At 71.7% G+C, this 56,686-nt stretch carries 52 protein-coding genes (2 of these 52 cut by a window edge); 24 read left to right on the top strand and 28 right to left on the bottom strand.

The window, feature by feature from the left end:
* The 3 genes in view from J2Y46_RS03470 to J2Y46_RS03460 are tightly spaced (at most 60 nt apart) and all read right to left on the bottom strand, a layout consistent with a single transcriptional unit that may run on beyond the window.
* Positions 1–213, bottom strand: the 5' portion of a protein-coding gene (locus tag J2Y46_RS03470) for a GAP family protein (RefSeq protein WP_310240245.1). Its footprint begins 459 nt before the window's first position; only the first 213 of its 672 coding nucleotides appear in the window; its start codon is at positions 211–213; its stop codon lies beyond the left edge, outside the window.
* 60 nt (positions 214–273) lie between these two features.
* Positions 274–1,113, bottom strand: a complete 840-nt coding sequence (locus J2Y46_RS03465) for an LLM class F420-dependent oxidoreductase (protein ID WP_310240243.1) — start codon at positions 1,111–1,113, stop codon at positions 274–276.
* A 13-nt stretch (positions 1,114–1,126) separates the two neighbouring features.
* Positions 1,127–1,768, bottom strand: coding sequence for a hypothetical protein (locus J2Y46_RS03460; protein WP_045299346.1), 642 nt, complete (start codon positions 1,766–1,768; stop codon positions 1,127–1,129).
* 128 nt (positions 1,769–1,896) lie between these two features.
* Between J2Y46_RS03460 and J2Y46_RS03455 the strand changes: the two genes are divergently transcribed.
* The 3 genes from J2Y46_RS03455 (at position 1,897) to J2Y46_RS03445 (ending at position 5,865) form a co-directional block, all read left to right on the top strand.
* A complete protein-coding gene (locus J2Y46_RS03455; RefSeq protein WP_310240241.1) occupies positions 1,897–3,114 on the top strand; it encodes a glycosyltransferase in 1,218 nt (405 codons plus the stop codon).
* 6 nt (positions 3,115–3,120) lie between these two features.
* Entirely contained in the window at positions 3,121–4,452 is a 1,332-nt protein-coding gene (locus J2Y46_RS03450; RefSeq protein ID WP_310240240.1) for a glycosyltransferase, read from the top strand.
* Between the two features lie 330 nt (positions 4,453–4,782).
* Positions 4,783–5,865 carry a helix-turn-helix domain-containing protein gene (locus J2Y46_RS03445; protein ID WP_310240238.1) on the top strand — a complete coding sequence of 361 codons (1,083 nt, stop codon included), beginning with the start codon at positions 4,783–4,785 and terminating at the stop codon, positions 5,863–5,865.
* Between the two features lie 25 nt (positions 5,866–5,890).
* Here the strand turns inward: J2Y46_RS03445 and J2Y46_RS03440 are convergent, their stop codons facing one another.
* Positions 5,891–6,301 (bottom strand): hypothetical protein, encoded by a 411-nt coding sequence (locus J2Y46_RS03440; RefSeq protein ID WP_045299341.1) that lies wholly within the window; start codon positions 6,299–6,301, stop codon positions 5,891–5,893.
* 212 nt (positions 6,302–6,513) lie between these two features.
* Between J2Y46_RS03440 and J2Y46_RS03435 the strand changes: the two genes are divergently transcribed.
* A complete protein-coding gene (locus J2Y46_RS03435; RefSeq protein WP_310240235.1) occupies positions 6,514–8,178 on the top strand; it encodes a SulP family inorganic anion transporter in 1,665 nt (554 codons plus the stop codon).
* Between the two features lie 93 nt (positions 8,179–8,271).
* On the top strand, positions 8,272–10,485 hold the full coding sequence (locus tag J2Y46_RS03430; RefSeq protein WP_084695581.1) for an ATP-dependent Clp protease ATP-binding subunit: 2,214 nt from the start codon (positions 8,272–8,274) through the stop codon (positions 10,483–10,485).
* A gap of 173 nt (positions 10,486–10,658) precedes the next feature.
* On the opposite strand, the gene J2Y46_RS03425 is transcribed toward J2Y46_RS03430, so the two are convergent.
* Complete coding sequence (locus J2Y46_RS03425) at positions 10,659–11,240, bottom strand: nitroreductase family protein (RefSeq protein ID WP_045299337.1); 582 nt, start codon at positions 11,238–11,240, stop codon at positions 10,659–10,661.
* A gap of 131 nt (positions 11,241–11,371) precedes the next feature.
* On the opposite strand from J2Y46_RS03425, the gene J2Y46_RS03420 reads away from it, so the two are divergent.
* Complete coding sequence (locus tag J2Y46_RS03420) at positions 11,372–12,214, top strand: UbiA family prenyltransferase (RefSeq protein WP_045299335.1); 843 nt, start codon at positions 11,372–11,374, stop codon at positions 12,212–12,214.
* 171 nt (positions 12,215–12,385) lie between these two features.
* Here J2Y46_RS03420 and J2Y46_RS03415 read toward each other — a convergent pair whose 3' ends face one another.
* The 4 genes from J2Y46_RS03415 to J2Y46_RS03400 all read right to left on the bottom strand — a co-directional run bounded on the left by J2Y46_RS03415 (position 12,386) and on the right by J2Y46_RS03400 (position 16,954).
* Complete coding sequence (locus J2Y46_RS03415) at positions 12,386–13,525, bottom strand: NAD(P)/FAD-dependent oxidoreductase (protein ID WP_310240232.1); 1,140 nt, start codon at positions 13,523–13,525, stop codon at positions 12,386–12,388.
* On the bottom strand, positions 13,518–14,222 hold the full coding sequence (locus J2Y46_RS03410; RefSeq protein ID WP_310240231.1) for a methyltransferase domain-containing protein: 705 nt from the start codon (positions 14,220–14,222) through the stop codon (positions 13,518–13,520). The genes J2Y46_RS03415 and J2Y46_RS03410 overlap by 8 nt, the downstream gene beginning before the upstream one ends.
* Before the next feature lie 13 nt (positions 14,223–14,235).
* Positions 14,236–15,393, bottom strand: coding sequence for a type III polyketide synthase (locus J2Y46_RS03405; RefSeq protein ID WP_310240230.1), 1,158 nt, complete (start codon positions 15,391–15,393; stop codon positions 14,236–14,238).
* A 133-nt stretch (positions 15,394–15,526) separates the two neighbouring features.
* Positions 15,527–16,954, bottom strand: coding sequence for an MFS transporter (locus J2Y46_RS03400; RefSeq protein WP_052676784.1), 1,428 nt, complete (start codon positions 16,952–16,954; stop codon positions 15,527–15,529).
* Between the two features lie 57 nt (positions 16,955–17,011).
* Here J2Y46_RS03400 and J2Y46_RS03395 point away from each other — a divergent pair, with 57 nt between their 5' ends.
* From J2Y46_RS03395 to J2Y46_RS03385, 3 genes are all read left to right on the top strand, one after another.
* Entirely contained in the window at positions 17,012–17,545 is a 534-nt protein-coding gene (locus J2Y46_RS03395) for a winged helix-turn-helix domain-containing protein (RefSeq protein ID WP_157005521.1), read from the top strand.
* An 87-nt stretch (positions 17,546–17,632) separates the two neighbouring features.
* The gene (gene rraA / locus J2Y46_RS03390; protein WP_310240226.1) at positions 17,633–18,100 is read left to right on the top strand and encodes a ribonuclease E activity regulator RraA; all 468 of its coding nucleotides are present in this window, start codon (positions 17,633–17,635) and stop codon (positions 18,098–18,100) included.
* 58 nt (positions 18,101–18,158) lie between these two features.
* Positions 18,159–18,650 (top strand): nucleoside deaminase, encoded by a 492-nt coding sequence (locus tag J2Y46_RS03385; RefSeq protein WP_045299327.1) that lies wholly within the window; start codon positions 18,159–18,161, stop codon positions 18,648–18,650.
* Between the two features lie 26 nt (positions 18,651–18,676).
* Here the strand turns inward: J2Y46_RS03385 and xdhC are convergent, their stop codons facing one another.
* Genes xdhC through J2Y46_RS03370 form a run of 3 tightly spaced genes read right to left on the bottom strand, consistent with a single transcriptional unit; the run spans position 18,677 to position 23,390 of the window.
* Positions 18,677–19,513: a xanthine dehydrogenase accessory protein XdhC gene (xdhC, locus tag J2Y46_RS03380; protein WP_045299325.1), complete on the bottom strand. Its 837-nt coding sequence runs from the start codon at positions 19,511–19,513 to the stop codon at positions 18,677–18,679.
* 8 nt (positions 19,514–19,521) lie between these two features.
* Positions 19,522–21,972, bottom strand: a complete 2,451-nt coding sequence (gene xdhB, locus J2Y46_RS03375) for a xanthine dehydrogenase molybdopterin binding subunit (RefSeq protein WP_310240223.1) — start codon at positions 21,970–21,972, stop codon at positions 19,522–19,524.
* Positions 21,969–23,390, bottom strand: coding sequence for an FAD binding domain-containing protein (locus J2Y46_RS03370; protein WP_310240221.1), 1,422 nt, complete (start codon positions 23,388–23,390; stop codon positions 21,969–21,971). The genes xdhB and J2Y46_RS03370 overlap by 4 nt, the downstream gene beginning before the upstream one ends.
* 136 nt (positions 23,391–23,526) lie before the next feature.
* Here J2Y46_RS03370 and J2Y46_RS03365 point away from each other — a divergent pair, with 136 nt between their 5' ends.
* Positions 23,527–23,940 carry a VOC family protein gene (locus J2Y46_RS03365; protein ID WP_045299321.1) on the top strand — a complete coding sequence of 138 codons (414 nt, stop codon included), beginning with the start codon at positions 23,527–23,529 and terminating at the stop codon, positions 23,938–23,940.
* Between the two features lie 12 nt (positions 23,941–23,952).
* Here the strand turns inward: J2Y46_RS03365 and J2Y46_RS03360 are convergent, their stop codons facing one another.
* The 3 genes from J2Y46_RS03360 to J2Y46_RS03350 all read right to left on the bottom strand — a co-directional run bounded on the left by J2Y46_RS03360 (position 23,953) and on the right by J2Y46_RS03350 (position 27,531).
* A complete protein-coding gene (locus J2Y46_RS03360; RefSeq protein WP_310240219.1) occupies positions 23,953–25,320 on the bottom strand; it encodes a glucose-6-phosphate dehydrogenase in 1,368 nt (455 codons plus the stop codon).
* Between the two features lie 220 nt (positions 25,321–25,540).
* Positions 25,541–26,650, bottom strand: coding sequence for an ABC transporter permease (locus J2Y46_RS03355; RefSeq protein ID WP_045299309.1), 1,110 nt, complete (start codon positions 26,648–26,650; stop codon positions 25,541–25,543).
* Positions 26,647–27,531, bottom strand: a complete 885-nt coding sequence (locus tag J2Y46_RS03350; protein ID WP_045299307.1) for an ABC transporter ATP-binding protein — start codon at positions 27,529–27,531, stop codon at positions 26,647–26,649. The genes J2Y46_RS03355 and J2Y46_RS03350 overlap by 4 nt, the downstream gene beginning before the upstream one ends.
* A 224-nt stretch (positions 27,532–27,755) precedes the next feature.
* Here J2Y46_RS03350 and J2Y46_RS03345 point away from each other — a divergent pair, with 224 nt between their 5' ends.
* Positions 27,756–28,325: an NADPH-dependent FMN reductase gene (locus J2Y46_RS03345; RefSeq protein WP_045299305.1), complete on the top strand. Its 570-nt coding sequence runs from the start codon at positions 27,756–27,758 to the stop codon at positions 28,323–28,325.
* 15 nt (positions 28,326–28,340) lie between these two features.
* Here the strand turns inward: J2Y46_RS03345 and J2Y46_RS03340 are convergent, their stop codons facing one another.
* Genes J2Y46_RS03340 through J2Y46_RS03330 form a run of 3 tightly spaced genes read right to left on the bottom strand, consistent with a single transcriptional unit; the run spans position 28,341 to position 30,589 of the window.
* A complete protein-coding gene (locus J2Y46_RS03340) occupies positions 28,341–28,526 on the bottom strand; it encodes a hypothetical protein (RefSeq protein ID WP_310240216.1) in 186 nt (61 codons plus the stop codon).
* A gap of 51 nt (positions 28,527–28,577) precedes the next feature.
* Positions 28,578–29,312 (bottom strand): response regulator transcription factor, encoded by a 735-nt coding sequence (locus J2Y46_RS03335; protein ID WP_310240214.1) that lies wholly within the window; start codon positions 29,310–29,312, stop codon positions 28,578–28,580.
* Positions 29,309–30,589: a sensor histidine kinase gene (locus J2Y46_RS03330; protein WP_052676783.1), complete on the bottom strand. Its 1,281-nt coding sequence runs from the start codon at positions 30,587–30,589 to the stop codon at positions 29,309–29,311. The genes J2Y46_RS03335 and J2Y46_RS03330 overlap by 4 nt, the downstream gene beginning before the upstream one ends.
* Before the next feature lie 184 nt (positions 30,590–30,773).
* Here J2Y46_RS03330 and J2Y46_RS03325 point away from each other — a divergent pair, with 184 nt between their 5' ends.
* The 4 genes from J2Y46_RS03325 to J2Y46_RS03310 all read left to right on the top strand — a co-directional run bounded on the left by J2Y46_RS03325 (position 30,774) and on the right by J2Y46_RS03310 (position 33,541).
* On the top strand, positions 30,774–31,631 hold the full coding sequence (locus J2Y46_RS03325; RefSeq protein WP_310240212.1) for an oxygenase MpaB family protein: 858 nt from the start codon (positions 30,774–30,776) through the stop codon (positions 31,629–31,631).
* Positions 31,632–31,736: 105 nt separating this feature from the next.
* Positions 31,737–32,174 (top strand): VOC family protein, encoded by a 438-nt coding sequence (locus tag J2Y46_RS03320; protein ID WP_310240210.1) that lies wholly within the window; start codon positions 31,737–31,739, stop codon positions 32,172–32,174.
* Positions 32,175–32,894 (top strand): helix-turn-helix domain-containing protein, encoded by a 720-nt coding sequence (locus tag J2Y46_RS03315; RefSeq protein ID WP_310240208.1) that lies wholly within the window; start codon positions 32,175–32,177, stop codon positions 32,892–32,894.
* Between the two features lie 29 nt (positions 32,895–32,923).
* Positions 32,924–33,541: a dihydrofolate reductase family protein gene (locus J2Y46_RS03310; RefSeq protein ID WP_310240207.1), complete on the top strand. Its 618-nt coding sequence runs from the start codon at positions 32,924–32,926 to the stop codon at positions 33,539–33,541.
* A 112-nt stretch (positions 33,542–33,653) separates the two neighbouring features.
* On the opposite strand, the gene J2Y46_RS03305 is transcribed toward J2Y46_RS03310, so the two are convergent.
* Complete coding sequence (locus J2Y46_RS03305) at positions 33,654–35,519, bottom strand: sigma-70 family RNA polymerase sigma factor (RefSeq protein ID WP_310240204.1); 1,866 nt, start codon at positions 35,517–35,519, stop codon at positions 33,654–33,656.
* Positions 35,520–35,800: 281 nt separating this feature from the next.
* Positions 35,801–36,640, bottom strand: coding sequence for an exodeoxyribonuclease III (locus J2Y46_RS03300; protein ID WP_045299298.1), 840 nt, complete (start codon positions 36,638–36,640; stop codon positions 35,801–35,803).
* A gap of 136 nt (positions 36,641–36,776) precedes the next feature.
* Here J2Y46_RS03300 and J2Y46_RS03295 point away from each other — a divergent pair, with 136 nt between their 5' ends.
* The 5 genes from J2Y46_RS03295 (at position 36,777) to J2Y46_RS03275 (ending at position 42,017) form a co-directional block, all read left to right on the top strand.
* On the top strand, positions 36,777–39,029 hold the full coding sequence (locus tag J2Y46_RS03295) for a hypothetical protein (protein WP_310240202.1): 2,253 nt from the start codon (positions 36,777–36,779) through the stop codon (positions 39,027–39,029).
* Positions 39,030–39,068: 39 nt separating this feature from the next.
* Positions 39,069–39,818, top strand: a complete 750-nt coding sequence (locus J2Y46_RS03290; protein WP_310240200.1) for a hypothetical protein — start codon at positions 39,069–39,071, stop codon at positions 39,816–39,818.
* A gap of 53 nt (positions 39,819–39,871) precedes the next feature.
* The gene (gene pyrE, locus J2Y46_RS03285) at positions 39,872–40,450 is read left to right on the top strand and encodes an orotate phosphoribosyltransferase (protein ID WP_045299293.1); all 579 of its coding nucleotides are present in this window, start codon (positions 39,872–39,874) and stop codon (positions 40,448–40,450) included.
* A gap of 78 nt (positions 40,451–40,528) precedes the next feature.
* Positions 40,529–41,119 carry a carboxymuconolactone decarboxylase family protein gene (locus tag J2Y46_RS03280; RefSeq protein ID WP_045299291.1) on the top strand — a complete coding sequence of 197 codons (591 nt, stop codon included), beginning with the start codon at positions 40,529–40,531 and terminating at the stop codon, positions 41,117–41,119.
* Between the two features lie 10 nt (positions 41,120–41,129).
* Positions 41,130–42,017 carry an RNA polymerase sigma-70 factor gene (locus J2Y46_RS03275; protein WP_310240197.1) on the top strand — a complete coding sequence of 296 codons (888 nt, stop codon included), beginning with the start codon at positions 41,130–41,132 and terminating at the stop codon, positions 42,015–42,017.
* Positions 42,018–42,035: 18 nt separating this feature from the next.
* Here J2Y46_RS03275 and J2Y46_RS03270 read toward each other — a convergent pair whose 3' ends face one another.
* Complete coding sequence (locus tag J2Y46_RS03270; RefSeq protein ID WP_310240195.1) at positions 42,036–45,317, bottom strand: DUF5107 domain-containing protein; 3,282 nt, start codon at positions 45,315–45,317, stop codon at positions 42,036–42,038.
* A 93-nt stretch (positions 45,318–45,410) separates the two neighbouring features.
* Here J2Y46_RS03270 and J2Y46_RS03265 point away from each other — a divergent pair, with 93 nt between their 5' ends.
* Positions 45,411–46,274, top strand: a complete 864-nt coding sequence (locus J2Y46_RS03265; protein WP_310240193.1) for an AraC family transcriptional regulator — start codon at positions 45,411–45,413, stop codon at positions 46,272–46,274.
* 151 nt (positions 46,275–46,425) lie between these two features.
* On the opposite strand, the gene J2Y46_RS03260 is transcribed toward J2Y46_RS03265, so the two are convergent.
* Positions 46,426–46,998 carry a YdeI/OmpD-associated family protein gene (locus J2Y46_RS03260; RefSeq protein ID WP_310240191.1) on the bottom strand — a complete coding sequence of 191 codons (573 nt, stop codon included), beginning with the start codon at positions 46,996–46,998 and terminating at the stop codon, positions 46,426–46,428.
* Between the two features lie 9 nt (positions 46,999–47,007).
* Positions 47,008–48,507, bottom strand: coding sequence for a PLP-dependent aminotransferase family protein (locus J2Y46_RS03255; protein ID WP_310240189.1), 1,500 nt, complete (start codon positions 48,505–48,507; stop codon positions 47,008–47,010).
* A 75-nt stretch (positions 48,508–48,582) separates the two neighbouring features.
* Between J2Y46_RS03255 and J2Y46_RS03250 the strand changes: the two genes are divergently transcribed.
* Positions 48,583–49,596 carry an aldo/keto reductase gene (locus J2Y46_RS03250; RefSeq protein ID WP_310240187.1) on the top strand — a complete coding sequence of 338 codons (1,014 nt, stop codon included), beginning with the start codon at positions 48,583–48,585 and terminating at the stop codon, positions 49,594–49,596.
* Positions 49,597–49,974: 378 nt separating this feature from the next.
* Here the strand turns inward: J2Y46_RS03250 and J2Y46_RS03245 are convergent, their stop codons facing one another.
* The gene (locus tag J2Y46_RS03245) at positions 49,975–50,784 is read right to left on the bottom strand and encodes an HAD-IIA family hydrolase (RefSeq protein WP_310240185.1); all 810 of its coding nucleotides are present in this window, start codon (positions 50,782–50,784) and stop codon (positions 49,975–49,977) included.
* Positions 50,785–50,824: 40 nt separating this feature from the next.
* Between J2Y46_RS03245 and J2Y46_RS03240 the strand changes: the two genes are divergently transcribed.
* Positions 50,825–51,769: an SDR family NAD(P)-dependent oxidoreductase gene (locus J2Y46_RS03240; RefSeq protein WP_310240182.1), complete on the top strand. Its 945-nt coding sequence runs from the start codon at positions 50,825–50,827 to the stop codon at positions 51,767–51,769.
* A 180-nt stretch (positions 51,770–51,949) separates the two neighbouring features.
* Here J2Y46_RS03240 and J2Y46_RS03235 read toward each other — a convergent pair whose 3' ends face one another.
* Entirely contained in the window at positions 51,950–52,603 is a 654-nt protein-coding gene (locus J2Y46_RS03235; protein ID WP_310240180.1) for a metal-dependent transcriptional regulator, read from the bottom strand.
* Between the two features lie 24 nt (positions 52,604–52,627).
* Positions 52,628–53,941, bottom strand: coding sequence for an Nramp family divalent metal transporter (locus J2Y46_RS03230; protein WP_310241085.1), 1,314 nt, complete (start codon positions 53,939–53,941; stop codon positions 52,628–52,630).
* A 476-nt stretch (positions 53,942–54,417) separates the two neighbouring features.
* On the opposite strand from J2Y46_RS03230, the gene J2Y46_RS03225 reads away from it, so the two are divergent.
* Entirely contained in the window at positions 54,418–55,074 is a 657-nt protein-coding gene (locus J2Y46_RS03225) for an RNA methyltransferase (protein WP_310240178.1), read from the top strand.
* 9 nt (positions 55,075–55,083) lie between these two features.
* On the opposite strand, the gene J2Y46_RS03220 is transcribed toward J2Y46_RS03225, so the two are convergent.
* The gene (locus J2Y46_RS03220; protein ID WP_310240177.1) at positions 55,084–56,295 is read right to left on the bottom strand and encodes an FAD-dependent oxidoreductase; all 1,212 of its coding nucleotides are present in this window, start codon (positions 56,293–56,295) and stop codon (positions 55,084–55,086) included.
* A protein-coding gene (locus J2Y46_RS03215; protein WP_310240175.1) for a semialdehyde dehydrogenase crosses the window boundary here: on the bottom strand, positions 56,292–56,686 show its 3' end. It continues 667 nt past the right edge of the window; only the last 395 of its 1,062 coding nucleotides appear in the window; its start codon lies off the right edge, out of view; the stop codon is at positions 56,292–56,294. Before J2Y46_RS03215 ends, J2Y46_RS03220 begins: the two co-directional genes overlap by 4 nt.

Genomic DNA, 56,686 nt, shown 5'->3' with positions numbered 1-56,686 from the left:
CGAGGCATCCGCGTCCTGCGCGGGGAGGATCGACGAGAGGAGCGTGAACACCGTCACCGCGACCACGATGCCCAGCACCCAGCCGAGCAGGAAGCCGACGCTCGTGACCCGCGCCTTCGGCGACAGCAGCATGAGGATCGCCGCGATGATCGGGATCGGGCTGATCGCCACACCGAGGGCGAGGGGAAGGATCTCTCCGATGACGGCGCCCATGGGCGTCCTCCTGGGGTCGTCGAACGATATCGGCGTGGCTACCGTATCGGGTGTTCGCCGTCAGGCGCCGTTGATCCGGTCGCGCCACTCCAGGAGCGCCTTCACCGGCGCGAGGTCGTAGTCGGGTCCGTCGATCGCCGGGACGATCAGCCGGAAGCCGAGGTCGTACAGGCGGGACGCGGCATCCGCGTCCTCGAGCAGCGGGCCGAATCCGCGCACGGTGTAGCCGGTCGACAGCTCGATGCCGGCGGGGTCGCGGCCTTCCCGCTCGCACCAGTCGTGGAGCACGCCGATCTTGCGGGGGAGGTCGTCGAGTTTCGTGAAGGTGTGCCAGATGTCGGCGTGCCGAGCCACGAGTCGCAGCGTCTTGCGCTCGCCTTGACCGCCGATGAGGATCGGGATCCGCCGTGTGGGCGGAGGGTTCAGGCGCTCCCAGCGGGCGCGCACGCGCGGGAGGTCCTCGGCGAGGTCGTCGAGCCGCGAGCCGACGGTGCCGAACTCGTAGCCGTACGCGTCGTAGTCGGGCTGCGCCCACCCCGAGCCGGTGCCGAAGATGAGCCGCCCCGTCCCGGTGGCGCGGGCGCTGATGTGGTCGACGGTGCGCGCCATGTCGGCCTGCAGATCGGGGTTGCGGTACGAGCTGCAGTTGACCAGCGGGCCGAACTCGACGCGCTCGGTCTGCTCGGCCATCGCGGCGAGCACAGTCCACGCCTCGAAATGGGCGGCGTCGAACGGCTCGGTGAGCGGGAAGAAGTGGTCCCAGTTGAAGACGACGTCGACGCCGAGCTCCTCCGCGCGCAGCACGGCATCACGATAGGCGGTGTACGACCCGTGCTGCGGCGCGAGCTGCACGCCGATCCGCAACGGACGATGGTCTGCGGGATGCCTCGACGAAGTCACGTCGAAGAGCCTCTCAGTTCTTCGGCTCGATGCGGAGCACCTCGGGCGACTCGCCGACCGTCAGGTCGTCCACGACACGGAGCGTGCGCGCGAGGTCGTCGACGCTGCCGATCACGGTGCCGAAGCGCTCGCGATCGGAGCAGACGGCGGTGACGGTGACGAAGTGCGTGCCGGTGTCCCACGTGTAGGTGGCGAACGGAGGGGTGCGCTGATCGGAGGGGAGCGCCATCTCGAGCTTCTCGCCGACGCCGAGGTACGGATTGCGGAAGCTCTCGGTGTCGTCGTACTCCATCGGCATCATGGCGCGAGCGGCACGGAGGTCGTTCGTGGCCTGCTGCACCTGCGCCATCACGACGACGAGCTCGGCATCGGCCTTCCAGACCCACACCAGCACGCGTCCCGCGGCCTTGCGCATGAGGAACGGTGCGGCCTGGCTCATCGCCCAGGCGGCGAAGCCGTTCCCGGAGCGCGGCTGCCCGCTCGCGGCGCCCGACGACTCGATCGGCGTCGCGCCCGCAGGGCCGATCATCAAGCCGCCCGCCTGATTCAGCAGCATCCGTATCGCGGTCTTGCGGTGACGGCGCCCGCGGAAGCCGAGCGATTCGGTCACGGGCACCCAGAGGTTCGGATCGGCGTCGGCCTGCAGGCGGGGCATGCGACCAGGGTACGTGCCTCCACTGGCGCGTTCCTGGGGAGCCCCCGGAAGGCCCTCGGGTAGGGTGGAGGGCGCGTGGCGCCAGCCGCTGCCGCGCGTCCCCCGCCGCACAGACAGGCCCCCAACCCGTGACCGATCCTGCGACGCCCGACGACACCCCCGCCGACGCCGCGAGTCCTCGCGCACTGACGATCCTCTACGGCGCCGACACGTTCCTCCCGCACGTGAACGGCGCCGCCCGCTTCGCGGAGCGCCTCGCCGCCGGCATGGTCGCGCGCGGCCACGAGGTGCACGTGATGGCACCGAGCAAGACGCACCGCGAGCACGGCACCTTCACCGAGGTGATCGAGGGGCAGCCGATGACGATGCACCGGCTGCCGTCGTGGCGCTGGTACCCGCACGACTGGCTCACCTTCGTCATGCCGTTCATGTCGAAGCACTATGCGCGCCGCGTCCTCGACGAGGTCAAGCCCGACGTCGTGCACATCCAGTCGCACATCGTGATCGGCCGTGGCCTCACGCGGGAGGCGCGCAAGCGCGGCATCCCGGTCGTCGCGACCAACCACGTCATGGCGGAGAACGTGCTCGACTTCACCGTGCTCCCGCCGTCGTGGACGCAGTACGCGGTCAAGCTCGCGTGGGAGGACGCCGAGCGCACCTTCAAGATGACGCGCGCGGTCACGACCCCGACGCGCAAGGCCGCCGAGTTCCTCGAGCGCACGATCGACATCGACGGCGTCATCCCGGTCAGCTGCGGCATCGACGCGTCGAACTACACGGCCGACCTCACGCCCCGCGGCGCGCACCGTCTGGTGTTCGTGGGGCGCCTCACGACCGAGAAGCAGATCGACGTCGTGCTGCGCGCCGTCGCGAAGCTCGACCCGGCGCTCGACGTGCGCTTCGACATCGTGGGCTCGGGCGATCAGCGCCGCAACCTCGAGCAGCTCGTCACCGAGCTGGGGCTCGGCGACCGCGTCTTCTTCCACGGCCACACGACGGACGAGGAGCTGCGGGCTCTGCTCACCGACGCGAGCCTCTTCGTGATCGCCTCGATCGCCGAGCTGCAGTCGATCGCGACCATGGAGGCGATGGCGTCGGGACTGCCGATCGTCGCCGCCGACGCGGTCGCGCTTCCCCACCTCGTCCACGACGGCGAGAACGGGTATCTGTTCCGCCCCGGAGACGTCGACGACCTCGCCGCCAAGCTCACGACGGTGCTGACGCAGTCGCCCGAGGAGCGCATGCGCATGCAGCGGTGCTCGCTCGAAGGCGTCAAGGTGCACGACATGAAGCGCACGCTCGACACCTTCGAGGCCCTGTACCGCGACGAGCCGCTGCCAGAGTAGGCCGCCGTGCACGTCGTGATGTTCGGCGACCAGCACGCCGAGTCGCTCGGCGGGGCGCAGGTCTCGATGCGCCTGCAGCGCCGCTTCCTCGAGAAGGCCGGGCACACCGTGACGATCGTCGCGCCGGCGATGCACGGCCCACGGGCGCGCGCGGCGGCAGGCGACTCCGCGTACGTGGACCTGCCGTCGATCCCCATCACGGTGGACCGCGAATACTCCATGACGTGGCCGGGCCGGAGCACCGATCGGTGGTTGGATGCTGCGATGGCGGGTCGTCCTCCGGTCGACGTCGTGCACATCCAGGCGGACTTCTGGGGTGCGTTCATCGGCGTGCGCTACGCGCAGCGACACGGCATCCCGATCGTCCACACGATGCACAACCGGCTCGACGTGGGCATCGAGGCGACCACGCCGTTCCCGAAGACCGTGCTGCGGGTGCTGAACGCGTGGCAGCGCCGGGCGCTCGGGCGCCGCGTCGGGGCGCCGGAGCCGGGACACGACGGCTGGGCGTACCTGCGGCGGTTCGGCGCCCGCGCCGCCGCGATCACCGCGCCGTCGGCGCACTTCGCGCACCGGCTCGAGGCGAACGGGGTGCTGCCCGCTTCCGACGCGCCGGCGGTCGACGTGATCTGGAACGGCATCGACGACGACGTCCTCGACGAGGTGCTGTCGCTCCGCCCCGATGCCCCTCTTCCCCCCAGTTCCCCTGCCGAAACACGGGTCGGTGACGCGACACGCCGGGCCGAGGCATCCGTTTCCGGCGTGTCGTCGTCACCGGCCCGTGTTTCGGCGCTGGAGCGGCGGCCGCGGTTCGTGTGGCTGGGGCGCATGAGTCCCGAGAAGCGTCTGATGCCCTTCCTGGAGGCGCTCGCCGCGTCGGGCGTCGAGGCCGAGGTCGAGGTCATCGGCGGCGGCGGCCAGCTTCGCGCGGCGCGGCGGCTCGTCGAGAAGCTCCGGCCCCGTGCGACCGTGACCTTCGCGGGACGGATGCCGTACGCCCAGACTCTGCGGCGCATCGCGGCCGCCGACGCCGTCGTGCAGACCTCGATCGGCTTCGAGACGCAGGGCATGACGATCTTCGAGGCGGCCTCGCTCGGCACGCCGTCGGTGGTCAGCGACCCGGATCTGGCCGCAGAGCTCGGCGAGGGCTTCTGGGCTGTGGGGGACGGCGTGAGCGCGGATCCGTCGGTCGCCGCGCTCGCGGATGCACTGCGGGAGGCAGCATCCGAGATCTCCGCCGGAACGCCGCGCGTGCCCGACCCGACCATCCGCGAGCGGTTCCGGCAGTCGTCGCGCACCGCGGCGATGGTCGACGTCTACGTCCGCGCCACCGCCTGATCGCGGCTCGGATCTCTCGCTCCTCATATGAGGACGAGAGCCGGGATGAGGAGCGAATCGCGGGATCCGCCCCTCATCCCGGCTCTCATCCTCAGTTGAGGAGGGGTCGGGGTGGCCGGCGCCGCATCAGGGGAGGCGGGTGCGGTCGGTGGGGAGGCGACGGTAACCGTCGTTGCGAAGGGCGGCGATCGTCGATGCGAAGGCCACCGCGGACAGGGCTGCGAGAAGAATCACCATGAACATGGCAGAAACGCTACGCTTGCGTCAGTCCTGCCACGAGTGGCAGAATTGACACACATCGCACGAAAACTGCCAGTCGCGGAGGTTCGAATGAAAACGGTGGCCTGCATCGTCACGGACGGCTTCGCGCCGTTCGAGTTCGGAGTCGCGTGCGAGGCGTTCGGCCTCGACCGGTCCGACGACGGCATCCCGAACTTCGACTTCCGCGTGGTCACGCCCGACCCGGGAGTCGTGCAGTCCAAGATGGGCTTCTCGATCAACGTCGACGCCGACCTCTCGTTCGCATACGAGGCCGACCTCGTGGTGGTGTCGCCGGTTCCCCACCAGTACTGGGGCAGCGTCGACGACCGTGTGCTCGATGTCATCCGCGCCGCGGTCGCCCGCGACGCGTGGGTGCTGAGCGTGTGCAGCGGGTCGTTCGTCGTCGCGGCCTCCGGCGTGCTCAACGGCCGCCGTGCGACGACGCACTGGATGTACGCGCAGAAGATGAAGGAGATGTACCCGTCCATCGACGTCGACCCCGACGTGCTCTACGTGCAGGACGGCCGCATCATCACGAGCGCCGGCACCGCCGCGGGTCTCGACGCCTGCCTGCACCTGCTGCGTCAGGAGCTCGGCGCGGAGCTCACCAACATCATCGCCCGCCGCATGGTCGTTCCGCCGCAGCGCGACGGCGGTCAGGCGCAGTTCATCGCGAACCCGCTTCCGGCCACGACGTCGCTGTCGCTCGCGCCCGTCACCGACTGGATGCTCGACAACCTGCGCCTCGACCTCACGGTCGACCAGCTCGCGTCGAAGGCGCACATGTCGCCGCGCACGTTCGCCCGTCGGTTCAAGGCCGACTACGGCGCGACGCCGGCCGCGTGGCTCGCCCGCCAGCGGATCATCCACGCCCAGCGCCTGCTCGAGAAGACCGACCTCGGTCTCGACCGCATCGCTTACGAGAGCGGGTTCGGGTCGGCCGCCGTGCTGCGCCAGAACTTCGCGCGTGTGCTCGGCACGACGCCGACCGGGTACCGCTCGCGCTTCACCTGCCACCTCGATGAGATGAGGGTCCCCACGCCCACTCCACACGCCGCTGACGCGTCGTTCGGAGCCTCCGGGCGCGGGGGCCCAGCCTCGGCCTCCGCCGAAGCGGGGGACGAGGCATCCGTTCTCGTGTCCGTGGCGTAGGGCGTTCTCACGCCCTACGACGGGGTCAGGCCTTCTTGGCGTCGATCTCGCGGCCGTGCACGGTGAGCGCGTAGATCACGAGGATGTCGACGGCGAGCAGTGCCAGCGACAGCCACGGCTGCACCGAGATGAGCGTGATCTGGCCAATCGCGTTGATCGCGACGAGCACGATCGCGGTGACGCGCGCCCAGGTCGCGCCCAGCAGCAGGAAGATGCCGACGAGGATGAGCAGCGCGCCGGCGATCAGGTGCCACCAGCCCCAGCCCTGGACGTCGATCGAGAAGAGCGCTTCCTGCCCGAGGAAGTAGGCCGTGTCAGGGCCGATGAGCGCCTGCAGGCCGTGGAAGGCGTCGATCGTGCCGCCGACGATGAGCACGACGGCGGCGAAGACGCCCCATCCGGCCCATCCGGAGGTGTTGACATCAGAGTTGGTCATGGCGAGGTCCCTTCATGTCGGCCGGGGAGGCCGTTCAGCGTCGGGCGTCGCGGCGCCCGTGCGGTGTTGGTGCCGCTAGGCGTCAGACTAGCCATCCTGGGAGAATCCTGGGAAGAGTCCTCTTCATGCAGGTCGCGCGAATTACGCGCGATGTCCGTGCGCGTCGAAAGGTTCCCGCCGCGTGCGGGGAGGCCTTCGCTAGCGTGTGACCCGTGGGGTTCGATCCGAGATCGTGGTTCTCCCGTAAGACGCTGCGCAAGGACGCCGTCGCGGGTGTGATCCTCGGCGTCGAGGCGGTGCCCGACGGCCTCGCCGCGGGGCTGCTGGCCGGGGTGAACCCGCTCGCCGGCCTCTACGGGTACCTCTTCGGCATGGTGGGTGCGGCCGTGCTCACGAGCAGCGCGTTCATGGCCGTGCAGGCGACCAGCGCGATGGCGCTCGTCGTCTCGGATGCAGGGCTCGAGACCCTCCCCGATCTGGATCGCGGGCTCTTCACCCTCGCGATCCTGACCGGCATCATCATGGTGATCGCGGGCCTCCTGCGCGGCGGGCGGCTGATCAGCTTCGTGCCGACGCCGGTCATGACCGGTTTCGTCACGGCGATCGGCGTCAACATCATCCTCGGCCAGCTGTCGAACTTCACCGGCTACCAGGCGCAGGGCGCCAACCGGCTGCTCAAGACGATCGACGTGCTCGTGCATGTCGGGCAGTGGAACATCCCGTCCCTTGTCGTCGGCGCGATCGCGATCCTCATCATCGTGGTGCTCCTGCCGACCCGGGTCGGCAGCATGGGGCTCGTCATCGCCGTGGTGGTGGGCTCGCTGTGCGCGGTGCTGCTGAATCTGTGGGTGCCGGACTCCGTCGTGCTGCTGCGCGACATCGTCGACGTGCCGCGCGGGCTGCCTGCGCCGGTGCTGCCGAGCATCGCCGATGCCCCGACCCTGCTCATTCCGGCGCTGTCGCTCACCTTCATCGGCCTCGTGCAGGGGGCAGCCGTCTCCGCCGGCATCCCGACCGCCGACGGCAGGCGTGCCGACGCGAACCGCGACTTCATGGGGCAAGGACTCGGCAACGTCGTCTCGGGGCTGTTCCAGGGCATGCCGGTCGGCGGGTCGATGTCCGGCTCGTCGCTCATCGTGCAGGCGGGGGCGAAGACGCGCATGTCGTTGTTCATCGCGGGGGCCGTGATGGCCGTCGTGATCTTCGCCCTGGCCGACGTCGTCGCGTTCGTGGCGATGCCGGCACTCGCGGGGCTGCTCATCGTCGTGGGCTGGCGCGCGATCAAGCCGAGCCGCATCTACTCGGTGATCAAGTCGGGCCCGCTGCCGACGACGATCATGGCGGTGACGTTCGGACTGACGCTGATCATCCCGTTGCAGTTCGCCGTGCTCGTCGGTGTGGGGCTCGGTGTCATCCTGTACGTCGCCGAGCAGTCGAACAGCGTGCGGGTGAGGGCCGTCGTGATCGCCCACGATGGTCGCATGCGCGAGACCGATCCCCCCGCGGTCGTTCCACCGGGCGAGGTGCTGGTGCTGCAGCCCTACGGGAGCCTGTTCTTCGCCAGCGCGCCGGTGTTCGAGCGCCAGCTGCCCGACGTCAGTCGCGAATCGAGCGGATCGGTGGTCATCGTGCGTCTGCGCGGCACCGACGAGATCGGCCTCTCGCACGTCGAAGTGCTGCGGCGGTTCGCGGCCGGGCTGCGAGATGCCGACTCGACACTCAAGGTGGTGGCCACGGAGGACCGCGTCATCTCGCAGCTCGATGCCGGTGGACTCACCGTCGACATCGGCGCCGACAACGTCTACCGCGGCACCGAATGGGTGGGCGAAGGGCTGCGCCGCGCCTACGCCGACGCCCGGGCAGAGATCGAGGACTAGCGTCGCATTGCTCGGGGAGCGCCCCGCTGATAAACTTGAGCCATGACGACTCAACTTTGACCAAGAGTTGGGTCCCCAGATTTCAGGAGACATATGAACGCCACGCAACAGCCCGGGCAGGAGGACGCGCAGAGCGCCCTCGAGCAGTTCGGTATCAACCTCACAGACCGTGCCCGACAGGGCAAGCTCGACCCCGTCATCGGGCGGGACAGCGAGATCCGGCGGGTCAGCCAGGTGCTGACACGCCGCACGAAGAACAACCCCGTCCTCATCGGCGAGCCCGGCGTCGGAAAGACCGCCGTCGTCGAGGGCCTCGCGCAGCGCATCGTCGCGGGCGACGTCGCCGAGTCGCTCAAGAACAAGGAGCTCGTCACCCTCGACATCTCCGCCCTCGTCGCCGGCGCGATGTACCGCGGCCAGTTCGAGGAGCGCCTGAAGAGCGTACTCAAGGAGATCACCGAGTCCGACGGCCGCATCATCACGTTCATCGACGAGCTGCACGTGCTCATGGGCGCGGGCGGCGGCGAGGGGTCGGTCGCAGCATCCAACATGCTCAAGCCGATGCTCGCGCGCGGCGAGTTGCGCCTCATCGGCGCGACCACGCTGAACGAATACCGCGAGTTCATCGAGAAGGATGCTGCGCTCGAGCGTCGCTTCCAGCAGGTCTATGTCGGCGAGCCCAGTGTCGAAGACACTGTCGCGATCCTGCGCGGACTCAAGGGCCGCTACGAGGCCCACCACGGCGTCACCATCAACGACGGAGCCCTGGTGGCCGCGGCATCCCTGTCCAATCGGTACATCCCCAGCCGCCAGCTTCCCGACAAGGCCATCGACCTGATCGACGAGGCGATGAGCCGGCTCAAGATGGAGATCGACTCGAGCCCGCTCGAGATCGACCAGCTGCGGCGCCAGATCGACCGCATGCGGCTCGAGGAGCTCGCCCTGAAGAAGGAGAAGGACTCCGCGTCGAAGGAGCGTCTCGCCACGCTTCGCGAGCACATGGCCACCGCCGAAGCGGACCTGTCGGTGCTCGAGCAGCGCTGGCAGCGCGAGCGCGCGGGTCTCAACCGCGTCGGCGAGCTCAAGAAGCAGCTCGATCAGGCGATCATCGACCGCGATCGCGCGCTGCGCGAGGCCGACTACACGCGGGCGTCGAAGCTCGAGTACGAGACCATCAAACGCCTCGAGGTCGAGATCGCGCAGGCCGAGCAGGCGGAGGCGGCGTCGACCGAGGAGCGCATGGTCAACGAGCAGGTGACCGACGAGGACATCGCGGCCGTCATCGCTGCATGGACCGGCATCCCCGTCGGCCGGCTGCTCCAGGGGGAGTCCGAGAGGCTGCTGCACCTCGAGTCCGAGCTCGGCAGGCGCCTGATCGGGCAGAAGGATGCCGTGAAGGCGGTGTCGGATGCCGTGCGACGCTCCCGCGCGGGCATCAGCGACCCCGGTCGCCCGACCGGCTCGTTCCTGTTCCTCGGTCCGACCGGCGTCGGCAAGACCGAGCTCGCCAAGGCGCTCGCGGAGTTCCTCTTCGACGACGAGCACGCGATGGTGCGCATCGACATGTCGGAGTACGGCGAGAAGCACTCGGTCTCGCGCCTCGTCGGCGCCCCTCCCGGCTACATCGGGTACGAGCAGGGTGGCCAGCTCACCGAGGCCGTGCGTCGGCGCCCTTACTCGGTGGTGCTGCTCGACGAGGTCGAGAAGGCCCACCCCGAGGTGTTCGACGTGCTGCTGCAGGTCATGGACGACGGCCGGCTCACCGACGGCCAGGGTCGCACGGTCGACTTCACGAACGTGATCCTCATCCTGACGTCGAACATCGGCTCGCCCATCCTCATCGACCCGGTGCTCTCGGCCGACGAGAAGCGCGACGCCGTCATGGCGATCGTGCGGCAGGCGTTCAAGCCCGAGTTCCTGAACCGGCTCGACGACATCGTGATGTTCGCCGCGCTCAGCCAGGACGACCTGGCGCAGATCGTCGAGCTCGCCGTGTTCGCGCTGCAGCGTCGCCTCAAGGACCGCCGCCTCGCCCTCGCCGTGACGCCCGATGCGCGTGCCTGGCTCGCCGAGCGCGGCTACGACCCGGTGTTCGGTGCGCGGCCACTGCGTCGCCTCATTCAGTCCGAGATCCAGGACCGCCTCGCGATGGCCCTGCTCTCGGGCGGTGTGCGCGACGGCGACGTGGTGCGGGTGGATGTCGCCGCCGACGGCTCGTCGCTCGTGCTGACGAGCGACGGCCCCGTCGCGGCCGAGCCCCCGACGGAAGACGACGACGTGATCGAGGCCGAGCTGCTCGACGACTGACGCCTCGCTCCGCGCCTCGGTGAGACGACAGTCTGCGGACGAGACCGTGGGGATCACCCGCGGTCTCGTCCGTGCACTGTGGTCTCACGGCTCCGCGGGCGGCGGAGGGACGAAGAGACGGATGCCTCGACCCGCAGCAGCGGGTCGAGGCATCCGTTTCCCGTACCAGTGGATCAGTCGTTCACGAGCACCGAGTCGGCGGCGGGGCGGCGCACGCGCGGGGCGTTCTCGCGGGCCTGCAGCTCTTCCGACGCCAGCCGGATGTCGCCGAGCTCGCCGACCGCCATGACGGTGACGGGAGTGAAGTCGGAGCTGAGGCCGAAGCCGGCGGTGATGGCATCGCGGTCGAAGCCGCCCATCTGGTGAGTCGACAGGCCGTCGGCGTGGGCCTGCACGGTGAAGTGCGCCGCGACCTGGCCGGTGTCGTACTGAGCCCAGCGCATCGGCTCGCCGTCGCGCGTGGTCTCGGCGACGAACACGACGAGCGCGGCGGCGTCGCCCGCCCACGCGCTGTTGAAGCCGGCGAGCGAGCCGAGAACGGTGGCGTGCGCGGCCGAGCCTCGACGGGCGACGATGACGCGCCATGCCTGTGTGTTGGCGGCCGTCGGCGTCCAGCGGGCGGCCTCGAGCGCGCTCGCGAGGGCGGCCTCGTCGATGACCGACTCGCGGTCGAAGATGCGGGTGCTCCAGCGCTCGGCGAGCACGTCGATGATCGGCGCGTCGGTCTCGGCGGTGCGGGCGGTGAGAGTGGACATGGGCTGCTCCTCTGGGGTCGAGCGATCTCTTCCGGGACCCCGTCGGCCCAGATCCATGCAACGACATAGACCTGGGAACATTCCCTCCATGTCCTCCCGCGTCGTCGACCGGGTCGTGAGAGCATCGACGCGTGCGCACCGTCCGTGCTCTGTGGGGTTCTTCGCATCCGGGGCCGACGCTCGTCGTGACTGCGCTCGCCCTCGCCCTGGGCATCGCGACGGGGCTCGAGGCCTGGCGCCTGGCGCTGCTGACGACGTCGGTCTTCGCGGGGCAGCTGTCGGTCGGCATCTCGAACGACGCCCTCGACGCTGAGCGGGATCGCGCCGTGGGGCGCACCGACAAGCCGATCGCCCGCGGAGACGTCTCGGCGCAGGCCGCGTGGGGCGCCGCGCTCGGACTGCTGGCGTCGGCTCTGGTTCTCTCCGCGCCGTTGGGCTGGCGGATGCTGGCCGCCCACGCTCTGGCGCTCGGTTCGGCCTGGGCCTACAACGCGGGCCTGAAATCGACCCCGTGGTCGATCGTGCCGTTCCTCGTGAGCTTCGGGATCTTCCCGTCGCTCGCGACGCTGTCGGCGCCCGACCCCTCGTTCGCGGCGCCGTGGGCGTGGATCGCCGGCGCCGCGCTCGGCGCCGCCGTGCACCTCACGAACGTGCTGCCCGACCTCGCCGACGATGCGCGCACCGGCGTGCGCGGTCTTCCGCACCGGCTCGGGCCACGGCTGGCGGCGATCGTCGCCGCGCTCGCCGTCGTGGGCGGTGCGGTCGCGGTGCTGCTCGGGGCCGCCGGCGGTGACCTCGGGGCCGTGTCGCCGGTGTCGTGGGTCTTCTTCGCGGCCGTCGTCGCCGTGGCGGCAGTGACCGCGTGGCGCGCGATCTCGAGGCCGCCGACGCGCGCGCTGTTCCGCCTCGTGATGCTGGCGGCGCTGCTCCTCGCAGCCCAGCTCGTCGCCTCGGGCAGCGCCTTCGTCGCGTGACGCGGGGCCCGGGGTCGAGGCATCCGCTCGCTGGGTCAGGGGTGGCGCCATCCCCTCCCGGCCGGGTTTGGGGCGTGATGCCTCCGTTGGGGCGGTGTTTATGCGCCCCAACGGACATTGTGCGCCCCAAACCCACAACCGGACCCCGGCTGACCTCGGGCCGGCGGCACGTCAGGCGTCGACGTCGAAGCCCATCGAGTAGGCACGCGCGAACAGTCGGGCGGACGGGCCGGCGAGCATCGCGCGCACCGCCGCGCGCCTCAGCGCGTCGCCGCGACCGCTGGGCCGGCCGAGCGCCGTGTTCACGCTCGCCAGCGACGCGGCCCGTCGCGCCGACTGGACCCGACGGGCTTCCCACCGCAGCAACCCGACGTCGGGGGCGCGGCCGGTGCGCACCCAGGAGGCCAGGAGCGGCGCCAGCGTCACCGCGTCGAGCAGGCCGAGGTTCATGCCCTGCCCGCCGATCGGGCTGACCTCGTGGGCGGTGTCTCCGATCGCGAACACGCGGCCGTGGCGCAGCCGGGGCGCGACGACACGGCGCACGCCGAACGACGTCGCCGCCGTCACCCCATCGGCCGCCGCAGCCTCCCCGCGACGGGCGAGCGCGTCGCGCAGCCGCCGAGTGCGCGCCTCGGGCTCGTCGTCTGCGCCCGGCGGGTCCCACGCGACGAACCGGCGGCGGCCGCCGGGCAGCGGGAACGACTCGAGCACGCCGTCAGGATCGAGGTGGATCACGGCGAGCTCGCCGTCAGCGGCGCCGTCGGCGGCGGCATCCGTCATCAGATATCGGTCGCGGTAGTCCCGCGCCGGCACGGCGCCGGGCCGGTAGACGAGGTCGCGCGCGGCGCCTCCGCCTGCGACGACCACGATGCGGCTCTCGGACTCGATCGGGCGGCCGAGGAGGCCTGCGCGCACCACCACGGCGTCGCGATGCGGGATCACCGCGAGCACGTACGCCCCGCGCAGCGGCTCGGGGGCCTCGGCGCCGAGCACGGACTCGGTGGCCGCCTGCGGCAGTGTCGCCACGAAGGGGAAGCGCGCCGAGAGGACGTCGAAGTGCACCGTCCCGAGCAGGCGGCCGCGTGAACGTGCCTCGCCGCGTCTCACCCGCACCGCCTCGGCGAGGAGGTGGTCCGTGAGGCCCGACGCCTCGAGAGCCGCCAGGACGGGGGAGTGGATGCCGATGGCCCGGGTGCCGTCGCCGACAGCGGGTCGCCGTTCGAGGAGCTCGACGTCGACTCCGCGACGGGCGAGCTCGCCGGCGAGCAGCATCCCGACGGGCCCGGCGCCGACGACGGTGACGTCACGCACGGCCGCGCCCGACGGCGACGAGGCGGAAGGGCACCGGCATCTGCACCGTCCAGGCGCCCCGGCTGCTGTCCTCGAGCGCGGCCGCGAGCTCGGCGCGCGTGTAGCTGCGGCGGATCGAGCGAAGGCCGTCGGTGCGAAGGAAGGTGCCGCGCTCAAAGGGCGTGATCCCCACGGCATAGAGCCCGTACGCCAGCCGCGAGCGGGCGATGTCGCTGTGCAGCACGATGCCGCGGGAGAGCGTGAGCGATTCCTCGGCGAACGCGGGGAGATCGTCGCCGAGGTGGTGGAGGACGTGATTCGACAGCACCGCGTCGTACGTGCGGCCCTCCGCGACCAGGGTGGCGGCATCCGCTCTCCGGAAGCTCGCCGTGGCGATCGGCCCGCGTGCCGTGGCGACCTCGTGCGCGCGCGGGTCGGGGTCGATGCCTGTCCAGGTCACCTCGAGCCCGTCATGCCGGGCGGCCGCGGCGAGGCGCGCGACGAGGTCTCCGCCGCCCGATCCGATGTCGAGGACGTGCGCCGGCCGGCCGAGGGCTCCCAGGTGCGGGCGCAGCCGGGTGCGGTACACGACGCCCCAGCCCGACACGAGGCGGTTGACCGTGCCGAAGCGCCGCAGCGTGGCGCGCAGGGCATCCGGATCGCAGTCGGGGTCGTCCATGAGCTCGGCGAGCCGGTCGTCGCGGACGGCGAGGGTCATGCCGGCGCCGCCGTCACGCGGAGGCCGCCAGGGCGAGGCCGACGTCCTCCGCGCCCGTGACCGCCGGACGGCGCCGGGTCATCAGCGCCGACTCGACGGTGAGCCCCGGGCCGAAGGCCAGTCCGGCGACGCGCGCGCCATCGCGGACGTCGTCGTCGCGCAGGAGCGCGGCGAGGATGAACAGGATCGTCGCGCTGGACATGTTGCCGAAGTCCCGCAGCACTGCGCGCGAGACCGCGAGGGCATCGGCTGGGAGGTCGAGCCCGGTCTCGACGCGATCGAGCACGCTGCGCCCGCCGGGGTGCACCGCCCACACCTCGGGGGGCGCGTCGTCGCCCAGGAATCTGCCCACCGCGCCCTGGATCTCGCGGCCGATGATGCGCGGCACCTCGGCGGAGAGGATCATCTCGAACCCGTTGTCGCCGATCGTCCAGACCATGTCGGTCTCGCCCTCGTCGGTGAGGGCTGTGCCGAACCTGTCGAGCTCGAGCCCGCCGGGGTTTCCCGCGGCCGGATCGGCGGTGACGATCGCCGCCGCCGCGCCATCGGCGAAGACGGATGCTGCGACGATCTGCTGCGGATCGTTCGAGGGCCGCAGGTGGAGCGTGCACAGCTCGGTCGCGGCGACCAGCACGACCGCGTCCGGCTTGCTCGCCGCCAGGGCCGACGCCACGCGCAGTGCGGGCAGCGCCGCGGCGCACCCGATGAACCCGAGGTGACAGCGCTCGACTGTCGGCCGCAGCCCGAGTTCGCGGACGAGGTGATAGTCCGGGCCGGGCGCGAAGAGCCCCGTGCACGAGACGGTGACGACGTGGGTCACCGCGGAAGGATCGATCCCGCCGTCGGCCAGCGCGGTGCGGGCGGCGGCGGCGGTGAGCTTCGGCGCCGACGCGATGAAGCGCTGGTTGCGCGCGCCGGTGGTGGGGGACAGGAGTCGGCCCTCGACGTCGACGAACGCGGCAGGGTCAGCGGGGCCGGTCGCCGGGCCGGACGCGAACTCGGCGAGGACCGTATGCCGCTGTTCGATCGCCGACGCGTCGAAGACCGCCTGGATGCGGCGCCGCGCGAGCCGGTCGGCGCCCTCCTGCGCCGCGAAGATGTCGCGCGCGACCGCCTGCGCGATGCGGGTGGGCGGAACAGCTGTGCCGATCGAGACGATGCGGGCCGTCATGGTGCAACCTAAGCATGCTCGAACCCCGAAGGGCACGACCTTGCCGGAAACCCGCAGGTCGGGTACCGCAGGGCGGAGGGGGACGGATGCCTCGGCCTGTACCCTGCGCGGCGGGCCGAGGCATCCTGGTCTGTCAGCCGGCGGGCTCGTGGTCAGTGTGCTCGGCGTGCGCGTCGGGGAGTTCCCGCATGCGCCAGAACGGGCCGATGACGACGAACAGGCACGCGAGAAGCTCGCCGGTCGCGGCGATCCACAGTGTCGGAACGGTGCCGATCCACGTTCCCAGCGCGCCGGCGATGAGTGCCCCGATCGGCATGACGCCCCACACGACGAAGCGGATCGATGCGTTCATCCGGCCGAGGAGACGCGGCGGCGTGATGCGCTGGCGGAACGTCACCTGCGTGATGTTGTACAGCAGGATCGTGAAGCTCATGATGAACCCCTGCACCACCAGCAGCGGGAAGGCGAGCGCCGGAACGAGGGAGATCACCGGGAGGAAGAAGGGCGCGACGCTGAACGCGATCGCGCTGATCGGGATCGCACGGGCCTCGCCGAGCCACGCGATGATCCGCGGCGTCACCATGGCGCCGACGAGGCCGCCGACCGCCGACAGCGAGAACACGATGCCGAACAGCTGAGGACTCAAGCCCAGCTCGCGCAGCACGAAGATCGGCACCAGCGTCTGCGCGATCGTCCCGAAGAAGTTCGCCGTCCCCGTCGTGCCGACGATGCGGCGCAGCAGCGGATTCCCGAACACCCAGCGCAGGCCCTCACCGATCTCCTGAACCAGGGGCTTGTGATCCTCCCTGGCGCGAGGCTTCTCGTGGTCACGTGTGAAGAGCAGCGCGACGAAGGAGGCGACGTACGTGCCGACTGTCGCGAAGATCGCGAACGGCGCCGTGAGCACTCCGATGAGCCAGCCGCCGATGCCGGGGCCCGCGATATTGGCGAGCTCGTAGGTCGACTGCAGCTTGCCGTTCGCCTCGCCGATCTGGTCGGTGCGCACGAGCGAGGGGATGATGCTCTGGTACGAGACGTCGAAGAACACGGTCGCCACGCCCATGATCAACGCGACGACGATCATGTGCCAGATCTCCAGCACACCGAGCAGGGCGAGGACGGGGAGCGTCGCGAGCGCCACTGCCCGGACCGCGTCCGCCCAGATCATGACGCGGCGCTTGCGCATCCGGTCGATCCACGCCCCGGCGGGAAGGCCGACGACGAGGAAGGCCGCGACCTGCGCCGCATTGAGCAGTCCGACCTCCCACTCGGTCGCGTTCAGCATCAGCACCGCCAGCACCGGGATGGCGAGCTCGGTGATCTGCGCGCCGAACTGGCTGAGCGCCTGCCCCGACCACAGCGTCAGGAAGTTGCGGTCGCGCCACAGCGAACCCTTCGGTGCCGGTGGAGATGAGTCCGGGGCGGCTGCAGCATCCTGATCCGCTTCCACCGCTTCGCCCGCGTCGGCGCGCGAGGTGAGCGTGGAGGACTCGGCCCGGGCCTCCGCGAGGGCGGCGTCGTCGACGACCTCGGCCTCGCGGACCTCATCTGATTGGGACATGCCAATCAGTCTGCGTCACTGATTGAAGTGTGTCAATCGGTCTTGTACGCTGACGTCGTGGCGGACCAGGAAGAGCGGATCGAACTGCGCGAGGGAGACCCCGAGGCGGAGGCCCGGATGCGCGCGCTCAGTTCGCCGCTCCGATTGCGCGTGCTGCGCCTGTGCGCGTTCGAATCGCGCACCAACAAGGAGCTCGCCGGCCTGCTGGGCGTGAACCCCGGCACGATGCTCCACCACGTGCGCACGCTGGTCCAGACCGGCTATCTCGCCGCGCAGGCCGAGCGCACCGGCGCGCAGGGCGCCCGTGAGGTGCCGTACAAGGCGACGGGGCTGTCGTGGCGCACGTCGATGCCGGGCGGCTCGCCGATCCTGGTCGAGACGTTCCTCCAGCAGATCGAAGGGCTCGACCCCGACGACCTGGACGTCACCTGGCTCGGTCTCAAGCTCAACGACGAGCACAAGGAGGAGTTCCAGCGCCGCCTGTACGAACTGGTCAACGAGTTCAAGGAGCGCGATCCCGACGCTGACGGCGACACCTACTCGTTCTTCAGCACCCTCCACCCCGACGACAACCCGCCCTCCCCGGCCTGACGCCCGTTCTTGCGGTGCGCAGAAGGGTGCGCGAACTTCTCTTCATGACGGATGCCTCGGGGCGCAGCATCGTCATAGCGTCGGAGCATGACCACCGCGACGGCCGACCTCTACGACGAACGCGGCGACGAGCTGGACTCGCTCGCGCTGCAGCTGCACGACATCGGCGGGCGCGTCGCGTTCGACGGGCCGATTCGAACCGTGCGGTGCCACCGCGACAACGCGCTCGTGAAGGCGGTGCTCGCGACCCCGGGCGTCGGCGCCGTGCTCGTCATCGACGGGGGCGGATCGCTCGAGTCCGCGCTGGTGGGCGACCTCATCGCGGCCTCCGCCGTCGAGAACGGCTGGGCGGGGATCATCGTGCACGGCGCGATCCGCGACCGGGTGGCGATCGGCGACCTCGACCTCGGCGTCAAGGCGCTCGGCTCCAACCCGCGCAAGAGCGCGAAGACGGGCGTCGGCGAGGTCGACGTGCCGGTGGTCATCGCGGGCGTCGCCTTCGTCCCGCACAAGCATGTGTGGGCCGACGCCGACGGGGTGCTGGTCGAGCGGTGACGGCCTCGCGCGCGGGGGTGATGCGCGGGGCGCTGGGCGCTCGTATGGTGGAGGCCTGATGTCCTCCACCGACGGGACGCCCGCCCGCTACCTCGCCCGGGCCATCGAGATCGCGACCGAGAACGTCCGCAATGCGGGCGGTCCGTTCGGGGCGGTCGTGGTGTCGGCGGACGGGCAGGTCTTCGAGGGGGTGAACCGCGTCACCGCCGACCTCGACCCGTCGGCGCACGCCGAGGTCGTCGCCATCCGGCGGGCATGCCAGGGATTGGGGACGTTCGACCTCACCGGAGCGACGCTCTACACGAGCTGCGAGCCGTGCCCGATGTGCCTGGGCACCGCGCTCTGGGCTCGCGTGGACCGGGTGTACTTCGCTGCCGACCGCGAGGACGCCGCGGCGGCGGGCTTCGACGACGCGGTCTTCTACCGCTACTTCGACGGCCACCCCGAGCATCGCGACATCATGCCCGTGGAGTCGATCGACCTCACCCCCGAGCATCGCATCGCGCCGTTCACCGAGTGGGGCCGGACCTCGACCCGCATCGAGTACTGACGAAACGCCTCGAACGGCCCGCTCACTCAGGGACTCGAAGCGACGGGGGCAGCCTGCTCGATCAGCTGCAGCAGCTGGGCGGAGACGCTCACCGCGATCGTGGCGGGCTGCTTGCCGGGGATCTCGGGCAGACCGATCGGCGTCGTCACCCTGGCCAGGGACGCCTGGTCGTGGCCGGCCTCCTGGAGGCGTGCCCGGAAGCGGGCCCACTTGGAGCGCGAGCCGATGAGGCCGATCGAGGCGATGCCCTCGATGCGCAGCGCCTGGTCGACGATCGCGAGGTCTTCGGCGTGGTCGTGGGTCATGACGAGCACGTGCGTCCCGGCCGGCACCGACGCCAGCACGGCCTCCGGCACCGGCGCATGGTGCACATGCACCCCCGCGACCGCGTCGGCGAGCGGCCCCGGGGCGCCGCCGATCCCCAGGCGCGTCGGGCCGAGCATCGCCTCCCTGGAGTCGACGAGGTGCAGGTCGATGTGCTGGCGCGCGAGGATCCGCGCCACCTCGAGTCCCACGTGTCCCATCCCGAACACCGCGACCGACGGCACGACCCGCACCGGCTCCAGCATGAGCGTGACCTCTCCTCCGCAGCACTGCACGCCGTACTCCGTGGTCTCCTTGTCGCTCAGGGTGAGCGTCAGCAGCTCCGGCTCGGCGGTTCCGGAGGCGAGCATCGCACGGGCGCGGGCGAGGGCGGTGGCCTCGAGGTTGCCGCCTCCGATCGTCTCGAAGACCCCGCCCGGTGAGACGACCATCTTCGCGCCGCCGTTGCGCGGGGCGTGGCCGCGCACCATCGCCAGCGTCACGATCACTGCGGGCGTGCGGGCGTCGCGCAGGGTCCGCACCGCGTCGAGCCAGTCCACGGCCGGCCTCAGCGGCCCGCCGTGAGGAGGTCGGGCTCCGCAGGCCCCGGGTCCGCCGCCCGGCGGACGCCGGCGGCGAGTGGCGGGGGGGCGGGGACCGTGCCGTCGCGGGACACGGACGCCGCCTCCGCACCTGCTGCGCCGCGCGCGGCCTCGATCGCCCAGAACACCGCCTCGGGGGTGGCGGGCGAGCCGAGCTCGACGCTGCGCCCGGCCGGGCCGAACGCCCCGACCGCCTGCCGCAGCGCCTCGCGCACGCTGAAGGCGAGGAGCAGCGGAGGTTCACCCACGGCCTTGGAGCCGTATACGGCGCCGTCCTCGCGGGCGTCCTCGAAGAGCGCGACGTGGAACTCCTCGGGCATCTCGGAGAAGCTCGGCAGCTTGTACGTGCTGGCCGACGGGGTCTGCAGGCGGCCGCGCGTCGGTCCGTCGCCGGTGTCCCAGCGAAGCTCCTCGATGGTCAGCCATCCGGTGCCCTGCACGAAGCCGCCCTCGATCTGGCCGATGTCGAGGAGCGGCGAGAGCGAGTCGCCGGCGTCGTGCACGATGTCGACGCGGCGGAGGCGGTACGCACCGGTGAAGCCGTCCACTTCGACCTCCGCGGCGGCGCAGCCGTAGGCGAAGTACTTGAAGGGCGACCCCTGCTGGCGGTCGGCGTCCCAGTGCAGCCCCTCGGTGCGGTAGTAGCCCGCGGCGAACAGCTGCACGCGCTGCAGGTAGGCCTCGGCGACCACGTCGGCGAACGGCATCCGTTCCCCTCCGCCCAGTGCGGTGACGCAGCCGTCGGAGAACCGCACATCACGCGCGTCGACGCCGAGGAGGCGTCCTGCCACGGCGGCCAGCCGGCCGCGGATCTCCTCGCACGCGAGCTTGACGGCGCCGCCGTTGAGGTCGGCGCTGGACGACGCGGCGGTCGCCGACGTGTTGGGCACCTTGTCGGTACGCGTCGGAGCGACCCGAACAGCCTCGAGCGGCACCCCGAGCGCCGTTGCGGCCACCTGCAGCATCTTCGTGTGCAGGCCCTGACCCATCTCGGTGCCGCCGTGGTTGATCAGCACCGAGCCGTCCTTGTAGACGAGCACGAGCGCGCCGGCCTGGTTGAACGACGTGAAGGTGAACGAGATGCCGAACTTGACCGGAGTCATCGCGAGCCCGCGTTTGCGGTCGGCGTGCGCCTCGTTGAACCGCGAGATGTCGTGCAGGCGGGCGTCGAGGTCGGCCTCGCTGCGGAGGCGCTCCCATATCGCCGTGAGCCGCCCGGCGTCCTTCACCAGCTGCCCGTAGTGCGTCGACTGACCCGGTCGGTAGAAGTTCTTCTTCCGCAGCTCGAGGGGATCGACCCCGAGCACGGGCGCCGCGCGGCCCAGGATGTCTTCGATGAGGAACACGCCCTGCGGCCCGCCGAAGCCGCGGAACGCCGTGTTCGACTGCTTGTGCGTCTGCGCGACGCGGCCGTGCACGCGCACGTTGGGGATCCAGTAGGCGTTGTCGACATGGCAGAGCGCGCGGCCGAGCACCGGCTCCGAGAGATCGAGGCTCCAGCCGCCGTCGGCGGTGAGGGTCGCGTCGAGCGCCTGCAGGAACCCGTCTGCATCGAAGCCCACCCGCCACGCGAGGTGGAACGGGTGGCGCTTGCCCGACATCGTGATGTCCTGCGTGCGGGTGAGCCGCAGGCGCACGGGGCGTCCGGTGAGCTTCGCCCCGAGCGCCGCGATCGCCGCGAACCCGTGCGGCTGCATCTCCTTGCCGCCGAACCCGCCCCCCATGCGCAGGCACTCGACGGTGACCTCGCTCGACGGGACACCCAGCACGTGCGCCACGATCTCCTGCGTCTCGGACGGATGCTGCGTCGAGCACTCCACGAAGTAGCGTCCGTCGGGATCGCGCACCGCGTAGGAGGCATGCGTCTCGAGCGAGAAGTGCTCCTGGCCGCCGATCGCGCTCTCGCCTTCGAAGACGAATGCCGAGGATGCGAGAGCGGATGCCGCGTCCCCGCGTGCGATCGTGCGTGGCACGCCCTGGAACGACCCCGCGTCGATCGCCTCCTGCACCGTGATCAGCGACGGCAGCGGCTCGTACGACACCGTGACGGCGGCCGCGCCCTGGCGCGCGGCATCCGTCGTCTCTCCCAGCACCCACACCAGCGCATGGCCGAAGAACATCGCCTCGGTCGGGAAGAGGGGCTCGTCGTGCTTGACTCCCGCGTCGTTGATGCCCGGCACATCGTCGGCGGTCAGCACCCGGACGACCCCGGCCACATCGTAGGCGGGTGCCACGTCGACGCTGACGCGGGCATGCGCGACGGTCGACTGCACCGGCCATGCGGTCAGCACGCCGTGGGATCGGGCCGCGACGTCGTCGGTGTAGACGGCCGCGCCCGTCACGTGCAGGGCCGCGCTCTCGTGCACCGCAGGGCGCCCGACGACCGGGTTCTCGGGGCGATCGGCGAGCGAGCTCATGCCGTCGCCTCCTCGTCGTCGGCCGACGCCGCGAAGAGCGCCGGCAGCGCCGTGCCGAGCATGCGTGCGCGGTACGCGGCGCTCGCGCGGTGGTCGTCGAGCGGCGTCCCCTCACGCTGCAGGACGACGGATGCCGCCGCCACCGTCGCGGCGTTCCACGCGCGTCCCTCGAGGGCCTGCTCGGTCGCGTACGCGCGGAGGGGCGTCGCGGCGACGCCGCCGAGGCCGATACGCGCTCTTGTGACGGAGCCGCCGTCGAGCTCGAGGGCGAAGGCGACCGCCACCGACGAGATGTCGTCGAACCGCCGCTTCGCGACCTTGTGGAACGCGGTCGGACCCGCCGACGGCAGCGGGACCCGCACCATCCGGATGAGCTCGTCCCGGCGCCTGACCGAGGTGCGATACCCCGTGAAGTAGTCGGCGAGGTCGACCTCGCGCTCGCCGCCGGCCGAGACGAGCACGACACTCGCCCCGAGCGCGAGCAGCGCCGGAGCCGCGTCGCCGATGGGCGAGGCGGTGCCGAGGTTGCCGCCGAGCGTCGCGCGGTTGCGGATCAGGCGCGACGCGAACTGGGGGAGCAGCTGCGCGAGCAGCGGTACCCGCTCGCCCACGCTCTGCTCGATCTCCGACAGCGGCACCGCTGCGCCGATCCCGACCGCGTCGCCGGTGAACTCGAGACCCCGAAGCTCGGGGAGGCGGTCGATCGCGACGACCAGAGGGGCGCGCGCGCCGCGCAGGTTCACATCGACCCCCCAGTCCGTGCTGCCGGCCACGGCGAGCGCCTCCGGTTCGTCGCGCAGCAGCTGCAGGGCCTCGCCCAGCGTCTCGGGTCGCACGAAGCGCCCGTCGGCTGCTCGCACCGCGGTGGCGACCGCCGTCGGCGCCGGCTCGGTCAGCCGCTCACGGAGCGGATCGTCGGGCCGAGGCATCCCGAGCCCGAACGCCGCGTCGCGGATGGGCCGGTAGCCCGTGCAGCGGCACAGGTTGCCGCTCAGCGCATGCAGGTCGAATCCGTTCGCCCCGAGCTCGCCGTCGGCCGTGCCCGCCCCGCGGTCGGACCGGTAGAACTCGGCGGCCATCGCACACGCGAACCCGGGCGTGCAGTAGCCGCATTGCGAGCCGCCCGCGGCAGCGAGTCGCTGCTGCACCGGATGCAGGTGGTCGGGTGAACCCAGGCCCTCGGAGGTCACCACCTCCTGCCCGTCGAGCGCATGGACGGGCACCAGGCAGGCATTGACCGGGGTCCACACGGCGGTGCCCTCGGGCCCCGCCGTGGCGACCAGCACGGCGCAGGCGCCGCACTCGCCCTCGGCGCAGCCCTCCTTCGCGCCGGTCAGTCCGAGGCTGCGCAGCCAGTCGAGCGCGGTGGCGTGCGCGACCGCGCCCACGAGCGGGACGACCCGCCCGTTGACGGTCACAGCGCTGTCACGGTTCGTGCGGATGCCGGGAGTCTACGCCGCGCCCGCGGCGCAGCGAAGGTGCGCCGCGACCCCTCTGGACATGCCCCGCGGGCAAGAGGATCGTTGGCGGCGGCACAACCACTGGGAGGCTGTCATGTTCACACCCGATCGGCCGTTCTCTAGCTTCGCCGTACCCGACATCGGCGCAGCCGCGGCCTTCTACCGCGACACCCTGGGGCTCGACGTCACCGTCTACGAAGAGATGGGCGGAGGCTTCACGATCGCGCTCCCCGGCGAGGGCAGCATCTTCGTCTACCCGAAGGAGGATCACGAGCCGGCCGTGTTCACGATCCTCAATTTCAGCGTCGCCGACGTCGATGCCGCCGTCGACGACCTGAACAAGCGCGGCGTCGTCACGAAGATCTACACCGACCCCGACTACGGCACCGACGAGAAGGGCATCTCACGGGGCTTCGAGGGCGGCCCCGACATCGCATGGTTCAAAGACCCCGCGGGCAACGTCATCTCGGTCGGCCGCATGGAGCCGCAGATGATGGGCAAGCAATAGGCGCGCCACCGGTCAGGGCAGCACCGGCCAGCCGGCGGGGCCGGGCGACCCCGCCGGATACTCGTCGAGCGGCACGTCGCCGGCGCGCCAGGCCGCCAGCACGGGGTCGACGATGCGCCACGACTCCTCGGCCGCGTCGCCGCGCACCGCGAGGGTCGCGTCGGCGTCGAGGATGCCCGACAGCACCTCGCCATAGGCCCTGAGCGCGCCCTCGCCGAGGTCGGCTTCGAGCAGCGCCCGCTCGAGTTCGAACGGGTCGTCGCCGCCGTTGACGTTGAGTTCGAGCTCCATCCGGTCGGGGCCGAGGGAGAAGCGCAGCACGGAGCCGGGCGCCGCCCCGGTGAGGCCCTCGGGGACGTGGTTCACGGGACGGAAGGTCACCACGACCTCGCCGTCCTTGCCGGCGAGCGCCTTGCCCGACCGCAGGGTGAACGGCACGCCTTTCCACCGCTCGTTGCGCACCTCGCACGTGACCTCGGCGAGCGTCTCCGTGCCGAGCGACGGATCGACGCCGGGCTCGTCCGTGTACGCCGGAAGCTCTCTGTTCCCCGCCCGTCCGGCCGTGTACCGCGCCCGCCGCGAGGCCTTCGCCGGATCGTCGCCCCACACGCGGGTCGCGCGCAGCACCGCGGCCGTCGCATCGCGGAAGTCCCGCTCGTGCAGCGTCGCCGGCGGCTCCATCGCGAGCACCGCCATCACCTGCAGCAGGTGGCTCTGGATCATGTCGACGAGCGCGCCCGCCCGGTCGTAGTAGCCGGCGCGGCCCTCGAGGCCGAGCGTCTCGTCGTAGCGGATGACCACCGATGCGACGTCCTGCGCGCGCCACACCGGCGCGAAGACGCGGTTCGCGAAGCGCACGCCCAGGAGGTTCAGCGTCGTCGACCGGCCCAGGAAGTGGTCGATGCGGAACACCTGCTCCTCGGGCACGAGACGGGCGAGCGTCGAGTTCAGCGCGTGGGCGCTCGCCTGGTCGACGCCGAACGGCTTCTCGAGCGCGAGCACCGTGCCCTCGGGGATGTCGACGCCGACGAGCGCCTCGCACGCGGCCTTCGCGACCGCGGGCGGCACGGCGAAGTACAGGGCGATCCGTCCGTCATGGTCGGCGAGCAGCCGCTCGAGGTCCTTCGCATCGGTGATGTCGGCACGCGCGTACGTCGTGTCGGCGACAGCGTCGAATGCGTCGGCGAACCCGGCCGACTCGAAGGACGCGCGCACCGTCTGCCGCCAGCGCTCGTCGTCCCAGTCATCGATGCCGGCGCCGCGCAGGCGCACCGAGCGCTGCGGCTCCCGAGCGAGCAGCTGGCCGAGCGCGGGCAGCAGCAGCCGCGAGGTGAGGTCGCCCGAGGCGCCCAGGATGAGCAAGGTGGTCTGCGCCGACATGCGATTCACGCTACCCACGCACCCTCGCTGTGGGCAGGGGCTTGCGCCCGTGCGCGTTGCGCGACCGCCCGCATCGTGTGCTCGCACCCAGGACACGCGTTGTGCGCGCGCAGACCCTATGCGCTCGGCCGGAGCACACGAAGAGTGCAGAGGACAGAGGGATGCTGCGGCCCGGCGCAGTGCGCCGGGCCGCAGCATCCCTCATCCGATGTGACCCGGGTCAGCCGGCGAGGGCCTCCGAGAGCTTCACCCGGCCGCCCATGCGCAGCAGCGAGTTCTCGTAGATGCGGGCGGCGATGAGGATCGCCGCGACGCACGTCGCCATGAGGATCACGATCGACAGCAGCGGCTCCCACCACTGCGCCTGCCCGAGGAAGATGCGCATCGGCATGCCGACCGGCGCCGAGAACGGCACGTACGACATGATCGCGAGCACCAGCGGGTTGTCGTTGAAGAAGATGACGAGGAAGTACGGCGCCATCACGAGCATCGTCAGCGGCATCGTGGTCGAGCCGATGTCCTCCTGGCGCGACACCATCGAGGCGGCCGCCGCGAACAGCGACGCCAGCAGGATGAAGCCGAAGAGGAAGAAGATCGCGAACCAGGCGATCGGGGCGCCGAGGCCCTGCAGCAGCGCTGTCTGGTCGGTCACCGTGAGGCCGATGATCGCGATCGCGGCGAGGATCAGGATCTGGCCCATCGCGAGCACCGTGTTGCCGATGACCTTGCCGGCCAGCAGCGACCGCACCGGGATCGCCGAGATGAGCAGCTCGACCACGCGGGTCTGCTTCTCTTCGACGACGCTCTGCGCGATCGTGCCGCCGAACAGCGACGCGGCGAGCAGGAACACGATGCCGAAGCCGATCGCGGCGATGTAGCCGAGTGCCGCGTTCCCCTCCTCGGGAGCGAGCAGCTCGACCGGCGGCACCTGCGCGAGCTGCAGCATCAGCGACGTGGGAGCGGACGACTCCGCGACGATCGCGAACCCGAGCGGCGACGACGAGTCGCCCACGACGGCGGCGTCGACCTCGCCGTCCTTCACGAGCGCTTCGGCGGCGGCACGGTCTGCGACGTCCGTGACGTCGAGGCCCTCGGCCTGGGCGACGTACTGCTGCGCGTCGGCGGTCACCGCGACGGGCGTGCCGCTGTTGTTCGCCGCCTGGAAGCCGCCCCAGATGACGATGGCCAGCGCGCCGATGAACAGGATGGCCGTCGAGATGACGAACGCCTTGCTGCGCAGCTTCGAGCCGATCTCACGCTCGGCGACGAGCCAGATCGCCTGGCCTGCGCCCAGCGTGCTCCCGCCGCGGCGGGTGTCGGTGGTGCTCACTGGATGACCTCCTTGAAGATCTGGGCGAGGGACGGATGCTGCGGCGCGAAGCTCGCGACATCCCCGTTCGCGACGGCCCGGCGCAGCACCCGCTGCGCGGTCTCGTCGCTGTCGGCGTCGAACACGGCGTAGCCGCCGTCGAAGTCGAGCACCTCGACGCCGGGCTCGCTGCGCAGCCACCCGGCGTCGCCGGCCGAGACGAGCTCGAAGCGGCGGGTCGAGTGCTGCGCGCGGAGGGCGTCACGGGCGCCGGCCGCGCGGATCGTGCCGCCGGCGATGATCACGAGGTCGTCGCACAGGCGCTCGACGACGTCCAGCTGGTGCGACGAGAACAGCACGGCGGCGCCGGCCGCGGCGCGCTCCTGCAGCACCTCCGCCACGACGTCGACCGCGAGCGGGTCGAGACCGGAGAACGGCTCGTCGAGGATCAGCACCTGCGGGTCGTGCACGAGCGCGGCGGCGATCTGCGCGCGCTGCTGGTTGCCGAGCGAGAGCGTCTCGACGTTGTCGTTCAGGCGCTCACCGAGCCCGAGCTGCTCGAGCAGCGCGCGAGCGCGGGTCGAGGCATCCGTCTTCGAGAACCCGTGCAGGCGCGCGAGGTACGTGATGTGCTCGTGCACCTTCATCTTCGGGTAGAGCCCGCGTTCCTCGGGCATGTAGCCGAAGCGGCGGCGGTCGGTGGCCGTCACCTCGGCGCCGTCGAGGGTGACGGTGCCAGCATCCCCGGCGAGCACCCCCAGCACGATCCGCATGGTGGTGGTCTTGCCCGCGCCGTTCCCGCCGACGAAGCCGGTCAGCCGGCCGGGCCGCACGTCGAACGACACGTCGTCGAGCACGCGGCGCCCTCCGTAGCTCTTGCCGATACCGCGAAGCTGCAGCATCCCTGTCTCCTCTCGATCCCCCCTGCAACAGACGCTACGGACGGGAGGGCTGGGCGTCCTCCCCCGTGGGGCGGATTCGAGCTTCCTCCGCCGCGCGGGGGAGGGGGGTGGATGAGAGATCTTTCATGCACCGGAATAGAAGGGGCGTGCATGTGCTTGCATGGATGTGGAACGTCCACGGTGGTCCCCACCGGGGACGCCTTTGTTTTTCAAGGAGAACCCACATGTCCGAGCGGACCATCGGCTACATCGTCGGCAGCATCTCGTCGACCTCCATCAACCGTCGTCTCGCGAAGGCGCTCGAGCGTCTCGCTCCGGAGGGCACCACCCTCGTCGAGATCCCGATCAAGGACCTCCCCTTCTACTCTCCCGACTTCGACGCCGACTTCCCCCAGGTCGCCCGCGACTTCAAGCAGGCCATCGCCGACGTCGACGGCGTCATCATCATCACGCCGGAGTACAGCCGCTCGATCCCCGGCGTGCTGAAGAACGCCCTCGACTGGTCGGCCCGCCCGTGGGGCCAGGGCTCGTTCGACGGCAAGCCCACCGCCGTCATCGGCACCTCGGGCGGCGGCATCGCCACCGCGGCCGCGCAGCAGCACCTCAAGGCGATCCTGAGCCACTACAACGCTCCGACGCTCGGCCAGCCCGAGGGCTACGTGCAGACCACGCCCGGGCTCTTCACCGAGGCCGGCGAGGTCACCAACGAGCAGACCGCCGACTTCCTCGTCGGCTACCTCCAGGCCTTCGGCGCCCTGGTCGACCGCTACGCCGCGGTCCCCGTCGCCGCCTGATCCCCCCGGTCGGCCTCACCCCGGGCCGATGACCCGTTCCAGCACCCCGGATGCCCCGGCCTGGCGCCCCTCGCGGCGCCGGTCCGGGGCATCCGTCATTCCCGCCGCCCCGCCGTCGCCGGCCGCCCCGTGCTCGTCGACCGGGCGCCCCGCGCTCGTCGACCGGGCGCCCCGCAGTTCCGCAGTCACATTCGGCGACATCCCGACCCCAAGGGGCCACCAATTCTGACTGCGGAGCAGAGGTGGCACAGGTCAGGCGAGGCCGTGGCGGTGGGCGTAGACGACGGCGGCGACGCGGTCGCGGGCGCCGAGCTTCTGCAGCACGTTCGAGACGTGCGTCTTCACGGTGGCCTCGCCGATGTAGAGCCGCTGGGCGATCTCGGCGTTGCTGAGCGCCTGCGCCACGAGCTGCAGCACCTCCGCCTCGCGGTCGGTGAGCTCGACCGCGGGCGCCTCGACAGGCTCCGCAAGCGCCCGGCCCGGCGCCCGCCGCACGACCGGTTCCTGAGCTGCCGCCCCCTCGTAGGCCTGCCGAAGGGCGAACGGCTCCGCGCCCGCGCCCGCGCGCTGGGTGAAGCGGGCGATCACGCGGCGCGTCACCTCAGGGGCCAGCAGGGCGTCGCCGGCGGCCGCCACCCGCACGGCCGAGATGAGCTCCTCGGGGCCGGCGTTCTTCAGCAGGAACCCGCTCGCGCCGGCGGCGAGCGCGTCGAACAGGTAGTCGTCGCGGTCGAAGGTCGTCACCACGACCACCGCCGCCTCCGGCGACGAGTCGCCGACGATGCGCCGGGTCGCCTCGAGGCCGTCCATGTCCGGCATCTGCACGTCCATGCAGATCACGTCGGGACGCAGATCGGATGCTGCCGCCACCGCCTCCACGCCGGTCGACGCCTCACCCACCACGGTGATGTCACCCGCCGATTCGAGGATCATCCGGAAGCCGGCGCGCATCACGGCGTGGTCGTCCACGAGCAGCACGCGGATCACGCGCCGACCGCCCCGGCCGGCACTGCCAGGGGCACGCGCAGGCGCACGAGGAACCCGCCGCGGGCGCGTGGCGCTGCCTCGAGCTCCCCGCCCGAGGAGGCCGCCCGCTCGCGCATGCCGACGAGGCCGAGGCCCGGCCGCATCGATGCGGCGACGGCGCGGCCGGTGTTCACGACCTCGAGCTCGACGGCGTCGAGGGCGTAGCGCAGACGGACGTCGGCGGCAGCATCCGGTCCGCCGTGGCGTCGTGCGTTCGTGAGCGCCTCCTGGGCGACGCGGAACACGTTCACCTGCACGAGCTCGGGCAGGTCGACCGGGTCGCCGACGATCGTGAGCGTCGTGGGCAGGCCGTTGTCGTTGGCGTGGGCGACGAGTTCGCTGAGAGCCGAGAGGTGCACCGTGGATGCGCCATCGGCGTCGCCGCCCGAAGTGCGGAGGGTCTCGAGCAGCTGGCGCAGCTCGACGAGCGCGGAGCGGGCGGACGCCTCGACTCCGAGCAGCGCGGTGCGCGCAGCATCCGGATCCTGGTCCAGCACGGCGCGCGCGGCACCAGCCTGGACGCCCATCGCCGAGACGTGGTGCGCCACGACGTCGTGCAGCTCCCGGGCGATGCGCACACGGTCGAGCGCCACGGCCTGGGCGGCGGTGACCTCGCGCTCGCGCTCGAGCTCCCGCGTGCGCTCCTCGAGCACCGCGCGCGCCATCGCCGCGGCGTAGGCGCGATCGCCCATGTAGTACGCGCCGCCGAAGAATCCGGCGTTGATGAGCAGCTGGATGAGCATCATCGCCGCGAACGGCGAGAACAGCCCCGCCCTCGACAGGCTCTCGTCGGACGGATCGATCGCCGCCTGGAACATCGTGATGAGCAGCCACACGAACATCGCCACGATCACGCCGACGCGCACCCACATCGCGCGGCGGCGGTCGTCGACCCAGGCGCCGACGGTGTACATCGCGATGAACATGGCGATGTTCGAGACATAGAGGTCGGGGATGCGGAAGGTCACGCCCACGAAGAACACCACGGCGATCGCGACGACGACCAGCTCGGGGAAGCGCCGCCGCACCGCCAGCGGGGCGGTGAGCCCGAGGCTGTACAGCAGTGCCCACTGCATGCCGGCGGTGGCGTCGGCGCCGTAGATCCCGGCGACCGAGCCGAGCGCAGTGCTGATCACGGCGGCGACGAAGAGGGCACCCGCGAGCCAGACGTCGTTGCGCAGCTCGCCCGCGGTCGGCGCCGGGCGCCGCACCGGGTGTGCGGAAGGCAGGTCGGACATCCCCCCACGCTACGGGGGCGCCGGTCCCGCGGCATCCCCCGCGAGACGGAGAACCGGGCCCCCGCGCACCCTCCAGACGCCGTCGGCGCGTCGCCCGGAGCTTCGGGGCGCGCAAGCCCGCTGTGTCCCGGGGCCCGTGCCGAGTAAGTTAGCGAGCGTTCACCTCGCGTCGACAGGGGACCTCGTGCACGACCGCAACGCGGGGCTCGACCCCGAGACCCAGTTCGTCGAGATCTATCGCAACCTCGGCACCTACGACTTCGCGTGGGACCTGAACCAGTCGCTGAGCTTCGCGCTGTTCCGCACCTACGCGGTGCCGACGATCGGGCGCCTGCTCGACGAGACGGGCGAGTTCGAGCGCGCGACGCAGAAGCGGTACGACGACACCTCGCTGCTGCTCGAGGTGCCGCTTCTCGAGGGATTCGACACTCCTCGCGGTCGCGCGGCGATCCGGCGCATCAACCAGATGCACCGCATGTACGACATCTCGAACGACGACATGCGGTACGTGCTGTCGACGTTCGTCGTCGTGCCGGTGCGCTGGCTGCACGCATTCGGGTGGCGCCCGCTCACCCCCGACGAGCGGCTCGCGTCGGTGCGGTACTACCAGAGCCTCGGCCGCCACATGGGCATCACGGACATCCCCAGGACCTACCCGGAGTTCGCCACGGTGATGGACGAGTACGAGCGCGCGCACTTCGCGTACGACGCGGCGTCGGCGCGTGTCGCAGATCGCACCCTGGCGCTGCTGGTCTCGTTCTACCCGCGGCTCTTCGCCCCTGTCGTGGAGGTCTTCAGCCGGGCGCTCATGGATCCGCCCTTGCTGCGGGCCTTCGGCTACCGCGAGCCGGGGCGGATCGCGCGTCGCCTCGCCGCGGGCGCGCTCCGCCTGCGAGCCCGGGCGGTCGCGGTGCTGCCGAAGCGCCGCACCCCGCTCCACGTGATCGATCTGCCCCGCATCCGCAGCTATCCGAACGGCTTCGACATCGAGCAGATGGGGACGTTCGCGCCCGGCTGTCCCGTGCCGCACGGGAAGCCGTGAGGCGCAGCATCCGGGTTTACTTGCTATTGACAAGCGCGCTTGCTTTTTGCAACTATTCTCGTGTCGGCGGTCCGGTCGACGCCCACGGTCAGAAGGAGCAAGGCAATGACGCACATCTTCGTCAACATCCCGACGAACGACCTCGAGCGCTCGAAGGCGTACTACACCGCCCTCGGCTGCGCACTGAACCCGCTCTTCACCGACGAGAACGCCGCGTGCATCGTGTGGAGCGACCAGATCTTCTTCATGGTCCTCACGAAGGAGTACTTCGCGACGTTCACCGACAAGGAGTTCGCCGACCCGAAGACGCACGCCCAGGTGCTGCTGTCGCTCAGCCGCGAGACCCGCGAGGACGTCGACCGGATCGTCGAGGCGGGCGTCGCCGCCGGCGGCACCGCACCGGGCGAGCCGCAGGACTTCGGCTTCATGTACGCGCGCGACCTCATCGACCCGGACGGCAACGGCGTCCAGTTCATGTGGATGGACCCCGAGGCGGCCGCCAAGGGTCCCGAGGCCTACATGGCGGAGCAGGCGCAGGCGTAGATGGCGTCCCGCAGCTACGGGCAGTACTGCGGGGTCACGACGGCCGTCGAGCTGATCGGCGAGCGGTGGGCGCTGCTCATCATCCGCGATCTGCTCGTCGGCCCCCGTCGCTACACCGACCTCAAGCAGGGGCTGCCCAAGATCCCGACCAACATCCTCTCCACGCGGCTCAAGGAGCTGCAGGAGGGCGGTGTCGTGCGCCGCGTCCCGCTGCTGCACTGCGGGCTCGTGTACGAGCTGACACCGTACGGGCGCGAGCTCGAGCCGATCGTGCTCGCCCTCGGCCGGTGGGGATTCCAGGAGATGGGCGACCCGCAGCCCGAGGACGTCGTGACGGCGGACTCGCTCACGATGGCGCTGCGAACGGCATTCCAGACGGATGCTGCGGCCACCCTGCCGCCCGCCGACTACGAGCTGCACGTGGCCGACGTCGTGCTGCGCGTGCAGGTCGACGCGTCGGGCCTCCGCATCGCGCAGCTCCAGCCGGCCGGACGGCCGATCGACCCGCGGCTCGGCACGCAGGCTTCGACCTCGGGTGAGCCCGATCTCGTGTTCGCGGCAGGGCCCGGCATCCGTCGCCTCATCTCGGGCGAACTGACGCCGGCCGCTGCGATCGACCAGGAAGTGCTGGCGATCGTCTCCGGCGACGGAACCCTGCTCGAACGCTTCGCCCGGACATTCCACATCCCCATCGACCCCGGGGTCGTGCTCGTCGCCTGAGCCCGCCCCGCCAATGGAAGGAGGCGGCCATGACCGGTCGCATCTACATCGACCTGTTCACCACCCTCGACGGCGTCGCGCAGGCGCCGGGCGGGCCGGAGGAGGACCCCTCGAACGGCTTCCCCTACGGCGGCTGGCAGGCTCCGTTCCCCGACGAGACCATCGGCGCCTCGATCGGGAAGGGGATCGCCGAGCTCGACGCGCTGCTGCTCGGGCGGCGGACCTACGACATCTTCGCCGGCTACTGGCCGCACCAGTCCGGCAAGATCGCCGACGCCCTGAACGGCGCACCGAAGTACGTCGCCTCGCGGGGTCTGCCCACCCTCGAGTGGGAGGGGTCGTCGCAGCTCGGCATGGACCTCACCAGAGAGGTCGAGGCGCTGCGCGAGAAGCACGAGAGCATCCACGTCATCGGCAGCGTCGACTTCGTGCAGACCCTCCTGAAGGAGCAGCTGTTCGACGTGCTGACGCTGTGGGTGTACCCGGTCGTGCTCGGGCAGGGCAAGAAGGTGTTCCCCGAAGGCGCGCATCCCGCCAACGTCCGGCTGCTCGAGCCGGCGGTGACGGGCCCTCTGGGCGTGCTGCAGCTGCGGTACGGGCCGGCGCCGGGCGAGCCGCAGACCGGCGAGATGGGCCCCGAGGACTGAGAGCGCGTCGAGTGCTCCAGGCGCAGGTGCCGGAGCGCCCTCCGCTCAACGAGCGGGAATCCCTGTCGAGCGAGCGGGACGAGACGCCCAGGAGGCGGTCGCGAACCCCGGGTCAGCGCGTCGCGCGGATCGTGACCGTCGCGAGGCGGCCCTCGCGGCCGGAGGCCGGATCCACGTAGCGGAGGCCGATCACGTGCTCGCCGGGCGCCAGGTCGTGCACCACACGGAGGAGCGGTGTGCCCGTGAGGACGTGGAGGTTGCCCGTCCAGGCGCCGTCGACCGAGACCTCGACGGTCTGGGCGCGCCGGCCGTCGAGCAGCAGGTAGAGGTCGTCGGCGCGGCCGTCGAAATCCGCGTCCTGCAGCGGCGCGTCGAGGGATCCGTTCGAGGCGGTCACCGTGGGCACCGGGAGCGTGAACGGGCCGATCGCGGGGCTCGGGGCCGAAGGCTCAGCACCCGGCGCCGTCTGGACCGCGCGCACCGTCAGGCCGACGTGCAGCAGGTCGCCGGGGACCACCGCCGAGAACCGCCCGTCGGTGCCGACGGCGGTCGTCGCGAGGGTCGCGCCCGTCTCGTCGATCAGCGCGACGGAGGAACCCGGTGTGCCTGAGCCGGCGATCGCCGTCGGAACCGGCGCATCGAGGTCGCGGGCCGCGTCGAGCGCGGGGGAAGCGCTGACGACGGGATCCGGGTCGGGGATCGGGGTCGGAGCGGGAGCCGGCGCCGGCTGCGGTGCAGGCGACGGGCTCGTGGCCACGGGCGCGGTCGGCTGCGGCGCCGGTGCGGGCTGCGCTCGCGGCCCGGGTGCGGGCTCCGGAACCGTCTCGAACGCCCCGTCCTCCGGCACGACAGCGGGTTCGGCCGGTTCGGCCACGACATCCTCCGGCGCGGTCACCGGGTCGGCGGCAGCATCCGTCCTCCCGTCCGTCTCGACGGCAGACGCGGTTTCGTTCCCTGGCGCACTCCACGACGGCGCGAGTGCGATCGCGACCGCCGCGGCGGCGGCCACGGCCACCACGCACACGCCGATCGCGATCCCCGTGAGGGGAAGGGCGGCAGTGCCGGCGCCCCCCGCGCCGGCACTCCCGCCAGAGGCGCCCCAGACGCCTGTTTCCCCAGAGCCGGACGCCCCGCCACCCCCGGTGGGCGTTCCGGCGATCACCGCTGCCACGGCCGGAGTGGCATCGGCGGTATAGGCGAGGGCACCAGCCCCGCCGAGGACGAGAGGCAGCAGCACCATGCGGAGCTTCTGCGAGACATGCTCGATGTCGGCCGCGACGATGCGGCAGGCCCGGCAGGTGCGCAGGTGGGCGTCGAGGCGCCGGCGATCCGTGCGCGTGACTGCCTTGCGCTCGCTCGCGACGAGCAGCTCGCACACCCAGCGGCACTCCGCGGGCCGTGCGGGGTCGCTGATGTGGGCCTGCAGCCACGCCTGCTTGAAGCCTTCCCGCGCACGATACGCGAGGGCCGACACCGCGTTGGCGCTCAAGCCGAGCAGCGGCGCGACCTCGCGCGGCTTCATGCCCTCGACCTCGAGGTACCAGAGAAGCGTCCGCCACCGGGCAGGAAGCTCCCGGAACGCCTGCGCGAGCACGGAGCGGTCGGCCACGAGCTCGGCGAACTCCGCGGCCGAGTCCGCGGACCGCTCGTCGAGATCGTCCAAGGGCGTCTCGGCGGTGCGGCGCCCCCATGACGCGGCGACGTTGCGGATGGTGGCGAACAGGTATGGCCGGAAGCCGTCCTGGGGGCCTCCGCCTCTGCGGATCGTGGAGAGGATCGAGGTGAACGCTTCCGACACCAGATCGTCGGCGTCGACGTTCGGGCTCACCGCCCGCGCCGCGCTGCGCGCGCTCGCGACGTGACGCTCCCAGAGCGCGGCGTAGGCCGCGTCGTCGCCGGCGCGCGCCGCCGCGACGAGGTCCTCGTCGGAGCGCTCGGCAAGCGGGCCGTCGATGACGGCGCTCGGGTGGGTGGACACTTCTCTCCTCGCCGGGGGGGCTTCGGATATCAGCCGGCCGCGGAGCGGTGACGGCGTGATGACGCGCTCCGGTCAGCTCCTCGAGAGGGGCGTCCGGCATCGCGCGGAACGGGGGAACAACAGGCAAGACGACGCCGATGCGAGATCATGACGCGCGGCGCGAAGATTTTTCGCGGAGATTCTCTGGAGATCACGGATGCAACGGGTGGCGGCCGGCCCACGCGCCCAGAGGCTCCGCGCGACGCGCCGGCGGTGCGGGCAGAGGGCGTGGGGAACGGTTCTCAGAAGATCATCGGGCGATCGTCGTCGTCGGGGCCTTCGAGGTCGAGGTCGACGACGACCGGCACGTGGTCGCTCGGCGCCTCGCCCTTGCGCTCGTTGCGGTGGATCGTCGCACCCGTGACCGCGTCGGCGATCGCGTGCGAGCCGAGGATGAAGTCGATGCGCATGCCCTCGTTGCGAGGGAAGCGCAGCTGCTTGTAGTCCCAGTAGGTGTACCCGGTCGCCACGAGCGGGCGCACGACGTCCTGAAGGCCCGCCGCCTCGAGGGCGGCGAACGCCTCGCGCTCGGGCGGCGACACGTGGGTCGCGAAGCCCTGCACCACTGAGGGGTCGCCGTTGTCGGCATCGGTAGGGGCGATGTTGAAGTCGCCGACCAGTGCGAGGGCGAGGTCGGGGTTCACGGTCAGCGACTCCGCCGCGTACTGCTCGAGCGCCGACAGCCAGTCGAGCTTGTAGTAGTAGTGCGGGTCGCCCAGCGACCGCCCGTTGGGCACGTACAGGCTCCACACCTCGACGCCGCCGATGGTCGCGCCCATCGCCCGCGCCTCCTGCGGGGCGTCGGGGCCGTTGTGCCCCTTCTCGAAGCCGGGCATGCCGGGGAAGGCGGTGCGCACGTTCGTGAGCGGCTCACGGCTGGCGATGGCGACACCGTTCCACTGCGAGAACCCGTACGCCTCGACGTGGTAGCCGGCCTCTTCGAAGCGGTCGAACGGGAACTGCTCGGTCTTGCACTTGATCTCCTGCATGGCGAGCACGTCGATGTGCTCGCGCACCGCGAAGTCGACGATGCGGTCGACCCGCGCGCGGATCGAGTTGACGTTCCAGGTGGCCAGGCGCATGGGATCAAGCCTAGGCGGGGCGGCGGACGTCGAACGGCGCGGCGGGATCGCGCCACCCCTGGCGTATCAGCGCTCCGAGGAGGATTCTCCTTTCTGTCAGCGGCCGCGTCCGCGGTCGGGAAAGTGAGACCCCACCATGGACCACGACTGCGGCTGCGGCCACGCGGCCTCCGCGGCGCACGACGACATCCCACTCGAGTTCGACGCCGACGGCGAGCTCGTCACCGGGCCGATCATCCGGCCGGAGCTGCCGACCCGGCCGTGCCCCCTCGGCACGCTCGACGGCTCGTGGCTGCTCGAGCTCCAGCGGCGCACCGTTTTCGCCCCCGAGGTGCGCGGAGCGCTGCGCATCGAGGTCGGCGCGTCCTCGCTGCGCATCTCGGGCGACATGTACTCGCGGCGAGTCTTCCCGCCCGTGCTCGGCGAGGTGCAGCGCCCCGTCCCCATCCCGGATCCCGGGCCGGCCGCGGGCGCCGATGCCGCGCGCGATGTCGGCTCCGCGGACGAGATGGCGGTCTCGGACGTGCTGCCCGTGACTCGGCGCTCGTACCCGGCGTTCCCCAAGGCGGAGTACTCCTGGTACTTCCGCTCCAACGGCGCCACCTACGTCGACGGCACCCTCACCGTGCAGATCGTGCGCCACCTCTGGAACCGCACGACGCAGGAGTTCGTCTCCACCGACACCGGCACGCTCACCCTCCGCTGCCGGCGCCCGCTCGTGCTGGCGCCGGCGTCCGCGCTGGTGGTGCCCTCGCAGCGCATGACGGGGACGCTCTCGATCGGCGGCACCGTCAGCGACGTCACGGCGAGCAAGACGTCGCCGATGTACCGCGGGTGCCGCATCGAGGTGGATGCCATGGTCAACCGCGTGTTCCCGGCTTCCGCCACCATCGGTTCGGGGGCCGCGGCCAACGTGCGCTCGGTCTATGCGTCGGCCGGCTGGGACGTCACCGTCGTCACCGACGAGATCGACGTGCCGGACGACGCCGATCTCACGAACGCCGAGCTCGCGACCCTCATGTCGGGGCACCGCCAGACGGTGGCCGGTGAGCAGTGGCGGCTGTGGCTGTTCGTGGGCTCATCGCAGGGCGGCCTGTTCGGGATCATGTTCGACGACGACACCGTGCCACGCGAGGGCGCCGCGGGGTTCGCCGACGTGGTGCTCGGCAACGACTCGTTCATCGCCGCGGCGGCGCGCAACCGCCCGCTCGACGAGGTGCCGGCGGCGTTCCTGCGCACGCTGGTGCACGAGGCGGGGCACGCGTTCAACCTGTGGCACCCCAAGCACGACGTGCACAACCCGGGCATCGGCATCGAGATCATGAACCAGACGGGCGACGTCATGGGCTTCGCCACGGTCGCGAACCCTTACCCGGGCAACGCGGCGTTCGTGTTCTCGGAACACGACCGCACGTCGCTCATCCACTCGCCCGACCCGCAGGTGCGGCCAGGGTGGAAGAACTTCGGCTGGGGGCACGGCAATCTCTCGGCGGGGCTGCCGGCACCCGTCGACGTCGCAGGTCTCGCAGGAGACACGGGCGACGAGGCGCTGGAGCTGACGGTCACGATGCCCGCGCAGGCGTTCGTCGGCGAATACGTCACCGCCGAGGTCGCACTGACGAACGTGTCGGACCAGCCGCGCACGGTCACGACGCTGATCAACCTGTCGGAGGGCGACCTCGTGTTCCTCCACACGTCGCCCGACCACTCGCTCGAGCACCTCGTCGACGTCGCGATCGGGTGCGGTCCGCGGCCCACGACGGTGCTGCAGCCGGGGGAGTCGATCCGAGGCCACGTCCAGGTGTTCTTCACGAACCAGGGCGTGACCTTCACCGAGCCGGGACGCCACACGGTGGCCGCGCAGCTCGAGGTGGATCCGGTCACGACCGTGCGGTCGGCGCCGGTGACGATCGACGTGCGAGGACCCGGCTCGGAAGCAGAGGTCGACATCAGCGCGAAGACGCTCACGCCGGGTGTCGGGCGCGCGATCGCCCTGGGCGACTTCGCGACGGATGCCGCGGCCCGAAGTGTGCTGACGGACTTGGCCGAGCAGCACAGCGACACCGACACGGGCGCCGCCGGGGCGCTGGTGCTCGCGAACTCGCTGGCGCGTTCGTTCACCGACGTCCGCGCCCGCGGCGTGCGGGACGCGGCACCGGATGAAGCGGCGCACTTCCTCGAGCTGGCATTGGCCGGCCGGTCGGCCGAACGCGTCGCCGCTCTCGCTGTGACGGTTGCGAGCCCGACAGAGAAGAACGCGCCGGTCGTCGCCGACACGGTGGCGGCGCTCAAGGCGCGCACGAAGGGCGGTGCCCGTTCGGCCGCCGGGAAGGATGTCGCAGCGGCGGAGCAGATCGCCGAGGACTTCGTCTCGCCGCAGGGGCGCTGACCCGGTGACAACGGCGCTGCGCGGAGGAAGGATCGACGTGTGAGGTCCGATGCGCATGGCGGCGGGCTGGAGCTTCGGCTCCGGCTCCCCGCCGCGTCCGTTCCCCTCGATCGCGTCGCCTTCGCCGAGGTGGAGGTCGCGGCGGTCGGCGGTGCGGCGACCGTGAGCGCCCGGCTCAACCTCATCGAGGGCGACCTCGAGGTGGAGGTGACGGGGCCCGACAGTCGCGTCGCCCGTGCCACCTGGCCGTGGCCTGCCGACTCGGCGCCGCGCTCGATCGAGCTCGCCGCGGGGGAGCGCCTCGTCGCGGCGGTGCCGCTGGTGTCGCAGGGCAGCGAGCCGCTCTTCCCCGTTGCCGGTCGCTACGAGGTGGTGGCGCGCTTCGCCGTACGACCGGGCGAGACGATCACCTCGAACACGGGGGTGCTCGTGCGCACCGCGGGAGAGGACGCCGCGCTCGCCGCGGACCTCCGGGATCGCGATGTGGTGCAGAGCCTCCTGGGCGCGGGCGTCATCGGCGCCGCCGAGCCGGCGCTGGAGCGACTCGCCGAGTCGCAGGACCCCGGCACCGCCGCTGCCGCTCGTCTGGCGCTCTCGCGCACGGACGCCTGGGAGGGACCCGACGCCGACCCCGCGGTATCGCGAGCCGTGGCGGCGCTGCTGCCCCCGGGCGCCACCGGGCAGGACGAACGACGCGAGTCTGTCGCGTCCCGCGCGGCCCCGCGCGACGCCGCGATGCTCAGCGGGCGACCGGTCAAGGACGGAACCGACCCGGCTGTGGAAGACTGAGGCGCCATCAGCCATGAGCGGCGCCGGGGCGCAGCATCCGTAAAATCGAGGGCATGACCGCCGCCTCCACGCCGCAGCTCGAAGCCGACCGCCAGTATCTGATCGCGCTGATCCAGGACGAGGCGGTGTTCCACGGGGACTTCACCCTCTCGAGCGGCAAGAAGGCCACGTACTACGTCGACATGCGCAAGCTGACGCTCGACCACCGCGCTGCCCCGTCGATCGGCCGCATCATGCTCGATCTCATCCGCGACGTGGACGGCATCGTCGCCGTCGGCGGCCTGACCCTGGGCGCCGACCCGATCGCGAACGCGGTGATGCACGAGTCCGCGCGCACCCACAAGCCGCTCGACGCGTTCGTCGTGCGCAAGGAGCCGAAGGACCATGGCCGCGGACGCCAGGTGGAGGGGGCGGATGTCGCGGGCAAGCGCGTCGTCGTGCTCGAAGACACCTCGACCACTGGGCAGTCGGCGCTGAAGGCGGTCGAGGCGCTCCGCCGCGAGGGCGCCGAGCCCGTCGCCGTGGCCGTCATCGTCGACCGCAAGACCGGGGCGCAGGCGGCCGTCGAGGCCGAGGGCCTGCAGTGGCTCGCTGCCATCGACCTCGACGACCTGGGTCTCGACCCGCAGTAATCTCCAGGGGTGGCGTGTCACACGCCGGCGACGGCCGGTGTCTCCATGTCGAAGGACCGAATCGACAGGGAGGTAGACATGAGCAGCGACACCCGCATCCCCACCGCAGAGGTCACCGGCGTCTCCGGCGCGCTGATCAAAGCGGTCGCGAAGAAGATGGTCGGACGCGTGCCCGACTCGCTCGGCGTGCTCTGGCACCACCGCGGCGTGATGAAGGACTCGATGGGCATCGGCCAGAAGGTCGACGGCTGGCACGAGCTCGACCCGAGTCTCGCGACCTTCGCCGCGATGGCGTCGGCCGCGACCATCGGCTGCAGCTTCTGCCTCGACTTCAACTACTTCATGTCGCGTGACCGCGACGTGGACGCGGCGAAGGTGCGCGATGTGCCGCGGTGGCGGGAGTCCACCCTGTTCACGCCGCTCGAACGCCGCGTGATGGAGTACGCCGAGGCGGCGAGCCAGACGCCGCCCGCGGTGACCGACGAGCTGTCGGATGCGCTGCTCGAGGATCTCGGCCCCGCCGGGCTCGTCGAGTTGGCCGCACGGGTGGCGTTCATGAACATGTCGGCGCGGATGAACATCGCGCTCGGCATCCGTTCCGAGCACTTCGCGGATGCCTGCGGTCTCCCTCCGCTCGCCGCACGGCCCGCCGTCGGCGCTACCGCGTAGGCTCCCGGCCATGAGCACCGCCGCCGTCGACGACCCGTTCGTCACGCACCGGAGCCTGCTGTTCACCGTCGCGTACGAGATGCTCGGCTCGGCCGCCGACGCCGAGGACGTGCTGCAGGAGTCGTGGCTGCGGTGGGCGGCCGTCGACCACCGAACCGTTCAGGAACCGCGCGCCTACCTCGTGCGCATCGTGACGCGGCAGGCGCTGAACCACCTGCGCACGGTGTCGCGGCGCCGCGAGGACTACGTCGGCGAGTGGCTCCCCGAGCCGCTGCTCACGAGCCCCGACGTGGCCGACGACGTCGAGCTCGCCGAGAACCTCTCGATCGCGATGCTCACGGTCCTCGAGACGCTCGGTCCGGCCGAGCGGGCGGTGTTCGTGCTGCGCGAGGTGTTCGACGTGCCGTACGACGAGATCGCGGATGCCGTCGGCAAGACTCCTGCGGCCGTGCGGCAGATCGCGCACCGCGCGAAGGACCACGTCGCCGCGCGCCGCCCTCGCGTGACGGTCGGCCCCGCCGAGCACGAGGAGGTCGTGGAACGCCTCGTCGTCGCGCTCAACAGCGGCGACCTGCAGGGACTCATGGACGTGCTGGCCCCCGACGTCGTGTCGGTCGCCGACGGCGGCGGCAAGGTCCGCGGTGCGGCCCGCCGGCCGATCGTCGGCGCGGATCGGCTCGCGCGCTACCTCGTCGGCGGGATGGCGAAGGTCGAGGGCATTCTGGTGGCGTCGTCGACCTGGGTCAACGGGCAGCCCGGGGTGCGCATGGAGCTCGACGGCGTGCTCGTCGGCGTCGTCAGCCTGACCGTCGTGCAGGGGCGCATCACGCAGGTGTACTCGATCGCCAACCCCGAGAAGCTCGGACATGTCGATGCCGAGGCCGTGGTCGCCCGCTGAGCCGCCGGTACCGCTGCGTCATGCGTCGGTCCTCTCCGGAACCTCGGCGGTCCCCGCTGAGAGCTGCTGTGTGCGTCCGCGCGCCGCCAGCCGTCCGAGCCTGTCCGCCATGGCAGCACGTGCCGTCGCGGTGGCGGCATCGAACGAGGTCAGCTCGGGCACCGAGGTGGCGAAGTAGCCGACCTCATCCGTCGCGGTCCGCAGCGCCGTCGCGCGGGCGTCCAATGCATCCCACGCGGCCGCCGCGCTCGTCGCGTCGGCGAGGTGGAGGTGCGCCATCCCGGTCCAGTACGTCGACTCGTCCGCCGCGCGAGGCGCCACCGCCAGCGGCGACGGTGCGACGGCCGCGCGCCAGGCCTCGGCCGCACCTGTCGCGTTTCCGGTGGCCGCGCGCGCGGCGCCGAGCAGCACCCACCGCTGCACGGGGCGCTCGGCCGGGTGGCGTCCCTCGCCGAGGGTGCTCGGCGGGACGAAGCCGGCCTCGAGGAGCGCCGCGGCTTCCGCCGGCGCCGACTCGCGCAGCAGCCGTTCGGCCAGTGCGCACGACGCCCGGTCGAACGCCGCGATCACGAGACCCTCGCCGCCCTCGAACGGACGGAAGCGGCGGGTCGTGAGCAGGATCCACGCCTCGTCGGTGCGCCCGACGTCGAGGAGCAGGTTCGCGTGGCGCACCGCCAGGTCGTCGCGGGCGTCGAGCAGGACGGCGTGAGTCTCGAGCAGAGAGAGCCGGGTTGCCGCATCCGTCCCCCTCCGCACCGCGAGCACATCGCGCTCGAGAAGCAGCCGCGCGTCCGGGCGCAGTGACAGGGCGTGGGTGAGTGCCGCGTCGGCCGCGGCGTCGTCGCCCTCGACCGCCACGATGGCGATCGCAAGATTGCGCCACACCACCGGGTCTGTCGAGCCGCCCTCGGTCGCGGAGCGCAGGTGGGCGAGCGCGTCGGCGTCACGGCCGGCGTCGAGCAGCCACATGCCGAGGAGCCCCGCGGCGACGACGTCGTCCGGGTCGGCGGCGACCGCGGCGACGAGCGCGTCGAAGTGGTCGAGGCCGGCCGGGAAGGAGAGCGCCGCCGAGGCGCCGCGCGCCAGGGCGCGCTCGCCGGCCGCATCACCGGCGCGTCCGGATCGTTCGAGCCAGTGCGCGCGCAGGTAGTGGCGGAGCGGACCTGCGAGACCCGCAGAAGGCGTGCGCTCGACGGCGGCCGCGGTGACCGCGAGCGCCTCGTCGACCGCGCCTGCTCGCGCGAACTCGGCACCGACGTCGAGCGCCGTGCGGGCGTCGCGGTCGATGGATTCGCCCGCCAGCGCGCGGGTCGCCGGGTCGAGCGGGTCGGCCGCGAGCAGTTCGGCGACGCGGGCGACGGATGCTGCGACTTCACCGCGGCGGACGAGAGCCAGGGCTTCGATCCGCCCCGCCTCGGGGATCGGCGCAGCCGAGCGGGCGAGGTCGAGCGCGACCACCGCCGACCCCGCGCGCAGGGCGATTCGTGCCCGAGCGAGCATCGCTGCCGGCGCGAACGCCGCGCTCCATGCCGCCTTCGCCAGGCAGCGGTCAGCCGCGTGGTCGTCGCCGAGCCGTTCGTGAACGAGGCCGAGCAGGTACGCGGCTTCACCGTCACGCGGGTTGAGATTGTGTCGGGTGAGCCGCGCGGTCGCCGCCCCGAGCAGATCGCGCGCCGCGTCATACTCGCCGCGCGCGAGGTGCCAAGAGCCGAGCGCGGTCGCCGCGCGGGAATCGGCCGGATCACGTCGCAGCGCCTCGTGGAGGTACGGCACCGCCGAGCGGGTGGGGTGGCGGTACTGCAGCAGGTGCACGGCTGTCGCGAACAGATCGTCGTTGGACGCGATGTCTTCGGGAAGTGGCGGCGCGGTTGCGACCCATGGCTCGCCCGCGTTCGCGGCTCGCGCCCGCCAGACGACGAGGGTCTCGCCCGCGTGGAGTACGCGGACCTCGAGACCCGCGGCACCGGCCGTGACCCCCGCGATCGCGGCGAACGGAGCGTCGGGCCCGAGGTCGGCGTCCCAGCGGGCGAGCAGGCCGCCGTCGCGACGGACCTCGATCACGGCCGCCGGCAACGCCCGCGTGGCGATCGCCGTGATGCGGGTGCCGTCGCCTTCGGCGCGCGCGCCTATGGCAGCATCCGTCGTCGCCTGCCGCACGGCTCCCGTGCCATGGACCGGATACCAGTACTGGCGGAACCGTTTGGTCTCGCCGGGGAGCATCCAGCTGAAGTCGGGCTGATTGTCGGTGTAGACGCCGGCCATGAGCTCGACGTACGGGCCGTCGTCGTCGGTCAGCTGGTCGTCCCATGCGCGCCCGATCGCTCCGTCGCCCCACGTCCACTGCTTCTTGCCGGGGGAGATCGCGCGGTCTGCCCAGTGGACGAACCCGGCATCGGCCGTGTGGTCGTAGCCGCCGAAGAACGAGTCCTCGGTGTCTGTGATCATGTACGACGTCGGCACCGGGATGTTGCTGTACACGTCGATCCGGTCGGCGTCCGCCCGCTCCGCTGCGAGCGCCGGGTAGTCGACGCCGTAGTACGGACGGTCGGCGCGCGGGAACGCGGTGATCGCCCGGCGCGCGTGGTCGGCGACGAACGCGACGTCGTCGGGGAAGAACGACTGGTATCCCTCGTGCGCACGCGCCGCCACGTTGGCCCACCACAGGAACGTCTGCGGGACGTCGGTGCGGTTGTGCAGCGCCGCCTCCAGCTCGATCAGCGACGATCCCGGCCGCAGCCGCACCCCGTGCACTCCGCGCATGCGCTGCAGCGGGTCGAGGTCGCTGTGCCACACCACGACGGCGCCGTCGGCCTCCCGCTCGATGCGGGCGTCCACCGGAAGGAAGGTCGCGGGCCGGTGGTGCTGCGGCCAGTTGAACTCGACGCCGCCCGAGATCCATGGACCGGCGAGTCCCACGAGCGCGGGCTTGATGACGTTGTTGCGGTAGAAGAAGTCGTAGCCCGCGACCTTGTCGTAGCCGATGTGGATGCGACCGCCGATCTCGGGCAGCAGCGCGAGGCGCACGTAGGCGTTCTCGAGATGGATGGCCTGCCACTGCCGCGGCACCTTCTCGTGCGCGACGCTGTCGATCATCGGGAGCGGGTACACCTTGCCGCTGGATCCCTGGTACACGCGGCGATCGAGGAACAGCGGGTACGGATCCGGCTCGCCCGGCTCGTACGTGTCGATCCAGAGGGGCTCACTCCAGCATGCGACTCCGCCCGCCGCGAGGATCGCGGCCTGATCGGCGGGAGCGGCGGGGAGCTCGATGCGGCTCGGAGCCTCGGTGTCGTCGGTCACCGGGCAAAGCTACGTCGGCGCGCGTCCGCCGACCATGGCGGATCGTGGAATCGACCTGGACGATCCGACGATGGTTCGTGGCAGGATTCCGTCATGGAGCGTGCGGAGGGATTCGATCGGGAGCGACTCAGCATCGTTCCACGCCCCCTCGTCGACGCCGCGCTCGCACGACCGGTCACGCGACGGATGCTGGTGACGGATGCCGGGTACTTCCCTCGTGCGCGACACCATGGGCGGCATCGTCCCCGCGGAGCGGCGGAGACGATCGCGATCGTGTGCGTCGCCGGGGCGGGATGGGTCGAGGCGGAGGGTGTCCGCACGCGTGTGGGGAGCTCGACGGCGGTCGTCATCCCCGGCGGTCTGGCTCACTCCTACGGCGCCGATGCAACCGATCCCTGGACGATCTGGTGGTGCCACGTGCGCGGGGCAGACGTGCTCGAGCTCACCGAGGCGGCCGGCATTCGTCCCGACCGCCTGACACTGTCACTGCGTGAGGTCGATCGCGTTACCGCCCTGCTCGACGAGATCTCGGTGTCACTCGCGCTCCAGCCGACGCCGGCGCGGCTGATCGCGACGTCGGGAATGGCCTGGCGGCTGTTCACCCAGCTCGCCGTCGATCGGGCGCTGCCGAGCGAGGGCGCGCCCGTCGAGCGCGCGATGCGCTATCTCGCTGAGCGTGTCGACGGGCGCGTGCAGGTCGCCGAGCTCGCCGCGATGGTGGGTGTGTCGCCGTCGCACCTCGCCGCGCTGTTCCGCCAGGCCACCGGTGGCGGTGTGCACGCGCACCACCAGGCGCTGAAGATGGCGCGGGCCCGGGCGCTGCTCGACACGACCGATCTCCCGGTCGCCGAGGTCGGGCGCCGGATCGGAATCGACGACCCGTTCTACTTCTCGCGGCAGTTCCGTCGTTCGCACGGCATGAGTCCGCGTGCCTACCGCGAGCTGCGCAAAGGCTGACGGGCGTCGAGGCCGGGTCGGCAGCAGGGGAGGCGTCGGGTTCAGTCGCGCTTGCCGCGGCCCCGCCACCACTGCCAGATGATGACGGTGAGCGTGCCGAGCGTGATGATCGCGGCTGTCAGCAGGAGCAGCGTCTGCTCGGTTTCGGAGATCATGGGCGCTTCCCTTCGGCGGCATCGGCCACGAGCTTCGCAACGCGCGCGGCGCGGGTCTCGGGGCGCCGCGCCATGTCGATGTTGGAGATGCCCAGCTTGCGGCTCGACGGCGGGAACGCGTCCCAGGCGGCGCGCGCAGCGGGCTCTGCGTCGAGCGCCGCGGCGAGGTCGTCGGGTTCGCGCAGCGCCTCGGCGTTGTCGAGCACCGTCCACGCGCCGTTCGCCTTGGCGACCTCGATCGCCCGATAGCCGGCCTCGGTGATCAGACCGGCCTCTTCGAGCTGGATGAGCCGCGCCTTGTTCGTCGCCGCCCAGCCACTCGTCGCCCGCCGCGGCGCGAACCACAGGCCGCCGCGCTCGTCGTCGAACGATCGCACCGGGCCGTCGATCCACCCGAAGCAGAGAGCCTGCAGGATCGCGTCCTCGTACCCGATCACCTCGAGGTCCGAGCCCGGTCGCGCACGCACGAGCCACGCCCCCTTGGAGGTGCGATGGTTGGCGTCGAGCCACGCGCGCCAGGCCGCGGCATCCGTCACTTCCACCATCTCGCCGTCGTCGAGCGCACCCATGTCGCGACCCTACCGGGAGCCGGTGACGTCGCGGGCGGCGACCTCGCGGACGGTGTCGGCGAGCAGGCGCACGGCCTCGTCGACGAGGGGATCGGCGAGGTCGCCGTAGCCGAGCACGAGGCGTTCGGGTGCCGGTGCGTCGGGTGAGACGCGGTAGCGGCGGATGTCGGTGAGACCGAGGTCGCGGGGCTCCGCTGCGCGCACGACCTCGGCCGCGCGCACCCCGGGTGGCAGGTCGAGCACGGCGTGAAGCCCCGCCGCGATGCCCGACACGCGGCACTCGGGCATCGTGCGTTCCAGCGCCGCGAGCAGCGCCTCGCGCCGGCGCCGGTAGCGGGTGCGAGCGCCGCGCAGGTGCCGGTCGAGACCGCCGGAGGTGAGGAAGCGGGCGAGCGCGAGCTGGTCGAACGTCGAGGGAACTGCCGATCCCGCGTTGCGCACGACGTCGCGCAGCCATGACGGCAGCACGAGCCAGCCGAGGGCGAGCGCGGGCGTCGCGGTCTTGCTGAGGCTTCCGGCGAGGACGACGCGGTCGGGCGCCATCGCCTGCAACGCGCCGATCGGGCGCCGGTCGTAGCGGAACTCGGCGTCGTAGTCGTCCTCGATCACGACCCCGTCGCGGGTGCGCGCCCAGGCGAGGAGTCCCTCACGGCGCTCGGCCGACAGCGGCACCCCCGTGGGGAACTGGTGCGCGGGTGTCACGAGAGCGGCGCGCGCGCCGGTGCGGACGGATGCCTCGACCAGCGCCGCGACGTCGACCCCGTCTCCGTCGACGGGAACGGGCACCGACGTGAGCCCCTCCGCCGCGGCGACCTGGCGCATCCGCTGCCACGACGGATCCTCGACCAGGAGCGCGGTGTGCCCCAGTGTGCGCAGTGCCCGGGCGACGCGGCGCATGCCGTCGGCGGCGCCGTGCGTGACGAGGAGGGCGTCCGCGTCGGCCCGCGCGAAGCGCGACCGCGACAGGTAGGCGGCGAGCGCCGCGCGCGCAGCCGGCACGTCGCCGTCGAGCCGGAAGAGCTCGGCGTCAGGGGCCTCGTTCAGCGCCTCGGTCATCGCGCGCAGCCACAGTGCGCGCGGCGCGTTCCGCAGGTCGGGCACACCCGGGGCGAGATCGTACCGTGGCCGGCGCACCGGCTCGACGGGCTCCGGCGCGGGTCGCGAAGCAGTGGCGGGCACGGTCCCCACACCCTCTCCACGCGGCGTCGGCCTGTCGCGCGGAGCCTCGGGGCGCGTCGGCCCGGCGGCGACCCGCGTCGCCGAGCCGGCTCGCGCATCGAGGATGCCCTCGGCCGTGAGCCGCCCGTACACCTCCGTGACGACCCATCGCGAGACGCCGAGCGACGACGCGAGCAGGCGACTCGGGGCAAGCGCGGCACCGGAGGCCAGGCGGCCCGTGGACACAGCATCCCTCACCGCCTGCTCCAGCCGCACGTGACGCGGGCCGTCGTACGCGGCGAGGTCGAGCAGCGTCTCCCACGCGACCGAATTGGTCTGGGTTTCTGCCATGGAATCGGATCGTACTCCCAGACCGCCCGCGATCCACGATGGAACCGGGAACCACGAACCACGAAAGGGCACCCCATGCGGTACCGCACCATCTCCAACGGCACGACCTCGTTCGAGGTCTCGACCCTCTGCCTCGGCACCATGTTCTTCGGCACGCGCACCGACGCCGCGACGTCGCTCGAGATCCTCGACCGCTTCGCCGGCGCCGGCGGCACCTTCGTCGACACCGCCAACAACTACAACGCGTGGGTCGGCGGGCACGGGCGCGACAGCGAGGACGTGCTCGGCGCGTGGATCCGCCGCCGCGGCGGCCTCGGCGACGTACGCCTGGCGACCAAGCTCGGCGCTGCGAAGAAGGACCCGGCGCTGCCGCTGCAGAACGTCGAGCCGACGAACTTCCAGGGGCTGTCGGCCGAGGTCGTCGCCCGCGAGGCCCGCCTCAGCCTGCGGCACCTCGGCGTCGATCGCATCGATGTGCTGTACGGGCACGTCGACGACCGCGAGACGCCGATCGCCGAGACCGTCGCCGCGTTCGGGCAGCTGCAGCGTGAGGGGCTCGTCGGCATCTCGGGCATCTCGAACGTCGCGCTGTGGCGGCTGATCGAGGCGCGCGACGAGGCGCTGCGCCAGGGCGTCGACCCGTACGGCGTCGTGCAGCAGGGGTACAGCTACGTCTACCCGAGCCCGGGCTTCGGACGCACGAACGACGTGTCGGTCGAGCTCCTGGACTACGTCGCCGCCGCGGGCACAGGCGGCCGGCCGCCGCTCGCCATCACGGCGTACTCACCGCTGCATCAGGGCGCGTTCGCCCGCGACGACAAGCCGATGTGGGCGCCCATGCGGCACGCGTCCAACCGCGAGCGCGTGCGCGCGCTGCACGACGTCGCCGCCGAGGTCGGGGCGACGCCGAACCAGGTTGCGCTGTCGTGGCTGCTGGGCGGGGATGTGCCGGTGATCCCCGTGGTGGGCATCTCGAGTGTCGCCCAGCTCGAAGAGGCGCTCACCGCGTCCGAGCTCGACCTCGACGCGGACGTGCGCGCGCGCCTGGACGCCGCCGACCTCGACGTCCGCGCGTCGGTCGCGGCCTGACGAGGTGCGGCGGGCGCTGCGGAAGCCCGCCGCACTTCAGCGGGCGCAGGCCCGGGGCCGCAGCATCCGTCCCTCGCCGCATGTTGGACAGGTCAACCGGGGCTCGACAGGACGTTCATGCCTGAACTCTCCTGCGGAAGCCCGGTTGACCTGTCGCAGCGGGACGGATGCTGCGGCTGTGAGCGCGGAGGTCGCGTGCGGGATCGGTGCCGGGCCCGAGGCATCCGTGTCCCCCTCCTTCAACAGGTCAACCGGGCCTTTGCAGGAGGAATGCGCCGCGTTTCTCCGGTGGAACGCCGGTTGACCTGTCGCAGCGGGACGCGAGGGCGGAGAAGGGCGACGGATGCTGCGGGCGTGGCGCCATGCGGGAGCTCGTGGCTACAGCAGCTCGGGGTCCTCCGACTCGACGGGCTCGTGGTCGAGGAGGTCGGCGACCGAGTCCAGCACCTCGTCCGGGCGGAACGGGTAACGGGCGATCTCGGCGGCGTCGCTGATGCCTGTCAGCACGAGCACGGTGTGCAGGCCTGCCTCGATGCCGGCGACGACGTCGGTGTCCATGCGGTCGCCGATCATGCCGGTGTTCTCGGAGTGCGCACCGATGCGGTTCAGAGCCGAGCGGAACATCATCGGGTTCGGCTTGCCGACGACGTACGGCTCCATGCCCGTCGCCTTGGTGATGAGCGCCGAGATCGCACCCGTCGCCGGCAGCACGCCCTCGGTCGAAGGGCCGGTGGCGTCGGGGTTGGTCGCGATGAAGCGGGCGCCGGCGTTGATGAAGCGGATCGCCTTCGTGATCGCCTCGAACGAGTAGTTGCGGGTCTCGCCGACGACGACGTAGTCGGGATCGGTCTCGGTCATGATGAAGCCGGCCTCGTGAAGGGCCGTCGTCAGGCCCGCCTCGCCGATGACGAACGCCGAGCCGCCGGGCATCTGCGACCTGAGGAAATCGGCGGTGGCGAGGGCCGAGGTCCAGATCGACTCCTCCGGCACGATGAGGCCTGAGGCCCGCAGCCGGGCCGAGAGATCTCGCGGCGTGAAGATCGAGTTGTTGGTGAGCACCAGGAACGGCACACCCTGATCGGTCCACTGCTGCAGCAGATCAGATGCCCCGGGGATGGGGGTGTTCTCGTGGACCAGCACGCCGTCCATGTCGGTGAGCCAGCATTCGATGTCGGACCGCGTGCGCATGCGTCAAGACTAGGTGGCGGGCAGGCGTAGGGTCGTTCCCGTGACGTGGGACCCCCGGACCCTCCCAGACCTCTCCGGACGCGTGTATCTCGTGACCGGATCCAACGCCGGCCTCGGCTACTTCGCCTCCGAGCAGCTCGTGCGCGCAGGCGCTCACGTGCTGATGTCGGCGCGCCATCCGAACCGGCTCTCGGCCGCGCGCGCGGCGATCCGTCGCCGGGTGCCGGAGGCCGCGCCCGATGCGACCGAGCCGCTCATCCTCGACACCTCGAACCTCGCATCGGTGCGCTCCGCCGCCGCGAGCGTGCGGGGGAAGGGCGCCCTCGACGGCGTGCTGCTCAACGCCGGGATCGTCCACGCGCCGAAGTCCCGCGAGACCACGATCGACGGGCACGAGGTCGTGTTCGCGACCAACGCCCTCGGCCACTATGCGCTGGCCGGAGAGCTCCTGCCGGCCCTCGCCGAGGCTTCCGGGCGCATGGTGTGGGTGGGCAGCATGTCGACATCCCTCACACCGTACGACCCCGTCGACCCGCAGCTCGTCGACGGATATTCGGCCTGGCGCGCATACGTGCAGTCCAAGGTCGCGACGACGGCGCTCGGCTTCGAGGCCGACCGGCGCCTCCGCTCGGCCGGCATCCCGGTCGCGAGCGTCGTCGCCCACCCGGGCTACTCGACGGGCGGCCGCACGCCCGGGATCGTGGGCGTCAACGAGCCGTCGCGCGCCAAGCGCTTCCGCGACAACCTGCAGGCGGCGATGGCGCAGTCGAAGGAGCACGGCGCCTGGCCGCTCGTGCGGGCGCTCACGGATCCCGGCGTCGAGGGCGGCGAGTTCTGGGGCCCGCGCACCGGCTCGCGCGGCGAGCCCCGCAAGCAGACCGCCTCGAAGATCACTCGCGACCCGGTCGTGGCCGCGCGCCTCTGGGACGTCGCCGAGACCGCGACGGGCGTGCGCTGGCCGTTCGAGGTGGCGGCGCGCCGCTGACCCGTCGCGCACAGCATCGGAGGTTCTGGGCGGCACGCCGGCGCGCAGCTGACCCGTCGCGCACAGCATCGGAGGTTCTGGGCGGCACGCCGGCGCGCAGCATCCCGTCCCCGGCGTGTCGTCGTGAATCTCCGATTCTGTGTCGGGACACGCATGCCGCGACCGCGGCTGCGGCTCGGGTCAGATGCTGAGCCAGACGGCGTCGGCCGCGGCGTCGGGAAGCGACACCGACGCGGTCCCGATGCCCTCACCCATCGTTAAACGCAGGGCCGCAGCATCCGTCACCGTCACGGTCGTGCCGACGGCCACGCCGGCCGACTCGACGGCCCTGAGCAGTTCCGGGTCGCGGTCGCTCACGCGCAGCACCCGCCCGACGTGCCCCGCGGGCGCCTGGGCGAGCAGCACGAAGGGTTCGCGGTGGACGTGGCCCGCAGCATCCGGGATCGCGTCGCCGTGCGGGTCGAAGCGCGGCCTGCCGAGCCGCTCGTCGATGCCCTCCAGCAGCCGGTCGCTGATCGCGTGCTCGAGCACCTCGGCCTCGTCGTGCACCTCGTCCCACGCGTACCCGAACTCGCTCACGAGCCACGTCTCGATCAGGCGGTGACGGCGGATGATCGCCGCCGCGCGACGCTCTCCCTCCTCGGAGAGCGCGATCGGCCCGTACGGGCGATGAGTGACGAGACCCTGGGTGGCGAGCTTCTGCACCATCTCCGTGACGCTCGACGGCGCGAGGCCGAGCTCGGCGGCCAGCTGCGACGGCGTGATGCGGTCGTCCTGCCACTCGGTGTGGTGGTAGATCGTCTTCAGGTAGTCGTCGATCGCAGGGGAGGCCACCGTTTCAGGGTACCGGGCGGCCTTTCACGCCCCTGTCAGCACCAGGTACAGCAGCACGCCGTTGAGGGCGATGAGGAACACGGATGCCGCGATCCCCGCGATCGTCGTCCACACGCGGTTGCGGTACCCGCCCAGCACCTCGCGGTTCGCGGTGAGGGCGACCAGGGGGATGAGTGCGAACGGGATGCCGAACGACAGCACGACCTGGCTGAGCACGAGCGCGACCGTCGGGTCGAAGCCGACCGCGAGGATCACCAGCGCCGGGATCAGCGTGACGAGCCGGCGGGCGATCAGCGGCACGCGGATGTGCAGCAGGCCGTGCATGATCTCGGCGCCGGCGTACGCGCCGACCGAGGTGCTGGCGAGACCGCTCGCGAGGAGGCCGACGGCGAACAGGGTCGCCACCAGGGGGCCGAGCCCTGCGTACAGGGCGGCGTAGGCGCCCTCGAGGGAGTCGGTGCCGGGCACGCCCGCCAGATTCGCCGCCGCGAGCAGCAGGATGCACAGGTTCACGGTGCCCGCGATCAGCATCGCGATGGTGACATCCCATTTGGTCGCGCGCAGGAGGCGACGGGTGGGGATGCCGCGCAGCTCGGCCAGCGTCGGGTCTGCCGGGGCCCCGATCGGGGCCCCGGCAGCGCGGGAGCCGCGCGGCATCAGTCGGTCGCCGCCGAGCGCCGCGCCGGCCGTCGCCGGCGCCGGGGCGAAGCGGTCGCGCGCCAGGGCGCTGTGCGCGTAGATGGCGTGCGGCATGATCGTGGCGCCGAGGATCGAGGCCGCCAGCAGCACCGAGTCGGTGCCCTCGAAGCGCGGCACCAGGCCCGCCATCACGCTCGGGCCGTCGGGCGGGGCGACGAACACGCCGAACGAGAACCCGATCGCGATGATGGCGAGCAGGCCGATCACGACGAACTCGAACGTGCGCGGACCTCGCCGCGACTGGATGAGCAGGAGCGCGATCGACACCGCGCCGGTGATCGCGCCGCCCCAGAGCAGCGGGATGCCGAAGAGGAGGTTGAGCGCGACGGCGCCGCCGATCACCTCCGCGATGTCGGTCGCCATCGCGACGAGCTCGGCCTGCAGCCAGTAGGCACGGCGCCCCCAGCGGTTGCCGATGCGGTGGCCGAGGGTCTCGGGGAGACTGCGGCCGGTGACGATGCCGAGTTTGGCCGACAGGTACTGGATGAGCCAGGCCATCACGTTGCCGAGCACGACGACCCAGACCAGCAGGTACCCGTACCGGGCGCCGGCCGTCATGTTGCTCGCGACATTGCCGGGGTCGAGGTACGCGACCCCCGCCACGAGCGCCGGGCCGATCAGCCACGCGAGGCGCGGCATCGACAGGCGCCGGCTCAGGATCGGCGACGGCGTGCTGACATCCTCGGCAGTTTTCGGCATACCGAAAACGTACCCTGTTTTCGGCGCACCGAAAAGACTGCCGCGCACCCACGACGGCGATGACAAGTCAACCCCCGCGCAGGCGATGACGATCGGGGATAAGCCTGATTCGAATCGTGGGGAGAGCAGGTGATGGAGATGGCCTCGAAGCTGGTCGCAGCGATCCATGAGCTGCTGCGGGGCATGCGCCCGCGCAGGACGCCACGGCCGGCCCGTCGGACGTGGCGCGCGTCGCTCGCCGAGACACGGCGCGGCCGGTGGCACCAGACGCCGAACCCCTGACGCCCGATCCGCGGATCCGGAATTCGGACATTCGCCGCGTTTCCGGTTCGCAGCCGCCGTCGAGTCCGGAGAGCGGCCGGACGTCCGAAATCCGGATCGACGCTGTGCGCGCCGCGGGCGGATAGCCTGGGCCGGTGCATCCGCCCGACCCGAGCGCCACCGAGCCCGCCGAGCCCGCCGAGCCGACGCTGCCGGTCGGCGTCGGGCCGTGGCCGGGTGGTCCAGGCGCGTGGCCCGACCATCCGCGGTACGACCGCGAGCTGCTCGCGAACGGCGACGCCCGCAACGTCGTCGACCCCTACCGGTACTGGACGATGGACGCCATCGTCGCCGACCTCGACACCCGCCGCCACGCGTTCCATGTCGCGATCGAGAACTGGCAGCACGACATGAACATCGGCTCGATCGTGCGCAGCGCCAACGCGTTCCTCGCCTCCGAGGTGCACATCATCGGCAAGCGCCGCTGGAACCGGCGCGGCGCCATGGTGACCGACCGCTACCAGCACGTGCGCCATCACGAGACCGTCGAAGCCTTCACCGCGTGGGCGGATGCCGCGTCCCTGCCCGTGATCGCGATCGACAACGTCGAGGGGTCGCTGCCGCTGCCGGCCGCCGACCTGCCCGAGGCGTGCGTGCTGCTGTTCGGCCAGGAAGGACCCGGGCTGTCGCCCGAGGCGCTGGCGGCTGCATCCGGAACCGTCCAGATCGAGCAGTACGGCTCGACCCGCTCGATCAACGCGAGCGCCGCCGCGGCGGTCGTGATGTACGAGTGGTGCCGCCGCTGGGCGTGAGCCCCGAGGTCAGGCGGGAGCCGTCGTCAGTCCGGGCACGGGCTGAGACGCGCTCGTCGCGACGCGCCGACGCGGCGTGAAGGCGTAGCGCGTGAGGTCCGCCACGACGCCCGCTGCCCGCGAACGCGATGGCATGAAGCGCAGGAAGAACCCGAGCCGCAGGATCCACGCGACCGTCCCGGTGAACGGCACCCCGTACAGCTCCGAGACGCCGCGACCGAAGCCGAACGAGGCCGCGCGCCCGAGCCCGCGGTAGGCGAAGCGCCCCGCCGGCCGTCCGCGCAGCCGCCGTGCGATCGCGCGGCCGATGTGGTCGCCGCCCTTCATCGCCCACAGAGCGTTGGCGGGCACGGGCTCGCCCGTGACGGGATGCGCGACCCGCGCGCCGTCGCCGGCCGCCCACACGCCGTACCGGACCGCGAGCGTCGGCTGCGTGCGCAGGCGACCGCGTTCGTCGCGCCAGGGGTCGAGCCCGGGGATGCGCACGGGACGCTGGCCGGTCGTGGCGACGACCGTCGCCGTCGCGAGCGACGAGCCGTCGGAGAACCGCGCCGCGGTCGCCGTGACCTCGGTGAGCCGAACGCCCGTCACCACCCGCACCCCGAGTCGTTCGAGTTCCTGCGCGGCGCGTGCCGCCAGTCGTGGCTGATCCGACCATTCGCCGACGAGGCGATCGCCGGAGTGCACGAGGGTGACGGGATGTCCCCGGTCGGCGATGGCCGCCGCCAGCTCGACGCCCGCGATCCCGCCGCCGGCGACGACGACCGGCGATGCGGGGACACCCGCGAGGTGGTCCGCGAGTTCGGCGATCTCGTCCGGGCCCCGCAGGGCGTAGCCGTGCTCGGCGAGCCCGGGGACCTCGGCGACCGGCTCTCTCGCTCCGGTGCCGACGACGAGGTGGTCGTAGACCACGGTCTCGACGTCAGCGTCGTCGGGGCGTCGGTACGACACCGACCGGCGCGCGGCGTCGATGTGCACCGCGCGGCCCTCGATGATGTGCGCGAGCGGCATCGCCTCGGCCAGCGGCGTGGCCACGCGGTCGCGGCCGATCATCCCTGCCAGCAGTTCGCCGGTGAAGCCGTGGAAGCGGTGCGCGGTGTCGGCCGAGATGACCACGATCTCGAGGTCGCCTCGCCGCAGTCGCCGCCCGGCACGGCGCGCGAGGGTCGCGTAGGCGCGGAGGGTGACGTAGCCCCCGCCCAGCAGCACCACGCGGGTCATGCGATCACCGTCGCGCGCCGCTCGAGCACGACCGGTGCGCCGAAGCTCGTCGGCGCGGCTGCGCGGAAGCCCAGGTGTGCGAGTTCGACGGCCAGATCGCGGATGTGGTCGATCTGGTCGAGCGTGGGGTTGCCGATCGAGAAGTGGCCGCGGTGGCCGGTGAGAGCGAGGATCGCCGTCTCGGCGAAGCAGGCGTACGAGCGGCCGTCGGGCAGGCCGATCTCACCACCAGAGAGCCGGAGGCTGGGGATCGAGACGATCCCGCCGTCGACGACGAGCACGTCGGGCCGCGCGGTGGCGAGGGCGGGCGAGGTGTTGCGGGGCTGGGTCGCGTCGAGCACGACCGCCCCGGGTGCGAGGTGGTCCGGTCCGAGAATCGTGTCGGCCGACG

It is taken from the genome of Microbacterium sp. BE35, from assembly GCF_031457705.1.
GTDB classification, from domain to species: domain Bacteria; phylum Actinomycetota; class Actinomycetes; order Actinomycetales; family Microbacteriaceae; genus Microbacterium; species Microbacterium trichothecenolyticum.
This window is presented reverse-complemented; position numbering and strand designations above follow the sequence as displayed.

Excerpts from the sequence above, each read along its gene's own strand:
- J2Y46_RS03460 (WP_045299346.1), bottom strand. The coding sequence starts at position 1,768 with ATGCCCCGCCTGCAGGCCGACGCCGATCCGAACCTCTGGGTGCCCGTG.
- J2Y46_RS03445 (WP_310240238.1), top strand. The coding sequence starts at position 4,783 with ATGAAAACGGTGGCCTGCATCGTCACGGACGGCTTCGCGCCGTTCGAG.
- J2Y46_RS03440 (WP_045299341.1), bottom strand. The coding sequence starts at position 6,301 with ATGACCAACTCTGATGTCAACACCTCCGGATGGGCCGGATGGGGCGTC.
- J2Y46_RS03430 (WP_084695581.1), top strand. The coding sequence starts at position 8,272 with ATGAACGCCACGCAACAGCCCGGGCAGGAGGACGCGCAGAGCGCCCTC.
- J2Y46_RS03425 (WP_045299337.1), bottom strand. The coding sequence starts at position 11,240 with ATGTCCACTCTCACCGCCCGCACCGCCGAGACCGACGCGCCGATCATC.
- J2Y46_RS03410 (WP_310240231.1), bottom strand. The coding sequence starts at position 14,222 with ATGACCCTCGCCGTCCGCGACGACCGGCTCGCCGAGCTCATGGACGAC.
- J2Y46_RS03405 (WP_310240230.1), bottom strand. The coding sequence starts at position 15,393 with ATGACGGCCCGCATCGTCTCGATCGGCACAGCTGTTCCGCCCACCCGC.
- J2Y46_RS03400 (WP_052676784.1), bottom strand. The coding sequence starts at position 16,954 with ATGTCCCAATCAGATGAGGTCCGCGAGGCCGAGGTCGTCGACGACGCC.
- rraA (WP_310240226.1), top strand. The coding sequence starts at position 17,633 with ATGACCACCGCGACGGCCGACCTCTACGACGAACGCGGCGACGAGCTG.
- J2Y46_RS03385 (WP_045299327.1), top strand. The coding sequence starts at position 18,159 with ATGTCCTCCACCGACGGGACGCCCGCCCGCTACCTCGCCCGGGCCATC.
- xdhB (WP_310240223.1), bottom strand. The coding sequence starts at position 21,972 with ATGAGCTCGCTCGCCGATCGCCCCGAGAACCCGGTCGTCGGGCGCCCT.
- J2Y46_RS03365 (WP_045299321.1), top strand. The coding sequence starts at position 23,527 with ATGTTCACACCCGATCGGCCGTTCTCTAGCTTCGCCGTACCCGACATC.
- J2Y46_RS03360 (WP_310240219.1), bottom strand. The coding sequence starts at position 25,320 with ATGTCGGCGCAGACCACCTTGCTCATCCTGGGCGCCTCGGGCGACCTC.
- J2Y46_RS03350 (WP_045299307.1), bottom strand. The coding sequence starts at position 27,531 with ATGCTGCAGCTTCGCGGTATCGGCAAGAGCTACGGAGGGCGCCGCGTG.
- J2Y46_RS03345 (WP_045299305.1), top strand. The coding sequence starts at position 27,756 with ATGTCCGAGCGGACCATCGGCTACATCGTCGGCAGCATCTCGTCGACC.
- J2Y46_RS03340 (WP_310240216.1), bottom strand. The coding sequence starts at position 28,526 with ATGTCGCCGAATGTGACTGCGGAACTGCGGGGCGCCCGGTCGACGAGC.
- J2Y46_RS03330 (WP_052676783.1), bottom strand. The coding sequence starts at position 30,589 with ATGTCCGACCTGCCTTCCGCACACCCGGTGCGGCGCCCGGCGCCGACC.
- J2Y46_RS03320 (WP_310240210.1), top strand. The coding sequence starts at position 31,737 with ATGACGCACATCTTCGTCAACATCCCGACGAACGACCTCGAGCGCTCG.
- J2Y46_RS03315 (WP_310240208.1), top strand. The coding sequence starts at position 32,175 with ATGGCGTCCCGCAGCTACGGGCAGTACTGCGGGGTCACGACGGCCGTC.
- J2Y46_RS03310 (WP_310240207.1), top strand. The coding sequence starts at position 32,924 with ATGACCGGTCGCATCTACATCGACCTGTTCACCACCCTCGACGGCGTC.
- J2Y46_RS03300 (WP_045299298.1), bottom strand. The coding sequence starts at position 36,640 with ATGCGCCTGGCCACCTGGAACGTCAACTCGATCCGCGCGCGGGTCGAC.
- J2Y46_RS03295 (WP_310240202.1), top strand. The coding sequence starts at position 36,777 with ATGGACCACGACTGCGGCTGCGGCCACGCGGCCTCCGCGGCGCACGAC.
- pyrE (WP_045299293.1), top strand. The coding sequence starts at position 39,872 with ATGACCGCCGCCTCCACGCCGCAGCTCGAAGCCGACCGCCAGTATCTG.
- J2Y46_RS03280 (WP_045299291.1), top strand. The coding sequence starts at position 40,529 with ATGAGCAGCGACACCCGCATCCCCACCGCAGAGGTCACCGGCGTCTCC.
- J2Y46_RS03275 (WP_310240197.1), top strand. The coding sequence starts at position 41,130 with ATGAGCACCGCCGCCGTCGACGACCCGTTCGTCACGCACCGGAGCCTG.
- J2Y46_RS03265 (WP_310240193.1), top strand. The coding sequence starts at position 45,411 with ATGGAGCGTGCGGAGGGATTCGATCGGGAGCGACTCAGCATCGTTCCA.
- J2Y46_RS03260 (WP_310240191.1), bottom strand. The coding sequence starts at position 46,998 with ATGGGTGCGCTCGACGACGGCGAGATGGTGGAAGTGACGGATGCCGCG.
- J2Y46_RS03255 (WP_310240189.1), bottom strand. The coding sequence starts at position 48,507 with ATGGCAGAAACCCAGACCAATTCGGTCGCGTGGGAGACGCTGCTCGAC.
- J2Y46_RS03250 (WP_310240187.1), top strand. The coding sequence starts at position 48,583 with ATGCGGTACCGCACCATCTCCAACGGCACGACCTCGTTCGAGGTCTCG.
- J2Y46_RS03245 (WP_310240185.1), bottom strand. The coding sequence starts at position 50,784 with ATGCGCACGCGGTCCGACATCGAATGCTGGCTCACCGACATGGACGGC.
- J2Y46_RS03230 (WP_310241085.1), bottom strand. The coding sequence starts at position 53,941 with ATGCCGCGCCTCGCGTGGCTGATCGGCCCGGCGCTCGTGGCGGGGGTC.
- J2Y46_RS03220 (WP_310240177.1), bottom strand. The coding sequence starts at position 56,295 with ATGACCCGCGTGGTGCTGCTGGGCGGGGGCTACGTCACCCTCCGCGCC.